Annotated in this window: 34 protein-coding genes, 3 tRNA genes and 3 pseudogenes; 10 read left to right on the top strand and 30 right to left on the bottom strand. The window is 56.5% G+C overall.

What is annotated here, in order from left to right; genetic code table 11:
* The 6 genes and pseudogenes from ACTG39_RS08175 to ACTG39_RS08150 all read left to right on the top strand — a co-directional run.
* A pseudogene (locus ACTG39_RS08175) lies at positions 1-346 on the top strand (hypothetical protein); the annotation flags it as partial.
* Between the two features lie 2 nt (positions 347-348).
* Positions 349-3504, top strand: coding sequence for an efflux RND transporter permease subunit (locus tag ACTG39_RS08170; protein WP_439107053.1), 3156 nt, complete (start codon positions 349-351; stop codon positions 3502-3504).
* On the top strand, positions 3501-4121 hold the full coding sequence (locus ACTG39_RS08165; RefSeq protein ID WP_439107052.1) for a TetR/AcrR family transcriptional regulator: 621 nt from the start codon (positions 3501-3503) through the stop codon (positions 4119-4121). The genes ACTG39_RS08170 and ACTG39_RS08165 overlap by 4 nt, the downstream gene beginning before the upstream one ends.
* Before the next feature lie 103 nt (positions 4122-4224).
* Positions 4225-4932: a fumarylacetoacetate hydrolase family protein gene (locus tag ACTG39_RS08160; RefSeq protein WP_439107051.1), complete on the top strand. Its 708-nt coding sequence runs from the start codon at positions 4225-4227 to the stop codon at positions 4930-4932.
* A 248-nt stretch (positions 4933-5180) separates the two neighbouring features.
* Positions 5181-6569: a CapA family protein gene (locus ACTG39_RS08155; RefSeq protein ID WP_439107050.1), complete on the top strand. Its 1389-nt coding sequence runs from the start codon at positions 5181-5183 to the stop codon at positions 6567-6569.
* 28 nt (positions 6570-6597) lie between these two features.
* Entirely contained in the window at positions 6598-8202 is a 1605-nt protein-coding gene (locus tag ACTG39_RS08150) for a M81 family metallopeptidase (protein WP_439107049.1), read from the top strand.
* A 49-nt stretch (positions 8203-8251) separates the two neighbouring features.
* Here ACTG39_RS08150 and ACTG39_RS08145 read toward each other — a convergent pair whose 3' ends face one another.
* From ACTG39_RS08145 to ACTG39_RS08115, 7 genes are all read right to left on the bottom strand, one after another.
* The gene (locus ACTG39_RS08145) at positions 8252-9457 is read right to left on the bottom strand and encodes a HupE/UreJ family protein (RefSeq protein ID WP_439107048.1); all 1206 of its coding nucleotides are present in this window, start codon (positions 9455-9457) and stop codon (positions 8252-8254) included.
* Between the two features lies 1 nt (position 9458).
* Entirely contained in the window at positions 9459-10286 is an 828-nt protein-coding gene (locus ACTG39_RS08140) for a peptidylprolyl isomerase (protein WP_439107047.1), read from the bottom strand.
* A 91-nt stretch (positions 10287-10377) separates the two neighbouring features.
* Positions 10378-10454: transfer RNA gene (locus ACTG39_RS08135), tRNA-Arg, on the bottom strand.
* Positions 10455-10565: 111 nt separating this feature from the next.
* Positions 10566-10641: transfer RNA gene (locus tag ACTG39_RS08130), tRNA-His, on the bottom strand.
* 130 nt (positions 10642-10771) lie between these two features.
* A tRNA-Pro gene (locus ACTG39_RS08125) sits at positions 10772-10848 on the bottom strand.
* A 155-nt stretch (positions 10849-11003) separates the two neighbouring features.
* On the bottom strand, positions 11004-12392 hold the full coding sequence (cysS, locus tag ACTG39_RS08120) for a cysteine--tRNA ligase (protein ID WP_439107046.1): 1389 nt from the start codon (positions 12390-12392) through the stop codon (positions 11004-11006).
* A gap of 25 nt (positions 12393-12417) precedes the next feature.
* Positions 12418-14082, bottom strand: a complete 1665-nt coding sequence (locus tag ACTG39_RS08115; protein WP_439107045.1) for a glutamine--tRNA ligase/YqeY domain fusion protein — start codon at positions 14080-14082, stop codon at positions 12418-12420.
* 292 nt (positions 14083-14374) lie between these two features.
* Between ACTG39_RS08115 and ACTG39_RS08110 the strand changes: the two genes are divergently transcribed.
* Both ACTG39_RS08110 and ACTG39_RS08105 read left to right on the top strand, forming a co-directional pair.
* Complete coding sequence (locus tag ACTG39_RS08110; RefSeq protein WP_439107044.1) at positions 14375-14884, top strand: peptidylprolyl isomerase; 510 nt, start codon at positions 14375-14377, stop codon at positions 14882-14884.
* A 30-nt stretch (positions 14885-14914) separates the two neighbouring features.
* A complete protein-coding gene (locus tag ACTG39_RS08105) occupies positions 14915-15634 on the top strand; it encodes a UDP-2,3-diacylglucosamine diphosphatase (RefSeq protein ID WP_439107043.1) in 720 nt (239 codons plus the stop codon).
* A gap of 58 nt (positions 15635-15692) precedes the next feature.
* Here the strand turns inward: ACTG39_RS08105 and ACTG39_RS08100 are convergent, their stop codons facing one another.
* Together ACTG39_RS08100 and ACTG39_RS08095 are read right to left on the bottom strand one after the other, a co-directional pair.
* The gene (locus tag ACTG39_RS08100) at positions 15693-16340 is read right to left on the bottom strand and encodes a tRNA-(ms[2]io[6]A)-hydroxylase (RefSeq protein ID WP_439107042.1); all 648 of its coding nucleotides are present in this window, start codon (positions 16338-16340) and stop codon (positions 15693-15695) included.
* Positions 16337-16813 (bottom strand): DUF1289 domain-containing protein, encoded by a 477-nt coding sequence (locus ACTG39_RS08095; protein ID WP_439107041.1) that lies wholly within the window; start codon positions 16811-16813, stop codon positions 16337-16339. Before ACTG39_RS08095 ends, ACTG39_RS08100 begins: the two co-directional genes overlap by 4 nt.
* A 329-nt stretch (positions 16814-17142) precedes the next feature.
* On the opposite strand from ACTG39_RS08095, the gene acnB reads away from it, so the two are divergent.
* A complete protein-coding gene (gene acnB, locus ACTG39_RS08090) occupies positions 17143-19755 on the top strand; it encodes a bifunctional aconitate hydratase 2/2-methylisocitrate dehydratase (RefSeq protein WP_439107040.1) in 2613 nt (870 codons plus the stop codon).
* Positions 19756-19839: 84 nt separating this feature from the next.
* Here the strand turns inward: acnB and ACTG39_RS08085 are convergent, their stop codons facing one another.
* The 19 genes and pseudogenes from ACTG39_RS08085 to leuC form a co-directional block, all read right to left on the bottom strand.
* Complete coding sequence (locus ACTG39_RS08085) at positions 19840-20526, bottom strand: hypothetical protein (protein ID WP_439107039.1); 687 nt, start codon at positions 20524-20526, stop codon at positions 19840-19842.
* Positions 20527-20620: 94 nt separating this feature from the next.
* Positions 20621-22624: a transglutaminase TgpA family protein gene (locus ACTG39_RS08080; RefSeq protein ID WP_439107038.1), complete on the bottom strand. Its 2004-nt coding sequence runs from the start codon at positions 22622-22624 to the stop codon at positions 20621-20623.
* Complete coding sequence (locus ACTG39_RS08075; protein WP_439107082.1) at positions 22621-23691, bottom strand: DUF58 domain-containing protein; 1071 nt, start codon at positions 23689-23691, stop codon at positions 22621-22623. The genes ACTG39_RS08080 and ACTG39_RS08075 overlap by 4 nt, the downstream gene beginning before the upstream one ends.
* The gene (locus ACTG39_RS08070) at positions 23642-24568 is read right to left on the bottom strand and encodes an AAA family ATPase (RefSeq protein ID WP_439107037.1); all 927 of its coding nucleotides are present in this window, start codon (positions 24566-24568) and stop codon (positions 23642-23644) included. Before ACTG39_RS08070 ends, ACTG39_RS08075 begins: the two co-directional genes overlap by 50 nt.
* Before the next feature lie 78 nt (positions 24569-24646).
* Positions 24647-25849, bottom strand: a complete 1203-nt coding sequence (locus tag ACTG39_RS08065; RefSeq protein ID WP_439107081.1) for an O-succinylhomoserine sulfhydrylase — start codon at positions 25847-25849, stop codon at positions 24647-24649.
* Positions 25850-25953: 104 nt separating this feature from the next.
* Positions 25954-27480 (bottom strand): amidophosphoribosyltransferase, encoded by a 1527-nt coding sequence (purF, locus tag ACTG39_RS08060; RefSeq protein WP_439107036.1) that lies wholly within the window; start codon positions 27478-27480, stop codon positions 25954-25956.
* A gap of 49 nt (positions 27481-27529) precedes the next feature.
* Entirely contained in the window at positions 27530-28057 is a 528-nt protein-coding gene (locus tag ACTG39_RS08055; protein WP_439107035.1) for a CvpA family protein, read from the bottom strand.
* A complete protein-coding gene (locus ACTG39_RS08050; RefSeq protein ID WP_439107034.1) occupies positions 28054-28656 on the bottom strand; it encodes an SPOR domain-containing protein in 603 nt (200 codons plus the stop codon). The genes ACTG39_RS08055 and ACTG39_RS08050 overlap by 4 nt, the downstream gene beginning before the upstream one ends.
* Positions 28649-29950: a bifunctional folylpolyglutamate synthase/dihydrofolate synthase gene (locus ACTG39_RS08045; RefSeq protein WP_439107033.1), complete on the bottom strand. Its 1302-nt coding sequence runs from the start codon at positions 29948-29950 to the stop codon at positions 28649-28651. Before ACTG39_RS08045 ends, ACTG39_RS08050 begins: the two co-directional genes overlap by 8 nt.
* Positions 29951-30302: 352 nt before the next feature.
* Positions 30303-31163, bottom strand: a pseudogene (gene accD, locus ACTG39_RS08040) (acetyl-CoA carboxylase, carboxyltransferase subunit beta); the annotation flags it as partial.
* Between the two features lie 63 nt (positions 31164-31226).
* The gene (gene trpA, locus ACTG39_RS08035; RefSeq protein ID WP_439107032.1) at positions 31227-32045 is read right to left on the bottom strand and encodes a tryptophan synthase subunit alpha; all 819 of its coding nucleotides are present in this window, start codon (positions 32043-32045) and stop codon (positions 31227-31229) included.
* A gap of 7 nt (positions 32046-32052) precedes the next feature.
* The gene (gene trpB / locus ACTG39_RS08030) at positions 32053-33273 is read right to left on the bottom strand and encodes a tryptophan synthase subunit beta (RefSeq protein ID WP_439107031.1); all 1221 of its coding nucleotides are present in this window, start codon (positions 33271-33273) and stop codon (positions 32053-32055) included.
* Positions 33270-33911: a phosphoribosylanthranilate isomerase gene (locus ACTG39_RS08025; protein WP_439107030.1), complete on the bottom strand. Its 642-nt coding sequence runs from the start codon at positions 33909-33911 to the stop codon at positions 33270-33272. Before ACTG39_RS08025 ends, trpB begins: the two co-directional genes overlap by 4 nt.
* Positions 33912-33972: 61 nt before the next feature.
* Positions 33973-34830 carry a tRNA pseudouridine(38-40) synthase TruA gene (gene truA, locus ACTG39_RS08020; RefSeq protein WP_439107029.1) on the bottom strand — a complete coding sequence of 286 codons (858 nt, stop codon included), beginning with the start codon at positions 34828-34830 and terminating at the stop codon, positions 33973-33975.
* Positions 34823-37330, bottom strand: coding sequence for a FimV/HubP family polar landmark protein (locus tag ACTG39_RS08015; protein WP_439107028.1), 2508 nt, complete (start codon positions 37328-37330; stop codon positions 34823-34825). Before ACTG39_RS08015 ends, truA begins: the two co-directional genes overlap by 8 nt.
* Before the next feature lie 224 nt (positions 37331-37554).
* Complete coding sequence (locus ACTG39_RS08010; RefSeq protein WP_439107027.1) at positions 37555-38583, bottom strand: aspartate-semialdehyde dehydrogenase; 1029 nt, start codon at positions 38581-38583, stop codon at positions 37555-37557.
* A gap of 4 nt (positions 38584-38587) precedes the next feature.
* Complete coding sequence (leuB, locus tag ACTG39_RS08005; RefSeq protein WP_439107026.1) at positions 38588-39688, bottom strand: 3-isopropylmalate dehydrogenase; 1101 nt, start codon at positions 39686-39688, stop codon at positions 38588-38590.
* Complete coding sequence (gene leuD / locus ACTG39_RS08000) at positions 39685-40338, bottom strand: 3-isopropylmalate dehydratase small subunit (RefSeq protein WP_439107025.1); 654 nt, start codon at positions 40336-40338, stop codon at positions 39685-39687. Before leuD ends, leuB begins: the two co-directional genes overlap by 4 nt.
* Positions 40335-41780 (bottom strand): 3-isopropylmalate dehydratase large subunit, encoded by a 1446-nt coding sequence (gene leuC, locus ACTG39_RS07995; protein ID WP_439107024.1) that lies wholly within the window; start codon positions 41778-41780, stop codon positions 40335-40337. The genes leuD and leuC overlap by 4 nt, the downstream gene beginning before the upstream one ends.
* A 98-nt stretch (positions 41781-41878) precedes the next feature.
* On the opposite strand from leuC, the gene ACTG39_RS07990 reads away from it, so the two are divergent.
* A complete protein-coding gene (locus ACTG39_RS07990) occupies positions 41879-42778 on the top strand; it encodes a LysR family transcriptional regulator (RefSeq protein WP_439107023.1) in 900 nt (299 codons plus the stop codon).
* Positions 42779-42804: 26 nt separating this feature from the next.
* Here the strand turns inward: ACTG39_RS07990 and ACTG39_RS07985 are convergent, their stop codons facing one another.
* Together ACTG39_RS07985 and ACTG39_RS07980 are read right to left on the bottom strand one after the other, a co-directional pair.
* On the bottom strand, positions 42805-43305 hold the full coding sequence (locus tag ACTG39_RS07985) for a PaaI family thioesterase (RefSeq protein WP_439107022.1): 501 nt from the start codon (positions 43303-43305) through the stop codon (positions 42805-42807).
* A gap of 45 nt (positions 43306-43350) precedes the next feature.
* Positions 43351-43624, bottom strand: a pseudogene (locus tag ACTG39_RS07980) (flavodoxin); the annotation flags it as partial.

The following is a 43624-nucleotide window of genomic DNA, read 5'->3' as shown; positions in this document are numbered from 1 at the left end:
CCCCAACATCGATGCTTTTGACGGCGAACCTGTTTCCGTCAGTCTCCCTCGCGACGAGCCGGAAACGGGCGGTTGGCTGCCACTGGCGGCACTCATTGAGGGAGAGCGCGGCGTCTGGACCGTCCTGACCTTGAAAGATAGCGACGGTGGGATGGCGGCCGTTCGTGAGGTAGTAGAAGTTCTTCATGTAAGTGGTGATCGTGCTTACGTTCGCGGCTCGATTAATGATGGCGACAAGCTTATTGCTGACGGAGTTCATCGCATTGCGCCCGGGACATTAGTCGCTCCTCTCCCGGAAGCTGATGCATCTCTGGCGCAGCTTAGCAGCGACGTAGCGGGGTCCTAAGCGTGCTGGCCAAACTCTTGTATTCCCATAGCCGCTATCTCTGGCTCACGGTAGTCGTTGTCTTGATGGTAGGCGCATCGAGCATGCGCTCCCTGGGCCGCCAGGAAGACCCTACTATTACGAACTTAGCTGCCACGGTAACTACGTTTTTCCCGGGCGCAGAGCCCGCAAGGATCGAAGCACTTGTTAGCAAGCCCCTCGAAGAGGAACTGCGCGCCGTTGCCGAGGTCGATGAGGTGAAGTCCACCTCCTCCACCGGCGTTTCATCGATCGTGATTGAGCTCTACGATACTCTTGATGCCGGTGCTATCGAGCGGGCCTGGTCTGAAGTACGAGACGCCATCGACGATGCAAGCCGACAGTTTCCCCAGGGAGTGGCGTCACCGGTCTTTGATAACGATCGCACCACGGCCTACGTACGAATCCTCGCCCTAACCTCCGCACCAGGCTACGAGCTGTCCGTTCCGCTACTCAGTCGCAGCGCCGAAGATTTAGCCGAGCGGGCGCGTAACTTTCGGGGCACGCAGTTTGTAGATGTCTACGGTGAATCTTCGGAAGAGATACGCGTGGACATCAATGAGCAATCCCTGCTTGCCCGGGGCATCAGCATCACCGAGCTTACTCGCGCCCTGCGCGGTGCAGACCCACGGCGAGCTTCGGGGCGAGCGAGCGGCAACACCAACGACCTGCTCATTGAGATAGACGGAGAATTCGATTCTGCAGCCCGAGTGGCCAGCGTCATCGTGCGCACAGACAGCAGCGGTAACGCTGTCAGCGTGGGCGATATCGCAAGAGTCTACCGAGCAGAGCAAACACCGCCCATGGCACTGGCACACACAGATGGTCGGCGAGGTATCTTGCTGGGCATCGCCATGAATGAAGGCTTACAGGTTGATCAATGGAGCCAGCAATTTGACTTATTTCTGGACGACTTCAGGGCGCAAGCACCGGCGGGAATAGAAATTACCAGTAGCTACAACCAAGCGAGCTACACAGAGCAAAGACTAAAAGAGGTCATAAGCAACCTCGCCATCGGTGTAGCGCTGGTACTTCTGGTTTTATTGTTCACTCTGGGTCTTCGCGCGGCCGCAGTCGTGGCGGTGATACTACCCTTATGTACGCTGGTCTCTCTGGTGATCATGAATCAGATAGGCCTGCCGATACACCAGATGTCGGTAACCGGGCTCGTGGTAGCCCTGGGTCTGCTGGTAGACGGATCCATCGTTATGACCGACGAGGTGCGCAAACGACTCTTGGCAAAACAAGCGCCCCTGGATGCGATCGCTGAAGCCGTTCATCGCATGCGTATTCCCTTGCTGTCCTCTACCGCAACTACGATTCTGGCCTTTGTTCCAATGGTCATTTTGCCGGGACCCGCCGGCGATTTCATGGGGTCTATCGCCAAGGCGGTGATCATCATGCTCGGGTCGTCTCTGGTACTGGCCCTCGTGATCACGCCGGTTCTGGCCGCGCGCCTACTTCCCGGGGGGCTGAACAAAGGTGACCATTGGTGGGAAGCAGGTCTATCCAGTGGCTTTATGGGTCGCGCTTTGAGCCGCGCCCTTGACTGGTCTATTCGCTATCCCTTGGGATCGGTTGCGCTGGCACTCGCACTTCCTATTGCGGGCTTTCTCGCCTATCCCACTTTAACTGCGCAGTTTTTCCCGGGCACCGACCGCGATCAGCTGTCACTGAAAGTTACTTTACCGCCCGGACGCTCGATCACGGACACCTACGATCTAGTTCAGCAGCTGGACGAGCGTCTGCGCGGGGAACCCCTTGTGCGCAGGGTTGACTGGACGGTGGGCGAGAGCTCTCCCCAGTTTTACTACAACCTGGTACGCAACAAAGAAGGCATCCCAAGCTATGCACAGGCCATGGTGCTGACGCACGATGAAAATCTCACGGATGATCTTATCCGGAGATTACAAAAAGAGCTGGATGCGGAGTATCCGCAGGCGCGGATTGTTGTTCTTGGCATCGACCAAGGACCTCCCGTCGCGGCTCCCCTTGAGATTGACTTGTTTGGCCCTGACCTGGAAACGCTGCGCCGGCTCGGCGAGGACTTCCGCCTGCGCATGGAGCGTGTTCCCGATATTACTCACAGCAGCACCGGACTGGTTGCGGGCGCTCCAAAGCTCGTTTTCAAGCTCGACGAGCAGCGCGTGCGCATGGCAGGGCTTGATCTGGCGACCGTCGCAGACACCCTCGATGCCGCACTGCGGGGACGTATCGGCGGCGAAATTCTTGAAGGCACTCAACGCTTACCCGTGCGTGCCCGCTTCACTGAAAGCGACTGGGCCGATCCCGAGCAGATCGCCAGTATTCGCCTACCACTGCCGAGTCCCGACGGCGATAGCCGAACTCTGCAAAGCATCAGCCTAAGCACTCTGGGTAAATTCAGTCTCGAACCGTCAAACAGTCCCATCACGCGCAGGGACGGCGAGCGCATTAACACTGTACAAGGCTTTGTGACCCGTGGCGTTTTAGCTGAGGGCGCGCTCAAACAGTTGCAGGACATTCTCGAAGATGATCCGGTTGCCCTACCCTTTGGCTATCGCTATCAGTATGGCGGCACCTCTGATGCCAGAGCTAGTGTCGTTCAAAACATCATTGCGCCCATGGGATTGATCGTGGCGGCACTCATCGCAACGATCGTAATGACCTTTAACTCCTGGAGGCTGTCTGCGGTGGCCTTCACCGTCTTCGTACTGTCCATGGGGCTAAGTCTGCTCTCCCTCGCCATCTTTCGTTATCCCTTTGGCGTGCAGGCTCTCATTGGTGTCATAGGATCTATCGGCGTCTCAATCAATGCAGCGATTATTATTCTCACCGCATTACAGCTGGATACGCGCGCGGCGCGCGGAGAGCCCGAGGCAGTCCGTGATGTAGTCATGGACTCCAGCCGGCATATCGTGTCCACCACGATCACCACCTTTGGCGGTTTTCTTCCGCTGATCCTGGAAGGGAGCCAGTTCTGGCCGCCCTTTGCTATGGCGATCGCAGGAGGTGTTTTACTATCTACCGTGGTGTCTTTCTTCTATATTCCCCCTATGTTTATGCTGTGCTACCGACGAAAGCATCGTCGGCTTCAAGCTGAGCAACATCCAACACTTCTGGACAACAAAAGGGCGCAGCTTTTGAGTACGGCAGCATGAATCAGGCCACAAAGACTTACCATCACGGCGATTTGAGAAACACGCTAATCCTCGCTGCGGCGGAACTCATAGAAGACAGCGGGTCTCTGAACTTTGCTATGGCAGACGCAGCTCGGCGTGCGGGAGTCAGCACAGCTGCGCCCTATCGACACTTTCGCGACAAGGAGGCGCTCCTTGAAGCGGTGAGCCAGCTTGCCTACTACGGTCTTGGAGAGCGAGTGCGAGAAGCCGTGATAAGCACCGAGAAAGGCAGTATTGAAAGCATTATCTCCATCGGCCATGCTTACATTGATTACGTTATCAACAAGTCCGCTTTTTACGATTTGATGTGGGGTGATCAGGGCGCACGTGCCATGGATGCCGAGGGCTTCGACAAAAAGGCTGCGGGCTTCTATCAACTGGTGGATGCTGTCGACGCCTACACCGCAGAGCAGAAGCTCCACGACGTCGACACTTTAGATCTCGCCGTAAAGCTCTGGTCAATGGTTCACGGCATGAGCGCGATTTCCATGAGCGGGAAGCTGCCCTACTTTTATCCCAATGCGGATATTCCCGAAATGCTCGATAGCACCACGCGCACATTCATGGCTGGGCTGGCGAAAACCTCTGCGGCGTAGCAGACTTAGCCAACTACGGCTGCTCAGTACGGCGTTGGATTACCCACCTGCAAGTAGCTAAGCGCTCGATCAGAAACCTTATTCATTTGTCGGGATTAAACTTATGGACGCGTCAAAAACATCACAGTTTGTGGTGATACCTCCTCCCACGGTTGGCGTTCCCATCCAGGGAAGCGAATCCTTGTTCCCCGTAAGACGTATCTTCTGCGTTGGGCGCAATTACGCCGAACACGCCAGAGAAATGGGTGCGAACCCCGATCGCGAACCCCCCTTCTTCTTCACTAAACCCGCGGATGCAATTGTCACTGGCGGTAAGGACGTTCTGTACCCCGGCGCTACGAACAACCTTCACCATGAAGTCGAACTGGTCATCGCCCTGGGCGAAGGCGGCAGTGCTATCCCCAAGGAAGACGCCTTACATCATGTTTACGGCTATGCCGTGGGTAACGACCTCACGCGCAGAGACCTCCAGGCCGAGGCCAAGAAGGCAGGACGCCCCTGGGATACGGCCAAAGGCTTTGATCAATCCGCACCTATCGCTGCCATCAGTCCTGTTAGTGTCTGCGGTCATATTAATAGTGGAAAAATATCCCTCTCGGTGAACGGTGCGCTACGCCAATCAGGCGATGTTCGAGACATGATTTGGTCCACAGAAGAAATTATCAGCTGTCTATCCATACTGTTTGCCTTGCAGGCAGGCGATCTCATCTTCTCCGGCACTCCCGCCGGAGTGGGACCTCTGGTACCGGGCGATCAGGTTGTTGCAGCCATAGCAGGCTTAACGCCTCTCGAGCATACCCTGGTCTGCTGAGTCCCTGCGCTATAGATTAAAGCGACACCCCTCTCCTCGGAGCAAACGGTTCGGCATTTACCGGGCAGTCCCTGGAGCGTCTGTGCGCTCACAGACTTGACAAGCGTGAACGCTCATCAGTACAACAGACACAGCGTTTTAAAGAACGTGACACTCCCCCTACTTCGGTGACCGCTATGTCAGCCGCTATTTCAGCCACTACGTCAGCCACTACGTCAGCCAGTACGTCAGCCAGTACGTCGATAACGATGAGTGTGAAAACCCTTGGCCTTGTAGCTGCCAGCTTCGCCTGTCTGGTGTTTTCCGTCGCCAGCTGGGCCGAATTTCGATCCGCCAACGAGCGCTTTACCATGGCCCTCACCGGCGACTCCATCATCACGCGCAAGCTCTCCGTGTATAACGAGCCAGAGTACCTGCAGATGATCGAGTTAATCCGCGATGCAGATATTGCGTTCACCAACCTCGAAGTGCTGTTCCATGATTATGAGACCTACCCCATGGCGGTCAGTGGTGGCACTTGGATGCGTGCCGATCCCGGCCTTGCCGCGGAGCTTTCCTGGGCAGGCTTTGACCTCCTCGCTCGCGCCAACAACCACACCGGGGACTACGGCGTTGAGGGCATGCGAATCACTTCCCGCCACGTACGCGACGCGGGATTACTAGACGCCGGCGTTGGCGAAAGTCTAGCCGAGGCGCGGGAAGCTAAGTTTCTCGAAACCAGCAAAGCCCGCGTTGCGCTGATTTCACTTTCCTCGTCCTTTGCAAAGCACATGGGGGCCGGACCGTCCCGCGACGACATGCCGCCGCGGCCAGGGCTCAACCCGCTCCGTTACAACACAACCTACGAAGTAGAAGCAAAGGAGTTTGAGCGCCTTAAGGCTCTGGGCATGACGCTGGGTCAGTTCAGTAATCAGGACGGTCAGCCGCGAGGCCTGAAGGAAGACAAGCCGGATGAGCTGAAGCTCTTCGGTAGCGACTTCAAGGTCGCTGATAGCAATCGGGTGCGAACCACCGCTAACGAAGATGACATGAGAGCTATCGCTGCCGTGGTCAGCAACGCCAAGCGCCTTGCCGATTTCGTCATCGTGACGATTCATGCCCACGAGGGCCAAAAGCGGTCGGAGCCGGCAGAATTTATTCCTGTATTTGCACGGGCTATGGTGGATGCCGGTGCCGATGTGTTTGTGGGTCATGGCCCGCATGCCCTGCGGGGCATCGAAATCTACGAGGGCAAGCCGATTCTCTATAGCCTCGGGGATTTTATTTTTCAGAACGAAACGCTGCTGCGACTGCCCTACGACAACTATGCGCGCTACGACCTTGATGCAAACGCCCACGTCGCTGACTTTAACGACAAGCGCTATAAAAATGACACAAGCGGTTTCCCTGCCAATCCAGAAATCTGGGAAGCCGTAGTTGCGATACCCGTATTTGAAAATCAACAGCTCGTAGAGCTTGCGTTGCACCCAATAACCCTGGGCCACGGGCTACCCCGCCAGGTTCGGGGACGACCCATGTTGGCCGATCGCACCCTCGGCGCGAAGATCATCAATGATTTAAAAGAACGCTCAGCACCCTTTGGCACAAAGATCACTGAGCGACGTGGAGTTGGCTATGTCGAACTTCCAAACAACTAACGCAGCAGCTCATCCCGGGAACGCTCTTATGATTAGATCCACGCAATGGTTACTTATCGCCGTCTTCAGCATTAGTCTCGCTGGCTGCGGTGGAACCGAAGATCCCCCCCAGAGCGTCGCGCCGATGCCTACGACAACAACAGCGGCAGCGACTCCCGAGCCGCTACGCATTGCCGTGCTCCGCTTCTCCCACGAAACCTGCACTTTCTGCCCGGGCGGAGACGTGACCATGGAAGACTGGACAAAGATTCGCGACATGGATGTCGGTGATGAAGTACTCACCGCAGGCGGATACACCAAGGGATTTACCAGCGCCATGCGTGAGTATCAGGGTGTAGAACTCATCGGACTGACCTCGCCCCCTGGCGTTTATGGGGGCTCCTCGCGCAGCTGGTCTACCCGCGAGACCTTCGAAGAAATCATGGCGGGACAGATCGCCGATCTCGAGGCAGCCATGCCGGTCGACGGCGTTTACCTCGCTATGCACGGTGCCATGGCGGTTCGGGATATCCCCCGCCCGGAGGCAGAGGTTGCCAAACGCATCCGCCAAGTCGTGGGTCCGGATGTGCCTATCGCGGCAACCTTTGATCTCCACGCGAATGAAGATGAAGAATTCCTCAAGTGGGCCGACATATCGCTGGTCATCAAGCGCTACCCCCACTACGACACCGGTTTACAGGGCGAGCGAGCAGCTCGACTGCTGTTGCGGACCATCCGCGGCTCCTATGAGCCCACCGGCGCGACGCGGCGCCCGGGCATTGTCACTCCCACGGTACTGCAATGGACGGGCCGCTCGCCCTACATGGACATTTACGAACGCGCCCGCCGCTGGGAATCCCGAGAAACCGACGTGTTCGTCAGCGTAGCGCTCGGCTTCCCCTGGTCAGACGTTCCCGATCTTGGCGCCAATATTCAGGTCATCACCAACAACGACCAGGCGCTCGCTGATCGCATCGCCGACGATATGAACGAATACATGTGGCGGGTGCGTGAGCAAATGTTCGACACTGAACTGCTCATGCCCGAAGAAGCCGTGTCCCGGGCCATCAATGATATCGAAGGCGGAGTGAGCCCCGTGGTGCTTGCGGACTACAGCGATCGCAATGGCGATTCCACATGGATACTCGACGAAATCGTTAAACAAGGATTAAGCGGCGTGCTCTACGGCACCGTTCGTGACGAACTTGTGATCCAGCAATTGCTGTCCTCCGAGGCCCAGCCCGGCGATGCCTTTGATATGCCCGTGGGTGGTTTTGCGGCAGACTCCAGCGGCAAGCCCGTACAGATTACCGGCACACTAAGCTATATCGGTGAGGGGCTGGGCTACGACACGATAGCTATCGTGGAATTCGGCGAAGACAATTCGCTGATCATCACACCGGCCCTGCGCCAGATCATCTGGACCGAGCAGCTCGAAGTCGGCGGTCTTGACCCTGACGACTTTAAGGCCTTTGTCACCAAGTCACGGGTGCACTTCCGTCGCGGCTTCGACGAGACGGGCTACTCCCCCTCTATTTACATCGTTGACGCTCCGGGAGGCTTCGTCGGGACCGTACGGCTGGACTCTCTGAGCTACGACAACGTGGAGCTGACCGATCTTTACCCCTACGGCACACCCCCTGACCGGCGTTGATCGCTCTTTTCAGGGCTAAAGGCGACGGAAATACTGGCGCTCTAAGCGATCAGGCAAAGCCGCGATCGACAAACCAGAACATACCCAGGGTAACTAACGCGCCTGCGAGCACGTTCGATGCGGGGATCTGCAAAGTTTTCACAGCAGGGATCATCCGCGCGAACAACAGCAAAACGAGGAGCAGCGCCCCTACAATGAGCAGCTGACCAAGCTCAATTCCGAGATTAAACGCCAACAGGGCAACGGCGAGTTGCTCTCCAGGCAGGCCAATTTCCAGCAAAGACCCGGCGAAGCCGAAGCCGTGAATCAAACCAAAAAATGCTGTCAGCAAGGGCGTCAGTCCGGGCATCCAAGCCCTGTGCTCGCGTGTCAGTAAGAGGTAGGCACCAAAGAACAACGTTATCCCGACCATGGTGAGCGGGTCCGGCCCACTCCTGAACACCCCTAAGAGCACGATGACCGCGCCGCCAGTGAAGACTGCCCCCGCATAAACGCCCAAGCGCGATTGACGCCGGAACACGCTTTCTGCGGCGACTAGTGCGATGGTCAGTCCTATAAGTGCCTCCACCATCTGACCATTGGGGACAGCCAGGCCGAGAACGGCCAATGCCAGGGTGATGCTGTGACCGACGGTGAAACCGGTGATCGCAAACACGAGTGGCTTTACACCGCCCACCAGGAGCAGGATCGATGCAAGAAAGGCCAGATGGTCGAAGCCAAACGCCATATGACCAACGCCTAAACGCGCATAGCGCGCCGCCACGTCCGCTAGCGCAACCGAGGGCGCCTCGGGAAGCGCCCACACGCGGTTAGCCCTATCAAGCACGCGCTCGCCGACAAAGCCACCATCGACGCTGCTGACGCGCACAAAGTGCAGGTGATCCGGAAGGAGCTCGAAGAACGCATTGTCGCGGAGCTCAACAGGACCTTCGCCAGGGCAAGTAGCAACGAAACTGGCCTGCAAAAACGTCTCGGTTTCCGTCGTAGCGAAACGGGTTTTCTCGCAGGCACCGGTGGGTGTGAAAAGCTGATAGCGATCTTTGACCACGGACCCAACGATATCTAGCGGCGATTGATGGGCGTAGTAACGTAAATCAGCGAGCTGCAAAAACTGATCTCGCCGCATGTTATAGGTAATGGTAAAGCTCTGCTCCCCAGGACCTGCTCGCAGAACGCCATAGCTCTCGCCCAAGGAATGGGCATGCAGCGGCGCCGGTAACAGAGCAAGCAGCAACCAGACAATAAGGTGTCGCATGCTAGGGCGCCAAGTGGGGGTTTTTGCGTATTTCTGCGCGCTGCCTCAGCCAGTCCAGGTACTCGTCATAGGCAAGGTCCTGGCGTCGCAGTTGCAACTCGTTGACGACTGATAGGCGAACCTCTTCGAAGGGCGGCACCCGCGCCTCGCTTAGGTTAACAACACGGATGAGACGGAAGTCGCGGCTCCCTTCGTAAGCCAGCACCTCACCCTCCTTTGCGGTTTGCAGCCAGCTAACAACCTCCGCAGGAAAGCGCCTGGCCAGAGCATCGAGGCTGAGCGGGACCGGGGGCAGGCGGCTCATCGTTACCGCGGGGTTCCCCGCGGCCAGCGCTTCGATATCGACGCCCTCCCGAAGGGCAGAATCTGCTAATCGCAACTGTTCTCCATCGCTCACCACAAGCTCTTCAACCCGGATAGTCAGCGGCTCGGTAAAAAGCGACTGGTTGTCGCTGTAGAAGTTTTCAAGCTCAGCGTCCGACACCTTGCGGCCGCGCTCTTCATTCAGAATGGACTTTTCCATGGCCTGAATAATCGCAATGCGGACATTAGAATCGCGGCGAAGAATACCGAGTTCCGAGGCACGCTGAATCAGCAACTCCTCGTCAATCATGTCATCCAGAGTACCCAGCAGTTGATCCACAGGCGCCCCTTCCTGGGCCCGTCGCTCGAGGAGGCTTCGCAACTCATCCGCAGGAATTGTGGTCTCATTCACTTGCGCCGCAGTGGCGTCATCCAGCGACGAGTCACCACCATCCAGCAAACCGATCAGAGCGATGAACACACCCATCACTACCGCGGTAATCAAAAGGCCATCGGTCGGCTTCACGTTCCTAGTCCCTGGCGTCAAGACCGGACAGTCTGCTTACCCTGTCAGGGAAAACTGTAAAGAATGTCTCCGGTACAGACCCTTCGTATATTGGCGCGCCCAGGAGGATTCGAACCCCCGACCGCCGGCTTAGAAGGCCGATGCTCTATCCAGCTGAGCTATGAGCGCGTATTTCAAAAGTGGCAGCGCAATTGTAGGTGCTGCGCGACATCGATGGAACCGTTGCCTACGCTTAAGAAACAATCCGGTAAGCGATAAACACGAGGATGATAAGGGTAATGGGGTGGCCGACGGGTCTTGAACCCGCTACCTCCGGAGTCACAATCCGGTGCTCTACCTGGTGAGCTACGGCCACCACTAAACGGTTTCCAAGCAACTGAAGCAAACCAACGGTAAATCAATCTGAGCAATGCTGAGAGATCACCTACTAGCAGCGCTATATCGGAGGGTTGTGTTGAGTAATGCTGGTTGAGCGGTGTTAAAGGTGGTCGGGGTAGAGAGATTCGAACTCCCGACATCCTGCTCCCAAAGCAGGCGCGCTACCAGACTGCGCTATACCCCGATATAACCTTTAAACAACTCAAATTGCACAATGACCTGAGCCACCGAAACAACCCCGAACACACAGTCCACACTACCTTTGCTGCAAGCTGTGAGCAAGCCCGATTTAGGGAGCGCGAATCTTACTCATCCGCCCCACCCTCGTCAATCAAAAACCTAGCCGTTTCCCCTCCGCCAGAGAGTGCCCTCTGCAGAGTCTTCCAGCACGATGCCCGCGGCGGTCAATTCCTCACGAATCTCATCGGCCCGGGCATAATTTTTATCCAACTTTGCCGAGGCACGCTCTTCGATCAAAGCTTCTATCGCGGCAGCGTCCAATCCTGCCGCAGAGTTGGCATCATCGCCCTGCAGCCATTCCAGGGGATCCTGCTGAAGAATCCCCAGCAAGTTGCCCGCTGCCAAAAGTCGCGCCTTTAGTGATGCTTTTTCAGCATCCGACCCTTTATTGATATCCCGAGCAATCACGTGCAACTCGCTGATCGCAAGCGGTGTGTTCAGATCATCGCAGAGCGCCGCGTAAAAACCCTCGCCCTCCAGGCTAACTTCGGTATCGAGCTCAATATGCTGCACGCTACGCAAGGTGTTGTAAAAGCTCGTGAGCGTTTGCTCAGCCTGTTCCAGCAGAGACTCCGAAAAATTCAGTGGCGATCGGTAATGTGCAGAGAGCAAAGCAAAGCGCAAAACCTCACCGCGATAGCGAGTGAGTAACTCGCGGATGGTCGCTACATTACCCAGGGACTTGGACATCTTCTCGCCGTCCATGTCCAAAAAGGCGTTGTGCATCCAAACTCGTACAAACTCATCGCCAAAGGCGCAGCAGCTTTGGGCTAGCTCGTTCTCATGGTGCGGAAAGATTAAGTCTCGTCCGCCTCCGTGAATATCTATGGTCGGCCCTAAGTGCTCTCGGATCATCGCCGAGCACTCCAGATGCCAACCTGGTCGTACGCGGCCCCAGGGGCTATCCCAACCGGGCTCGTCGTCGCTGGAGGGCTTCCAGAGCACGAAGTCTCCGGGATGCCGTTTATAACTCGCCACTTCTACTCGAGCGCCCGCCAGCATGTCGTCAAGGGAACGGCCGGACAACTGCCCGTAATCTTCCATAGACGTGACGTCGAAGAGCACGTGACCTTCACTGGCATAGGCATGCTCACGTCCTATCAAGGTCTCGGTAAGCGCAATCATCGGCCCGATATTGTCCGTCGCATGCGGCTCAAGGGTTGGCGGCAGTGCGTTTAGCTGCGCGGTATCTTGTCGATATTTCTCGGTAAATTCCTGTGCGATAACATCGATGGCCACGCCCTGCTCCCGCGCTGCCTGCATAATCTTGTCGTCAATGTCGGTGATGTTGCGCGCGTAGACCACCTCGTCGTAACGCGCTTGCAGCACGCGAAACAGCGTATCGAAGACAACCACCGGACGCGCATTGCCAATGTGAGCAAGGTTATAAACCGTCGGCCCACAGACATACATGGTCACACGATCCGGTTCGATGGAACTAAAAACTTCTTTGCCTCTGGCGCGCGTGTTGTAGAGCTGGAGATCCACTTTGGCTAATTCCTTGGTACTGTCATCAGGTCTTGCTCGCCCAAACGTCTCGCAGGCCTATGGTCTGATTGAACACCGGGGCGTCTGCACTATGATCATAGCGATCAGCGACAAAGTACCCCTCTCGCTCAAACTGGAACCTAGACTCAGATTCGGCTGCTGCTGCACCTGGCTCAAGCAATGCGCCTTCCACAACCCGTAAAGAGTCCGGATTCAAAAAGCTCATGAAGTCCGCTCCACCACGATCGGGTGCCGGATCCGTAAACAATCGATCGTAGAGGCGAACTGTCGCGGAAACGGCGGACCCAGCCTCCACCCAATGAATAACACCCTTAGGTTTCACCCCATCCGCAGGATCGTTGCCCAAGGTGCCTTCAATAAGATCCGCGATGACCCCCACGACTTCACCGTCAGCGTTTTTCTCTACGTCCACGGCTTCGATAACGTAGGCGTTACGGAGCCTTACCCGCTTGCCCAGCACCAGGCGTTTGAACTTTTTGTTGGCCTCTTCCCTAAAGTCCTCTGCATCGATAAACAGCTCGCCAGAGAACGGAAGACTGCGCTCACCCAGCTCGTCTCTGGACGGGTGCGCCGCCGCAACAATCGGTGCGTGGTCTTCGGGCACATTGCGCAGCGTCAATTTGAGTGGATTAAGCACGCACATTGCTCGGGGAGCGTTCTGATTAAGATCATCGCGGATAGCGTGCTCGAGCATCGCCACATCGACCACGCCGTCGGAACGCGAGGTGCCGACCATTTCACAAAAGTGTCGGATCGCAGCAGGGGTGTATCCGCGACGACGCATACCGGCTACCGTCGGCATTCTTGGATCGTCCCAGGAATCTACAATCCCCTCATCCACCAACTGCTTGAGCTTGCGCTTACTGGTAATGGTGTAGCTCGTGTTCAGTCGCCCAAACTCGAACTGCCGTGGCGTGCTCTCTACAGGCAGGTTGGCAATAAACCACTCATAGAGCGGTCGATGATCCTCAAACTCCAGCGTGCATATAGAGTGTGTAACGCCCTCAATCGCATCTTCCTGACCATGGGCAAAATCATAAGTCGGGTAAATGGGCCAGGCATCGCCGGTCTGGTGGTGATGGGCCTTGCGGATCCGATACAGAATCGGATCACGAAGATTCATGTTGGGGCTGCTCATATCGATCTTCGCGCGAAGCACTCGCGCCCCATCCGCAAACTCACCGCCGCGCATGCGACGCAGGAGATCCAGATTCTCGTCGACAGAACGGTCTCTGAACGGGCTGTTGCGCCCGGGCTCCGTTAGGGTTCCGCGGTACTCTCGCGCCTCATCGGGACTCAGATCGTCAACATAGGCCTTGCCCTGCTCGACCAGATACTCCGCCCAGCCGTAAAGTGTTTCGAAGTAACTGGACGCAAAGCGTACAGGCCCCTCCCAGTTATAGCCTAGCCATGCGACATCAGCCTGAATGGACTCTATAAACTCCTGACTTTCCTTCTCGGGATTGGTGTCGTCGAAGCGCAGGCGGCAAATCCCGTCGAACTCCTCGGCCAAGCCAAAGTTCACGCTGATGGATTTCGCGTGACCGATGTGCAGATAGCCGTTGGGCTCGGGCGGGAACCGAGTGACTATCTGCGGCACTTTTCCGGATTTAAGATCGTCCGCGATGAGCGTGCGCAAAAAATTGTTGCTGGCTGCACCAGATTCCACAGTAGCGGGCCTCCGCCCTTCAAAAAGCGGCGTAGTATACCGGCAGCAGTAAGGGGCCGTCAGTAAGCAAGATTGCCAGATAAAACCACGATTGCATTAAGTAGGAGAAACTGTGCAAAAGGTTCTCTCTAATACATAAAACAAGTACCATCGCGTCCCTGTCGGATGCTCGACTAGCTTAGTCGGCGGTAGCAGCTGGCAATTGCCTCGCGACAGGCTTACGCCCGCACGAAACAACGACTAAAGACGCAGCCAAAACGTACTTAGCACAAAGACAAGCACAAGGATTTTTATGGTCACTCTCAACACCACTTACGGCCCCATCAAGCTGGAACTGGATGCTGAAAAAGCGCCGGCCACTGTGGCAAACTTTTTGATGTACGCGCGTGAGGGTCTCTACGACGGCACAATCTTCCATCGGGTTATCGACAACTTCATGATTCAGGGCGGCGGTTTTGATGCTGATATGCAGCAAAAAGAAACCAAAGAGCCGATCGAGAATGAGGCTGACAACGGCCTCAAGAACGACTTCGGCACCGTTGCCATGGCTCGTACCATGGACCCCCACTCTGCCACGGCACAGTTTTTTATTAACGTGAAGGACAACGACTTCCTGAATCACAGCGGTAAAACCATGCAGGGCTGGGGTTACGCCGTATTTGGTAAGATCGTCGACGGCGAAGAAGTTCTGGACAAGATTCGTGCGGTGCCCACGACTTCACGCGGCGGACACCAGGACGTTCCAGCGGAACCGGTGATCATCGAGTCCGTCGTCGTTGAAGAAGACGCTGACGAGAGCTAATTAGCCTCTCTGCGCCGGGAATCGCGGCAGATGAGTCAGGAATGCTTCTTTATTTCAGATCTGCATCTGGACGAATCCCGGCCCTACGTCACCGAGGCGTTCGCAGAGTTTCTGGATGCGCGCCGAGACGCCTCAGCGCTTTACATCCTCGGTGATCTTTTCGAGTTTTGGATTGGCGATGACGACGACACACACATCGCCACCCACGTCACGGAACTGCTGAGAGACTACCGGCAATCCGGACCCGACATTTTCATCATGCACGGCAACCGGGATTTTCTCCTCGGCGAGAGGTTTGCCTCCCATATCGGCGCGCAACTACTCCCCGATCCAAGTCTTGTCGAGGTGGATGGTCAAACACTACTACTGATGCACGGAGACAGTCTGTGCACAGAAGACACCGAGTATCAGGCCTTTAGAGCCCTCGCCCGCGACGAAAACTGGCAAGCCAGTATTCTTGCTCAGAGCCTGGAGGCCCGCAGAGAACTCGCCCAAAACCTGCGTAATACCAGCCGCGACGCCGGCAGTCGCAAAGCCGCAGACATCATGGACGTTACAGACAAAGAAGTCATATCAGTGATGCAGTCCTCCCACTGCGAGACCTTGATCCACGGCCACACACATCGTCCAGCTTGCCACGAGAACGAGGCCGGCACACGCTGGGTGCTCGGAGACTGGGATGAAAGCGGTTGGTATATGCAAGCAAGTAACGGACAATTAGAATTAGTTAAATTTGATATAAAACAATAGTTTGCGCAACTATTTTAATATCCATTAGAGGTGTTGGTGAGACCCGCTCGCGGTCAGCCTAAGCGGCCGGGACCCCCGAATGAAAACGAAACTCCTGATCCTCGCTCTCTATCAACTCTCGCTCCCTTTCAAGCAGCGGTACTAACCTCGCATCCACATCCATATCAGGCAGCAGGTCCCTGGCGAGGGACAAATAATCCATAAAGTGACGGGATTCAGATCGCAAAAGGCTGGCGTAAAAGCGCCCCAGCTCCTCATCCACGACTGGCAGCACCGCCGCAAAACGTTCGCAAGACCGCGCTTCAATAATCGCGCCCACCAATAGCGTATCTAACAAACGATAAGGCTCATTTTTGTCGACGCAGGTCCGCAGTCCCCCCGCATAGCGCGCAGCCGTAAGCTGTGGGTAATCGAGTCCGCGCTTTTCGATAATCGCTAACACCTGCTCAAAGTGACGAAGTTCTTCGCGGGCTAGGCGCGATAGCTTGTGCAGCAGTGAGGGATGCTCGACATAGCGATACATCAGGTTAAGCGCTGTAGAGGCGGCTTTTTTCTCGCAGTTGGCGTGATCAATGAGCAAAGTGCTCAAATTCTCCGGGCGCCCTGCAGCCTCTACCCAACTCGCGGGTGTCTCGCATAGCAAGAAGCCACGAATAGGCGATAGATCAACGTCGGTGTCTGCAGCCGTCGCTGTGGCCTGATTCAAGAAACTTGTTCCTCGCCAAACAGATCCGGAACCAGGTGATAGCGTTCAAAGTGCGCACTGGAGAGCGCAAAGTAATCCTGGTCTATCTCCTCCCGCAATGCCAATAGCGGCGCGCCCCGAAAGCGTAAATCCACCTCGAAGCCAAACTCCGCAGGCTCATCGATTTGCCCTGCTCCGGCTTTTAGCAGAGCAAACACCCAGCAATGGGGATCGTGATCCGGGTTATGCCGCACCTGCTGAGTCTCCAGCTGCCAGGCTAGCAGCGCCTTGTCGATTACTTGCAGGCGGTTGCGCACGCACTGCGCCAAAAACTGTGCGAGCCGCGCGTCAACAATGCGCTTTTGCTCTTCGGTATAACCGTTCCAGTGAATCACCTCGTGGGCAAAGCGCTTGCAGCCACGACACACGCTATCGCCTATGCCTGTAGAACAGACACCAATACAGGGTGTTTTGACGCGGGGAAGGCGTTGCATGACGGCCCATGGCTCACTCAAGGATACGGGTGCAAGGATAATGGCTCTGGGCGTCAGATGCACCGATCAATCAGGGCAATGGCAGCAAAACAGAAGCAAAGTTAGCTCAACCCCAACCAAGACCGCCATCGCCGCCTCATTCGCCCAGGATCTATTTTCTCGCATCCCTATAACTTTCATGAATAACACCCATAAACCTCTGATTTCTGGTGTGATTTGCGTCGCTAGTCTATACTTCGCGCTGCGAAATTAGGCTGCTGAACCGGCCCTAAGCAATCTCCAAGTGGTCACAACAGCCCTTTAAAACACTATTTATCAAGGAGTTATCGATGCTCGAAGCCTATCGCGAACATGAGGCAGAACGTGCCGCCCAGGGAATTCCCGCCAAGCCACTGTCTGCAGAGCAAGTAGCCGGGCTGATCGAGCTGATCAAGGCGCCGCCTGCCGGCGAAGAAGCCTTCCTTATCGAGTTGCTGTCTGATCGCGTACCCCCAGGTGTCGACGAGGCCGCCTACGTGAAGGCTGGCTTTTTGTCTGCCATCGCCAAGGGCGAGACCGACTGCGCATTGATCAGTCGTGAGGATGCGGTAAAGCTACTGGGCAACATGCACGGTGGCTACAACATTGAAACGCTCGTTGCGCTGCTAAGCGACGACGCACTGGCCGCGCAGGCCGCCGAGGAACTCAAGCACACACTGCTGATGTTCGAGGCTTTTCATGACGTGGCAGAGCTTGGCAAGAACGGAAACGCTCACGCACAGGCGGTGATGCAAAGCTGGGCCGACGGCGAGTGGTTCACCAACCGTGACGCTGTGGCCGAGTCCATCAAGGTATCGGTCTTTAAAGTTACCGGCGAAACCAACACCGATGACCTCTCCCCTGCTCCCGATGCCTGGAGCCGACCTGATATTCCGCTGCACGCCCTTGCGATGTACAAAATGACTCGGGACGGTCTGACTCCCGAAGAGCACGGCGTAAAAGGCCCCATGACACAAGTCGCCGAGATTCAGGCTAAGGGCCACCCGGTAGCTTTTGTAGGCGACGTTGTCGGTACAGGCTCTTCACGTAAATCAGCCACCAACTCCGTATTGTGGTTCTTTGGTGACGATATCTCTGGCGTACCCAACAAGAAAGGCGGTGGCATTTGCATTGGCGGCAAAGTCGCGCCGATCTTTTATAACACCATGGAAGATGCTGGCGCACTCGTCTTTGAAGCGCCCGTAGACGATCTGGGTATGGGCGATGTTATCGATATCCGCCCCTACGAGGGCAAGATTCTTAACGAAGCGGGCGATACGCTCTCTGAGTTTGAACTCAAGTCTGACGTACTCCTGGACGAAGTCCGTGCCGGTGGACGTATCAACCTGATTATCGGTCGAGGCCTGACTACCCGAGCACGAGAAGCGCTGGGTCTGCCCGTCTCAGAGCTATTCCGCACGCCCGAGCAGCCTATCGATACGGGCAAAGGCTACACGCTGGCTCAAAAGATGGTTGGTAAGGCCTGTGGCATGGACGGCGTTCGCCCCGGCACTTACTGCGAACCCCTGATGACTACTGTCGGTTCGCAGGACACCACCGGCCCCATGACCCGCGACGAGCTGAAAGACCTGGCCTGCCTGGGCTTCTCGGCAGACCTCACTATGCAGAGCTTCTGTCACACCGCGGCTTACCCCAAGCCCGTAGACATCGATACACAGCACTCATTGCCTGACTTTATTATGACTCGCGGTGGCGTGAGCCTACGCCCGGGTGACGGCATCATCCACAGCTGGCTAAACCGTATGCTTCTTCCGGATACCGTCGGCACCGGTGGTGACTCGCATACGCGATTCCCCATGGGCATTTCATTCCCTGCGGGTTCTGGTCTTGTGGCTTTTGCTGCGGCGACCGGCGTTATGCCACTGGACATGCCTGAGTCAGTACTCGTGCGCTTTAAGGGCGAGATGCAGCCAGGTATTACCCTGCGGGATCTGGTGCATGCCATCCCCTACTACGCTATTCAGGAAGGTCACCTCACCGTTGATAAAAAGGGCAAAAAGAATATCTTCTCTGGCCGCATTCTCGAGATCGAGGGCCTTTCGGATCTAACCGTTGAACAAGCCTTTGAGCTCTCTGATGCATCTGCAGAGCGCTCCTGCGCTGGCTGCACCATCGATCTGAGCGAAGACACCGTTGCGGAATACCTGCGCTCCAACATCACGCTGCTGCGTGCCATGGTCTCCGAGGGTTATGGAGATTCGCGTACTCTCGAGCGTCGCGCCAAAAAGATGGAAGAGTGGCTGGAAAGTCCATCACTCATGCGTGCCGACAAAGATGCGGAATACACAGCGGTCATCGAGATTGATCTGGCGGAGGTTAAAGAGCCTATTGTGTGTGCGCCTAATGACCCCGATGATGCGCGCCTGCTGTCAGAAGTTGCCGGCGATAAGGTAGATGAGGTCTTCATCGGCTCGTGCATGACCAACATCGGGCACTTCCGAGCGGCGGGTAAACTGCTGGAGCAGCACAAAGGCACGATTAACACACGTCTTTGGATAGTACCGCCCACACGCATGGATGAGCACCTGCTCATGGAGGAAGGCTACTACAACATCTTTGGTGCGGCCGGTGCGCGTACCGAGATGCCCGGTTGTAGCTTGTGCATGGGCAACCAGGCACGGGTAGCGGCTAACTCAACGGTGCTGAGCACCAGCACTCGTAACTTCCCGAACCGTTTGGGCGATGGTGCCAATGTCTATCTGACTTCGGCAGAACTTGCCGCGGTAGGGTCGATTCTGGGCAAGCTGCCGACACCAGCGGAATATTTGGAGTATGCCGAGAATCTGGATGCCATGAGCTCTGAGATCTACCGCTACATGAACTTCGATCAGATTGTGGAGTTTCAGAAGCTGGCCGAGGACGGCAAGCGTATTGCGGCGCTGGAGATTAGTGAGGTCGCCTAGCGCGCAACGCTAAAACTCCATCGCGAATAAGGGGCCTTTTGGCCCCTTTTTTGTGTGCCTGTGTAGTGTTCGGCACCAGCAGCTCTAAGGACGCAGGGGTATGCCCGGAGTCTCGCGAATTGTCACCAGCTCGGATGTAAACACCGTGGTATCGAGCATGCTGTCCAGAGTGCTGACCAATGCATCTAGGTCCGGCCGATCCACTCGACAGCACCGGATGAAATCTATCAGGGCGTCCTGCAATCCCCTGCCCTGGCGTGCGAGAGCTGCATCAACACGTTCAAAGTACACCGCCCCGCCCCAGTAAAATGTTTGGGAAGAGCCGCGCTCTCGAAGCTGTGGCATATTCTCGGGCAAACTCAAGGTTTCACTCTCCAACGCCGCGACGGCCTTGCGCATTTTTTTCTCACGCCGCGCCCGCGCTTCACTCGGTGTAATGGCGTTCATCTCCACCATGATCTGATACTGCAGATAACTCGCGAAGCCTTCCGCAAACCAGGCATTGGACCGTCCCAGGTAAGGCAGTAATAAATGTGAGAACTCATGTGCAGCCGTCCAGTCATCCCTAAACGCCGCCTGACTAAAAGTGGGGTCCACATAAAAGTACAAGGCCTGCTGCTTGTTGCGTCGGGTATTGGCCCAGGGGACGGGCTCCCGAGCATTGTCCCGTCTCAGTAAGTGCAGATGCACATCAAAAGGCAAAGGCCCTGCATAACGCTCCAGCGCGGCATGGGTGTCCGTCAGCCAGAGCTGCAGTTTGGTTTTTTCCACAGGGGAGAAAGGCTCATCCCAATGCCATACCAGAGCGGCTAAAGCGTTGTGGCTGGACAGACATAGCCATAAGGCGCCAACGGCGAGAAGGACTCTATATTGAAAACTGAATGCCACGGATACGTTTACGCAATTCTCTGCGCAGGCGATTACTATCCTGCGATTGAATGCTTTGCGCGTAGACGGACAGCATCAAAGCTCGATACAGAGCGCGCAAGGACTCAGCCTGGGAAGGCCAGCGTTCCACCGCACGTTCGGTGAGCTGCCCGGGAGTTTCGCCGGGCTCCCGACTCATGCCGCGACGCCATAGAGCACGCTGAAAAAGCAACAGCTCCTCCTCAAACATTGGCCGAGGCCTGGGTCTGGATCCTCTAAACAAAAACAGTGACACCAGGGCCATCGTTAGCGCACCAATACCCATAAAGAGACCCAGGGAACGGCTCACGGATATCTCACCCAATACGTCCTGAAGAAATTCAAACTGCGCTGCTCCATCAAAGCCCGTAACCCAACTTTGCCAGCGGTAGGTCAACGCGTCGTAGCGCAATCGTACAGAGTTAATCCAGCCGATACCTCGATAGCGCAGCGGCGACAGTGGTGAGTTGGAAAGGAAGCTACCCTCAGCTGCGACCGCGCGCTCCAGACCGTAGAGAATTCGATCGGGGGATACCGCCGCTGTGGGATCAACGCGCACCCAGCCCTGCCCTTCCAGCCACACCTCATTCCAGGCATGGGCATCAAACTGATGAACAATTACCGTACGATTCACCGGATTGACCTCTCCTCCGAGATAGCCACCGACAATACGTGAAGGAACTCCCATGCTGCGCATCATCACCGCAAAAGCATAGGCATAGTGCTCACAAAACCCACGCTGACTCTCAAAGAGAAACTGGTCCATAGGATCATCGTCTCTCAGCAGCGGCGGCTGCAGCGTGTAGAAAAACGCCTCGTTGCGAAAGTAGTCCAACACCGTATCAACGAACGCCGCGGGAGAAGCACTTTGGGCGTACAAGGCCTCGGCCAAGGCTCGCGTGCGGGGATTCTCAGATACCGACAGCGCTGTCTCTGTCTCGCGGCGCCAATCACTAAGATCTTGCTGCAGGCGCGTATCTGGCCAGCTCTTGGCGACATATTGGTACTCGTTTTCGATGATCGCCGGGGAGTACAGGCGATAGTCGTTTAACTGCATCACACCTGGCTTATCGCTGCGAGCATAGCGAAGCGCATACAGCCAGTTCTGCTGCGTGGGCGCCATGATGATGCTATAGCTTAGCGAGTTACCCTCAACCTCCACGTCGGGCGCACGGCGGTGCTCAGCCGGAATTTCAAAGTATCTAAGACTGCGCCAAGTCCCATCGTTAAGAGCGCTTAAGACAATACCGCGCCAGTAGAGCTCAGACGCCGGCGGAATGTCACCCACAAACTGGGCGCGAAAAGCGACCTCTGAGGACTGACTAAGACTCGAAACATCCCCGGGCCTCAGACGATCGCTCATACCGGTCTGTGCTGTGTGACTCTTAAGAGGCACCGACCACAGCGGACCTATTCTTGGAAAAAGAAAAAACAGAACCAGCATAAGGGGCACCGCCTGGAGCAGCATCACCCCGGCGACGCGCAGTGGCTGGAGGTCCCAAAGACGACCAGCAGGACGATGAATACTCACAAGGGCCGTGGTAAGCACCCATACCAACACCATGGAGTAAGCAACGATGAGAAGGTCCTGGGTAAACAAAAATTCCGTGAGGCACACGAAGTAGCCCAAAAATACAACGACGTAGGCATCTTTGCGGGAGCACATCTCGGTGAGCTTTAAAGCGAAGGCCGTTAGCAGAAAAGCCACCATGGGTTCCATGCCCAGCAAGGAGCCGAAACTCAGGACTATACCGCCGGCGGCGGCAACCGCCAGCACCACCTTAAGCCAGCGCCCGGGTAACTCCAGGCGGCCGCGAAATGCCTGCACTCGCCAAACAAAGGCCAACAGATAAACCGCTGCCACCCAGAGCGGCAGCCTGGGAAAATGGGGAAGCAGCAACAAGGCCTGAGCCACAATGATCCACAGCAGCGCGGGCCGGGGCAGCTGTTCTGCCTGCTTCACGCCGCGCCTCCGGCATCGTTTGTGCCAAACAAAGCTAGTGCTCGCAGCGCTGTGTCGCGCTGACGATCCCCTGCGGCTGGTTGCAACTCAATCCCGGGAATTCGCAGACCAAACTCGAATTCCCTGCGGTGATAATCCAGTACCCAGTAACACAAAGCGGACAAACGACGCTCTTGATCAAGACCCGAAAACTGCTCCCAATCAAGCCAGCGTGCATCCGCAATGGCGCTGGCATAATCTTTTGTTTGCAGTGATTGACCGCGGGCTAGGCCTTTCCAGTAGACACGTCGCGGATTGTCGCCGGCACGATAGTCTCGTATTCCATAAAACTCGTCATCCCCCGAGCCCGAAAGCCAGCGTCCGCCGAGGGCATCCCCTGCGGCCCCGGCAGGCTCAGCGGACACCAAGGGAGTCGGATAGACCAGTGCACGCTGATCCAGATCCACCCAGGTCCAACAGCGCAACAACCCCAGCGGATAGGTGCTCTCAATGCGTAACCTGTCGGGTCTGTGCCAGCCGCGTTTGCCTACGGGGATGTGGAGCGCTAAATCCCGGATGACACCGGGTGCCAGATCGATTTCCTCCACAGCCATCATTGCGGGACTCGAAAACAAGCCCCGTATAAATCGCCGACGTCTTCTTGCCTCCACAGGCACCGGCCAGCCAACCAAAAGCGCGCAATGACCGCGTTTATTAGTTGAGCTAAATCGAAGGTGGAAGCCGCTTCTTTGCCCTGCAAAGGCATCGTCGGCGGTGAGCGCTGTGATTGTCAGCCCCGATAAGTTGGCGTAGGTGTGCAATACGGCCACCACAAACAGATTGGCCAACAAAAAAGTCAGCGCATAACTCATATTATTCTGATAATTGATTGCCGCGATGAGCATCACAAGGAGGCATACAGCAAAAAAGAAGCCGGTGCGCGAAGGAAAAATGAAGATTTGCCGCTGATTGAGTGTCACGGACCTCGCTCGAGGTATCCGTCTATCCAGCCAGCGCGACCAGCGCTGACCGACAATCTCAGACCACGTCGACGTCACGCCGCAGTAGCGCAACCAGCGCCATTCCATCACCGGAAAAACCACCGCCGGGTTGCAAGCGGTGTGCCGTAACGGCGGGGAGGACAGCCTGCACATCATCGGGAATCACGTGATCCCGATCTTCCATGAGCGCCCAGGTCTTTGCGGAGCGCAAAAGAGCCAAGACTCCCCGCGGCGACAGACCCACAGCGAACTCGCCACCATCTCGACTCCTGCCCGCAATACGCTGTATGTAGTCCAGCAGCGAGTCAGAGGCGTGCACATCGTCCACTGCCGCGCGAATTGCGGCGAGTGCTGACTCATCAATGCACTGCTTGAGGCTTGTCTTCTGTCGGGCCTGCGCCGATCCGCGAAGCATTTCCCGCTCCGCCCCCACATCGGGGTACCCCAGTTCTATGCGCATCAGAAAACGATCCAGCTGCGACTCAGGCAGCGGATACGTGCCGGACTGTTCTAGGGGGTTTTGCGTGGCAATTACAAAAAATGGCGTCGGCAGGGTCCGCGTCTCTCCCTCAAGGGTCACTTGTCCTTCCGCCATAGCTTCTAGCAATGCACTTTGAGTGCGAGGCGTACTGCGATTGATCTCATCGGCAAGCAGTACCTGCGTGAAAATCGGTCCGGGGTGAAACTCAAAATGCTGTTCATCTCGGTGGTAAATGGACAGGCCCAGAATATCCGCTGGCAGAAGATCCGAGGTGAACTGTACGCGCTGGTAGGATAAGCCCAGAACCTGTGCAAGGGCGTGGGACAAAGTGGTCTTTCCCATTCCAGGCAGATCTTCGATGAGCAAATGACCGCTGGCGAGCAAACAGCACACGGCCAGGCGAAGCTGGGACTCTTTGCCCAGCAGCACCGTTGCTACCTCTGCAACCGCGGCATCCACCAGTGCTTTTTGACCGCTACTCATCGATCCTGCTCCATGGCGATGACTATAACTACCTTGCTAAGGCTGAAAACATCCACTGGCATTTGCGTTAACACACAGCTAGCCCAGAGAATCCAGACCGCGGGCGAGGTCCGCTTTCAGGTCTTCTATATCTTCCAGTCCTACGGCAATACGAATCAAATTGTCTGTGATGCCAGCCTCAGTGCGCTCCTCGACGGAGATCCGGCTATGGGTCGTGGTGGCAGGATGCACAATAGTGGTTTTGGCATCACCGAGGTTGGCCGTAAGAGACATCAGTCGCGTGGCGTCGATGACCTGCCAGGCCTCTGCCTGAGCACCGCGCACCCGAAAAGACAGCACCCCACCAAAGGCCGACTGTTGCTTTGCCGCCAACGCGTGCCCGGGATGGGTCTCGAGTCCGGCATAAAACACCGACTCTACCTTGGGATGGGATTGCAGCCAGGAAGCTAACAACTGCGCTGATTCGCTATGCGCTCGCATACGTAGAGACAAAGTCTCAAGACCTTTGAGAAACACCCATGCATTAAAGGCACTCATTGTGGGGCCACAGCTTCGCAAAAACCCAAGCACCTGATCCATCAAATCCTGGCGACCCAGAACGGCACCGCCCACGCAGCGACCCTGCCCGTCCAGATACTTCGTGGCCGAGTGAATAACGATGTCTGCGCCAAAGGCCAGGGGCTGCTGAAGCGCCGGCGAGCAAAAGCAATTGTCCACGACCAGCAAGGCGTCTGCTGACTGGGAGAGCTGCGCCATTCCCTGGATGTCGGCAACCTCGCAAAGGGGATTTGACGGCGTTTCGAGGTACAGAAGCTTGGTATTGCACTGCATCGCCGTCTGCCATCCTTCTAGCGGTAGCAACGGAACAAAGGTTACCTCCACACCGAAGTTGGCCATGTATTTGGCGAAGAGCGTGCGCGTGGTGCCAAACACATCCTTGGAACAGATCACATGATCACCGGCTTTAAGCAATGCCATGCAGGTACTCAGGATTGCAGACATACCCGACGCTGTCGCAACACAGGCCTCCGCGCCTTCAAGAGCTGCGAGACGCTGCTCAAAGCTACGTACCGTGGGATTGGTATAGCGGGAATACACATTGCCGGGATCGTCCCCGGCAAATCGCGCAGCCGCATGCTCTGCGCTGTCGAATACGTAGCTTGAAGTCATAAACAAAGCTTCGCTGTGCTCACCCTCGGGGGAGCGCGTAATGCCGCTGCGTACGGCCAAACTCTGCCATTGCAGATCATCCAACACCGGGTCGTCTCGCTTACTCACAATCTATTCTCATTTTTTGGTACTGAGCCAATCATCAATGGATCATTTGCTTAGAGGACGTCCCCTAACCACAAGCCTGCTCGGGGATAGTTATCGGTAACAATAGCTCAGCTTATATCTGAACTATCGTTGTAAATTCCCACCCCATCGCCGTCACCTGCCTGGCGGCTCTTACTCTGGGCTTCATCGTTGCGTTCCGCATCCAGCGCAGCCAAATAAGCAGCATCCACATCTCCTGTGCAGTACTTGCCATCGAATACCGAACAATCAAAACTTTCTATGGATGAGTTACCGTCCTTTGAACACTTGATCAACTCATCAAGATCCTGATACACCAACCAATCCGCTCCAATAAGCGCACTTACTTCCGAGACTGTCTTATCGTGAGCGATAAGCTCTCTAGGCGACGGCATGTCGATACCATACACATTGGGAAACCGCACCGGAGGTGCTGCAGAAGCCAAATACACCCGGGCAGCGCCGGCGTCGCGGGCCATCTGAATAATCTCCCGGGAGGTAGTACCGCGGACAATGGAGTCGTCCACCAGCATCACGTTCTTGCCTTCGAACTCCAGACGAATCGGATTAAGCTTTTGCCGCACCGACTTTCGACGCTGCTGCTGGCCAGGCATGATAAAGGTGCGGCCAATGTAGCGATTCTTAACAAAGGCTTCGCGATACTTGATACCCAAGGACTGCGCCAGGGAAAGCCCCGCAGTCCGACTGCTATCGGGAATGGGTATAACGACATCAATATCGTGAACGGGCTTCTCTTTCAGAATCTTTCGTGCCAGCGCTTCACCCTGACGCGCGCGGGTCTTGTACACGGAGATTTCGTCAATCAGGCTGTCCGGGCGTGCAAAATAAACGTGTTCAAATATGCAGGGCGTGAGTTTGGGCGCATCTGCACACTGGCGCATATGCAGCTGGCGCTGGTTGTCGATGTATACCGCCTCGCCAGGCGCTACGTCACTGAGAAGGCGAAAACCCAGTACGTCCAGAGCGACGCTTTCAGAGGCAACCATGTATTCGCGATCACTCCCCTCACCCCGATAGCCCACTACGAGGGGGCGAATACCATAGGGGTCACGAAACGCGATCACCCCGTAGTTTACGATCATCGCGACCGCCGCATAGCCACCGCGACAGCGTCGATGCACCGCGGACACGGCGGCAAAAATGTCCTCTGGCTCGGGGTGTAACTTCCCTCTTGCCTGAAGCTCGTAGGCAAACACATTCAGTAATACTTCTGAATCTGAGTCGGTGTTGAGGTGACGCATCTCACTCTCAAAAAGCTCTTCACGCAATTCCCGGGAATTAGTGAGATTACCGTTGTGTGCGAGCGCAATGCCGTAGGGCGAATTTACATAGAAGGGTTGAGCATTGGCGGCGCCTGCGCTTCCCGCAGTGGGATAGCGTACATGGCCAATGCCAATGTTACCGTCAAGACGCTGCATATGGTGCTGACGAAAAACGTCTCTTACCAGCCCCACGCTTTTTCGTTGGTGAAAACGATCGTCGCTACAGGTCATGATGCCGGCAGCGTCCTGCCCGCGATGCTGCAGCACAGTCAGCGCATCATAGATTTCTGGCGCGACCCGGCCCTTACCAACAACTCCCGTCAGACCGCACATAGCAAGGGACCATCCGGATTAGCCAAGCGGCTTTCAGACTTCTTAAACATCACGCATTCAGGCCTTTGATTTCTACATCCCTAAACTCGTCGAACAGACGCATGCTCCAGGCCAGCATGACATCGATGTGTGGCATCAGCTGAGACTCACGCAACAAGCTCTGCTCACTCTTGGGCACGATCTCCCGGACCACAAACACCAGAGCCATAACAATCAGGGCACCACGCAGGATCCCAAAAACCGAGCCCAGCAGCCGATCGAGAACCCCCAAACCAGAGGCCTTGACCAGACTGGCAAACAATTTTGCCGATAGAGAACTAGCCACGAGCGTGAGCACAAACACGAGCGACCAAGCCACGATATAGCGCCCCGTGCGATTGGCGATCAAATCGCCGATCTGATCCGCGACGGTAACCGCCAGCAGATTGGCAAGGATAAAAGCGACCACCCAGCCTGCAAGAGAAATCGCCTCTCGCACAAACCCCCGCCACAAACTCAGCAGCGCCGAGAGGGCAACAATGACGACAACCACCCAATCGAAGCCATTAAACAAACCGAGCTGCGGCCAATCACTCATGGCAGGTACCGAATGATCATCGACTCGACTCGCCAGGTTTTATCCACCGCTCCCTTGATCGGCAGCAATTCGTCGCGGCTGTACCGTGGGCCGACGAGCACGCGATAAAGTACGCGATCATCGCGCCGGAGGCGCTTTACGTAACCCTTATAACCACCGGACACCAATTCATCTCTCAGGGACTCGGCGCGTGCCTTGTCAGCCATGGTCGCCACCTGTAAGGAATAGGCAACGGGCAAGCCATCGGCGTCTATCTCCGGCGATTCGAGTGTCTCTCTGGCCTCATCCAGATCGGCCACCGGCATCGTGACATCCCGGGTCGGTAAACTGGCAGGCTCAAGCGCCTGGGACTCATCATCAGAGGGCAACTGCACGTCCGGTGTCTCCTCTTCCTGCGCAGCAGCCCTTCGGCCCGCGCGCAAACCCAGACTATCCGGCTCTGCTATAGGTGTTAGATCCACAGGCGGCGCTGACGGAACCGTCACGCGCAAGTCAGAACTCTGCTGAGCACCGGGCACAAAAATGATAGGCCAGAAAACCACGGCCAGTGCGACAAGAATAAGTGCACCAACAAGGCGCTGTTTTACAAGGTTATCCACCGGTTTTGAGCACTCGCAATGGGGGACTCGGGAGTTCGATGTTCAGGGCACTCATTATACCCGCAACACTGTGAAAAGAGCCGCAGACCAGTAAACGATCTCCCGGAGAGCTCGCTTTCAGCCATTGTTCCCACACGGCCTCGGCGGTGAACTCCGACTGAGGAATAGCGATGCCTGCATCATCAAGGATTTGCCAGATTTTTTCCGGCGCGGCCGCCCGATCAATACCGGGAATTGCCAGTGCGCAGGCCCCCTCTACGCCAAGAGCCAGGGATGCCGCCATGGAGTGCACATCCTTGTCAGCCATTAACCCCAGCGCAGCTATGGTTGTACCTTGAACAGGGTGAGCCGCCAGGTAATCCACCAAAGCCTCCATTGCTGCGGGATTATGCGCAACATCCAGCATCAGTTCCCGTCCCGCGACCTCTATGGTCTGCCGCCTCGCGGGGACAACAAGGTTCTCAAGGGCGCGGTTGGCGTGCTCCGCGGAGAAGTCGCCCCCAAGCATGCTCACGCTCACCTGAATCGCGGCCGCGACATTTGATGGGCGCAGCCCCGCCGGCACCACAAAGGCGGTAGCCGTAGCCTTGGGGTCAGTTTGGACCAGGAGCTGCCCATCATGAAAGCCCCACAACCACTGCTGCCCAGCGCGCAGAACGTCAGCAGCAATGTCTTTGAGCGTGTCAAAGAGTGTTGCAGGGTAGTCGAGTTCGGCAAGCACGACGGGGCGTTTTGACCGGGCAACTGCGGCTTTCTCCGGGGCGATCTCCTCAACACTGTTGCCCAGCCAATGCTGGTGATCAAGATCAATTGCGGTGATCACTGCAAAATCAGCATCCACAATATTGACTGCATCCAGTCGCCCGCCAAGCCCGACTTCCAGGATTGCCACGTCGACGCGCTGCTCATTAAAAACCCACAGTGCAGCCAGGGTGGCAAACTCAAAGTACGTTAAGGAAACCTCGCCCCGGGTGGCTTCTATGGCATTGAACGCTGCGAGGATTAAATCGTCTTCAACGGGAATGCCGTCGACAGCGATACGCTCGTTGTAACTCAGGATATGGGGTGAGGTATAAAGCCCCGTGCGCTTGCCGTGGGCCCGAAGCATGGCCTCGGTGCTATACACCACGCTGCCCTTGCCATTAGTGCCCGCGACGGTAATCACATCGGGTGTATAGGGAAGCAGGTTCAGTCGTTGGGCGACCGTTCTAACCCGGCCCAGTCCCAACTCGATATCAACGGGGTGCAGCTGCTCCAGATAGCTCAGCCACTCCCCGAGCGTGCGTTCAGACATCCGACTTTTTGTCGGAAGACTCCTCGCCGGCGTCGTCCGCAGCATCATCCTCGCTAACGACTTCCGATACCGCGTCCGTTACAAGTTCCGCCCCGCCTGACTCTTCGGGCTCGTCTACCTGCGCGGCGTCTTCAGTCGCCGATACTTCGGTCTCGATCTCGTCAGAGGCTTCGGAGGCTTGTGCTGGTTCCACTGCAGCGTCTTTCGCATCTGTTTGCGAATCTGCTTCAGCAAGCTCCGGCGTCTCCGCTGACTCCGTCTCAACCGTAGCTTCCGCGTCGTTCTCTGCCTCGTCATCCGCCTCTGGCGCGACACCCTCTGCAATCACCTCAGGCAGCGCCTGCAGAGACGCTATAGCGGGCAGGTTCATAAGTTTCGCCAGATTCCGCGCGATGGTGTCTCTCAACTCAAGGCGAGGCACAATCATGTCTATCGCGCCGTGCTCCAGAAGAAACTCGCTGCGCTGAAAACCCTTGGGTAACTTTTGGCGAATCGTTTGCTCGATAATATTAGGACCCGCAAAACCCGCTCGCGCGTCTGGCTCGGCAATATTCAAATCACCCAGTAGAGCCAGCGATGCAGAAACACCACCGTAAATGGGGTCAGTGAGCACTGATACATAGGGCACGGACTCGGAATGCATGCGTTCAATAACCGCGCTGGTTTTCGCCATCTGCATCAGAGAGATCAATGCTTCCTGCATGCGGGCGCCGCCAGAAGCTGCAAAACATATCAAAGGCACACGCTCCTTAAGCGCCAGCTGGGCCGCTTGGGAAAACTTCTCGCCTACGGCCTGCCCCATGGAGCCGCCGTGAAACCCAAACTCAAAAGCTACGGCCACCACGGACATGCCGTGAAGAGTGCCACGCATAGCTACAAGAGCATCACGCTCACCGGTGGATTTCTGTGCCGCTGAAAGTCGTGCCGAGTACTTTTTCTTGTCGCGAAATCGCAATCGATCAACAGGCTCGATATTCGCAAACACTTCCTCGCGGCCATCCTCATCGAGAAAGATGTCCAGGCGCTTACGCGCGCCGAGGCGCATATGATGTTCGCACTTGGGACAAACGTTGGCATTACGCTCAAGGTCCGGTCGATACAGCACGGCCTCGCACTTAATGCACTTTGTCCAGACGCCTTCGGGCACCGTGGCCCTTTTTGCACCTTCAGTCTTGCTAATACCCGAGGGCAGAATTTTGTCGATCCAGCTCATGGAGCTCTCTCCAGCACGTAATGCCTAGACATTATACGCATCCGCGGCGGCTTAGGTTATCGCCTAGGAACAGCTATCGACGTGTTCGCGAATATCCCCAAGCATCGCTCTCGCTGCATTCAAGATCTCGACGTCACTGCCCCCGGCTTCAGCTACATCTGCAAGGCACTGGACAAGGGCCGAACCCACGACCACCCCGTCAGAAACCGCAGCCACGGCCGCGGCCGAAGGTCCATCCTTGATGCCGAAGCCGACGCAAATGGGTAAGGACGTGTGCCTGCGTATCTCTGCGACGGACTGAGTCACGGCGTCTTGATCGAGATGTCCCGCGCCGGTCACGCCTTTGAGAGACACGTAGTAAATAAATCCGCTTGCCTCCTCGGCAATGAGATCGATTCGATCCTCGGGTGTTGTAGGGGCAATAAGAAAAATATTATCCATACCCACCCTGCGCAGTTCCTGGTTTAAACCTGCGACCTCTTCAGGAGGAATGTCCACCGTTAACAACGCGTCCACACCGCAGGCTGCGGCCCGATCTGCGAAAACAGCGTGCCCCATATGTTCCACGGGATTGGCGTAGCCCATAAGCAATACGGGGGTAGTCTGATTGTGCTTCCGAAACAGAGACATCACCTCAAGTACGCCGCGCAGACGCATACCCCGATCCAGCGCCCGCTCGTGCCCCCTCTGAATCACAGGCCCTTCGGACATAGGATCAGAAAAGGGAACGCCCAGCTCAATGATGTCTGCACCGGAGTCCACCAGTGCCAGCATGAGCTCTAAGGTAAGCTCTACCCCTGGGTCCCCAGCCACGATATAGGGTATGACCGCCTTTCGGTTGCGGGCCTTGAGGTCGGCAAAACACGTAGCAATTCGACTCATAAATCGTTTAGACCTCGATACCTTCCAGACGCGCTACGGTAAGAATGTCTTTGTCGCCGCGACCGGAGAGATTCACCACAATATGTTGGTCGGGCGTCATGGTCGCCGCCAGCCGCTCGGCGTAGGCTAAAGCGTGAGCGGTCTCCAGTGCCGGCATGATGCCTTCGACGCGGGTCGTCTTATGAAACGCTTCCAGCGCCTCTTCATCGTTCGCCGACACGTAGTTCACACGACCAATATCCTTTAACCAGGAATGCTCTGGGCCCACACCCGGATAATCAAGGCCCGCAGATACCGAATGGGTGTGGATGATTTGCCCGTCACCGTCCTGCATAAGGTAGGTACGATTGCCATGGAGAACGCCAGGAGAACCGGCGGATAGCGGCGCCGCGTGCTGTCCGCTTTCGATGCCCAGGCCTCCTGCTTCAACGCCGTACATCGCTACAGACTCGTCGTTTAAAAACGGGTGGAACAAACCAATGGCGTTCGAACCTCCGCCCACACAGGCCACCAGAGCGTCCGGGAGTTTACCGTTCTGCGCCAGACACTGAGCACGAGCTTCGCGTCCAATCACGCACTGAAAATCTCGCACCAGCATGGGGTAAGGATGGGGACCGGCTACAGTACCAATAATGTAAAAAGTGTCGTCTACATTCGTAACCCAATCACGCATGGCTTCGTTCATCGCATCTTTGAGCGTCGCGGAGCCCGAAGTCACGGGAACCACCGTCGCGCCCAGGAGTTTCATTCGATAGACATTCAAAGACTGTCGCTGGACATCCTCCGCGCCCATAAACACGTGACACTCCAGCCCCAGCCGCGCGGCAATCGTCGCAGTAGCAACGCCATGCTGCCCTGCCCCAGTCTCTGCTATCACTCTGGGCTTGCCCATGTGCTTTGCTAATAAGGCCTGGCCCACAGTGTTATTCACCTTATGTGCGCCCGTGTGATTCAGGTCTTCTCGCTTAAAAAAGATTCTTGCGCCGCCAATTTCATCGGACCAGCGTCGCGCTTCGTATAGCGGTGAAGGCCGGCCTACGTAATGTGCCAGGTCATAGTCAAACTCCGCCTGAAAATCCGCATCCTCGGATAGCTGTCGATAGACCGCCTCAAGCTCTGCAAGCGCCGCCATGAGTGTCTCGGCCACATACTTGCCACCGTAAGATCCAAATCGCCCATCCGCATCGGGCTGATTCGAGAAACTCAATGGATTTAGATCAATAGTCATATCGCTGCATCCTCATGCTTGCGTTTATCTGCTTCACGTACTGCATCAACAAATTGCCGCATACGCTTTGAATCTTTGACGCCGGGGCTACTTTCAACCCCTCCGCTTACATCTACTGCCGGTGGCGATACCTGCGCAATAGCCTTGCCAACATTATCGGCCGTTAAACCTCCCGCCAGAATCCAGGGCTGCTGCATTTTCGGCAGCCGTTCCCAGGCAAAGGTATCGCCCGTACCCCCGGGCGCGTCAGGCCGCCAGGCATCAAACAGAAACGACCGCGCATTCTGGTGTTCGGCAAGCGCGGCCGGTATATCAACGCCCGGCCGCATGCTAATAGCTTTGATGTAAGGTCGAGCAAACTGCTCGCAAAAATCCGCTGATTCGGAACCATGAAACTGCAGGCAGTCCAGAGGGCAGCTCTCGAGTACAGCCAATACCTCATCCACCGACGGATCAACGAACAAGCCCACGGTCGTGACCAGCGCATGCGTGGCATTAATCACCGACAGCGCCTCTGATGTCGACACCGCGCGCGAACTTTTGGGGTAAAAAACGAGCCCAATAGCGTCTGCGCCGGCAGCACAGGCCTGCTCTGCCATCGCCGCACTGCATACTCCACAAATTTTTACCCGAGTCATCACTCAGATACGCCCTGCCATCGCTTTTTCAAAAGCGAGTAATGATAGCAGAAGCGAACGCTCATTCCTGCGTCGAAGAGGGGAAGAAGGGTAGATCGACGGAGCCGGGAATCGCCGTACTTTGGGGGTATCGAACACCAGTCAAATAGAGGCCCTGGGGCGGCGCCGTTGCTGCCGCCACAGCGCGATCACGCCCCGCAAGTAACTCGCCTAACCAGCTCTCATCCCGCTCACCCAAACCGACTTGCAAACAAGAACCGACAATATTACGCACCATGTGGTGTAAAAATGCGTTTGCTACGACCCTAATCTGCACAAAATCGCCGCTACGATGGGTCTCGACCGATTCCATAAAGCGCATGGGCGTCGTGGACTGACAGGATGCAGCCCGAAACGCTGAGAAGTCCTGCTCTCCGAGTAAGGCTTCCAAGCTTCGCTGCATGCGCCTCTCATCGATACGCTGTCGGACCCACAAGATCCGGTTGGCGAGGAGCGCAGAGGGTGTCCGGGAGTTCGAGATCAGATAGTCATACTGCCGAGCGGTGGCACTGTGGCGGGCGTGAAAATCTGCGGCTACCGCTACAGCGTCGGCCAGACGGATATCCATCGGTAGTTGAGAATTACCACCCAAAACCCAGGCCTTAAGGCTTCTGGCGCAAGGCGCGTCGAAATGCGCCCATTGCGCCGTAGCGTGCACCCCGGTGTCCGTCCTTCCTGCGCAAAACACCCGCACATCAGCAGCCGCTATTTTGGCCAGGGCTGCCTCGACTTCGGTCTGAACGGTTCGAACATGGGGGAGATGCGGCTGAGACTGCCATCCGCTGTAGGAGCTGCCATCGTACTCGACCCTAAACGCAATACGCTGCCCAAGAGGCAGCGTATCAGCAGAAAACGGTCGGCTACTCGGTTGGTCAGCCAATGCGTGCCAGGAGGTCGCGGGATTCCTGCTGTTGATCCTCAGTACCCTTCTCGATCACTTCCTCCAGGATACCTTGAGCGCCGACGCTATCTCCCATATCCAGATAGGCTCTCGCCAAATCAAGCTTGGTTGCCATTTGATCAGCATCATCAGCAATGAGGAGTTCCTCGCCCTCATCCGCACTGGCGCTCGACGGCGACTCCTCCGTGAGAGAGTCATCCGCGGCAACCAAGGCGTCTGACAAATCGAGCTCTTCCTCGCTCACGTCGAAATCCAGGTCACCGCTACTCGCTTCCAGCAGCGCATCTTCCGCAATTTCCAGGTGCTCAAAGACAATTTCGTCCGCTTCTTCTTCAGCATCTGAGGCCGCGCTTTCGGATAAGGACCCAGTGTCCGCATCCTCGAGGCTCAGACTCAGCGGCTCGGGAGCTTCACTGTCTTCGGAGACTTCTGTGGGGTCTGAATCCACACTTACAGGCTCGAGCTCCAACTCATCGCTCAGGTCAAAGGCTCGCTCCGTGGTATCAACCTCATCTGTGAGCTCAAGATCAAAACTCTGTGCAGCAGTGTTGTCAACCGCCGCCGCTCCGCCCACCAGAGCCTCTCCGCGTATGACGGCGTCGGGACTTCCATGCTCGCGCAAGGCTTCGAGTTGCTCCTTCGCACTCGCTTCCTCACCCATATCAACGTAAAGCTCGATCAGTTTGATGCGATAGGTAGCGTTGCCCGGGTCGCTATTAATGGCGGTTTCGAGCAGCTCAATAGCCTGCAGGTATCGTCCGTAGGCAATGTATATATCCGCCTCGGCGAGTGCATCTCCCGCAGCCCCTTCATCAATATAATCGTCGTGCTTACGCTCGCCATAACCTCGGCTGCCGCCCCTGGAAACCTCGTGGCCTTCCGACGCTTGTTCCTGCTCATCCACCTCGGCAGACGGCTCGTCTTCGGCTGCAGCGGTCTCGGACACCTCTGCGGCTGACTCCTTACTGTCATCAGCATCGAAGGACTCCGTCGTCAGACTTATGCCCTCAAATACATCATCGTCGTCAGTCTGCCTTGGAGACGCTCGCTGCACACCCGCGTCATCATCCGTACTCTGCGAGCGCCTGCGGAACAAAAACAAGACAACACCGGCAACGATCGCCAGCAGGCCACCAGAAATAGGTAGCCAGGGAATCTCACCAGACTGGGGCGCGCTCGTTGTGGGCGTTGGAGTCGAAGTCGGCGCAACATTAGCTGGCGCAGGTGCCGGCGTTGCCGCCGCCATTGCTGCGGCCTCCCGTGCTTCGCGCAGCGCCTGTTCCAGCGTTGCGATTTGCTCATCCTTTAATGACACGATCTGCTCGAGGGTGTCCAGACGCGTAGCCATGGCATCTAACTGCGCGGCAAGCTCTGAAGACCCCGAGGGCTCACCTGCGGGCGGCACCGCCGCGACGTCATCCTCCGCCTCTGCATCCAGAACACTGCTCGGCGTACTCTCAGAACTCGCGGGCTCAGCCGAGCTGCTTGCAGCGGCTTGAGACTCCGGCGCTGGGTCGCTGGGCTGTGGAGCATTATCCATGCTGCTGTCTGCAGATACGCGTAAGGTAGCTACGGCTGTTACGCCTGGAGCACCCTGTCCCGCGCGCCAAGCCTGGTTCTGCTCGCGAACCTCGTCCAGCGCTCGCGCCAGATCATCGGAGCTCACCTCACCCGCGGCAGGCAAGTAGATGATGTATCCCGCTTTTATCCGATTAATATTGCCGTTAATGAAGGCTTCCGGATTCAGACGTTGAATTTCAAGCATTGCCTGTTGAACAGAGATCCCACCGGGCTTCCCCTCCGAGGCGATCTGCCACAAGGTCTCATCACGCTTGACCATGTAGCGATTACCCGAACGCGGTACATCGGCGGTTTCCGCTGAAAATGCTCGCTGGGGCATTTCTCCGGCAGGCAGACTACTCTGTCGAAGCGCAACGTTATCTCCCGCTGTCGCCTCTTCCGCGCGCATTTGTTCGCGAGACTCGGGGGCCAGAGCAGGCTTTGCCAGATCAGTGTCCTGCTGAATCCGCTCCACCGCAGACACGGTGACTACGTCCTGACTAAAAGCTGGAGGGTCCACAAGTATGGTGTATTCACGAAGGAGACGACCGCTGGGCCAGCGTGCTTCTATGATTAAGTCTATGAAGGGCTCAAGAACAGCGCCGTCAGTGCTCAGCTTAATGACGCCACGGCTAGTGGTTTCATCCACGGCGATTTCGAACTTAATACTCGTGAGAAAGTAGCTGCGCTCTACGCCCAGGCGATCGAAGTCATCGGCCGCCGCCAGACGGATACGGATATCGTCGACCGTCAACTGCCGCGTATCGAGGAGCTCCACCTCGGCACGTAAAGGCTCGTTGAGAAAAGACTGCATATCGATCTCACCGAGACCCAGTGCCAGCGCCGGCAACGATGCTGCCGCCCCATACGCGATTACCGCTGCACGAACAGCAGCTCTGACCCCCAACTTAGTCACCATCGCCCCGCCTTGTTATCACCCTGAATTGCCATTTTGCCCGATGCACTCGGATCACAGGCTCTTTCCCTGACCTTACCGTACTTACTGACAGAAAAGGCTTTTTACACAACAACTTGCGTCAAATTACCTACAAAATGCTGCAACTTGCAGAAATGTAGCCTTGCACGCGTTGCGGCGTCAAGTGCAGGGCGCACTGCCGACCGCTTGCATGAGCTCCCTTGGCACTAGCTCAGGAGCTTGTCACGCACCAGCAATTCAGCGATTTGCACGCTGTTCAAAGCAGCTCCCTTGCGGAGGTTGTCCGAAACGACCCACAGATTCAGACCCCGTTCATGGGAGATATCTTCCCTGATTCTGCTTACAAAGACGGCATCTTTGCCCGCACCATCAGTGACGGGCGTCGCATAGCCCCCATCCTCCCGTTCGTCGATCACCGTGACCCCAGGTGCTGATTCAAGGAGTGCTCGCGCTTCTGCCGCCCCCAATTTATCTCGGGTTTCAATATGAACCGCTTCCGAATGGCCATGAAACACAGGCACGCGGACACAGGTAGGATTGACCGCGATGGAATCGTCCTCAAAGATTTTGTGGGTTTCCCAGACCATCTTCATCTCTTCGCGGGTGTAGCCATTGTCCTGAAAAGTGTCAATCTGAGGGAGTGCGTTGAACGCAATCTGTCGGGGGTAGACCTTGCTCTGTGCAGGCTGACCATTCAGCAGTCGCGCGGTTTGCCCAGCGAGCTCTTCAATCGCGGATTTTCCCGTACCCGAGACCGCCTGGTAAGTTGCTACATTGATTCGCGTAATGCCTGCAGCATCATGAAGAGGCTTTAATGCCACCAGCATCTGTATGGTGGAGCAGTTGGGGTTCGCGATAATGCCCCGCGCGTGAAAGTCCACGGCCGCATGAGGATTGACCTCGGGTACAACCAGAGGGATATCCGGATCGCGACGAAAATGCGAGGTATTGTCGATCACCACGCAACCGGCATCTGCAGCGATGGGCGCATACTCTTCAGAAATACTTCCCCCCGCTGAAAACAAAGCAATCCGCACTTTTGAGAAATCAAAATTCGCAAGATCCTGCACCACGCACTGCTTGCCCCGAAAATTGACTCGCTTCCCCGCCGAGCGTTCGGAGGCTAGCAAATACAACTCGCCCACGGGAAAGTCGCGCTGCTCCAAAATCTCAATCATGGCCTCGCCAACCGCACCGGTGGCTCCCACTACTGCTACGTCGTAGGTATCACTCATCTCTTTATCTTCCACCCGTTGGTTCTTCGTTGGACAAGGCCGCAACGACAGCATCGCCCATTTCACTTGTGCTCACGGCCGCCCCCCCGGAACTCACGATGTCCGGGGTGCGCAAACCTTGATCCAAAACCTGTCCCACCGCTGCTTCAATGCTGTCCGCAGCCGCTGGGCAAGCCAGGGAATATCGCAACATCATTGCAACCGACAGAATGGTTGCCAGAGGATTGGCTTTGCCCTGCCCTGCTATATCGGGCGCCGAGCCATGACAGGGCTCATAAATACCCTGGCCACTCTCGTTTAGGGACGCGGACGGCAGCATGCCGATGGATCCCGTCAGCATCGCCGCAGCGTCCGAGAGGATGTCTCCAAACATATTGCCGGTCACGATGACATCAAACTGTTTTGGCGCGCGCACCAGCTGCATAGCTGCGTTATCCACGTACATATGCTCCAGCTCGACATCCGGGTACTCCTTAGCGAGCTCTGTGACAACTTCACGCCAAAGCACCGTAGCCTCAAGCACATTCGCTTTATCAACGGAGCACACGCGGCCGCCACGCTTTGCCGCCAATTCAAAGGCCAGCTTGGCGATGCGTCGAATTTCGCTCTCGCTGTAGACATAAGTGTTGAAACCCTCGCGCTCGCCATTCTCCAGCTGCCGAATGCCTCGGGGCTGGCCAAAGTAAATGCCACCTGTGAGTTCGCGCACGATGAGAATGTCCAGTCCTGCAACCAACTCCGGCTTCAGGCTGGAGGCGTCAACGAGTTGGGGATACATGATTGCGGGGCGCAGATTACCGAACAGACCAAGCTCCGAGCGGATGCGCAACAAACCTTTTTCCGGGCGAAGATCCCGTTCTACGTTGTCGTAGGCTGGACCACCCACTGCGCCCAGCAATATCGCATCCGCCGCGCGAGCTTTCTCCAGAGTACTCGCCGGTAACGGAAACCCCTCAGCGTCGTAGGCAGCGCCGCCGATTAATGCCGACTCAGTGACAATATCCAAATCGTACAACTCACAGATACGCGCGAGCACCTTCTCTGCCTCGGGTACGATCTCCTGACCGATATAGTCTCCGGGTAGCAATAAAACCGTTTGACTCATGCGCTGGCTCCCGAACGAAACAACCAGGGGGAACGGGCTCGCAGACTCGCTTCGTAGCCTCGAATAGCGCCCTCGCTCTTTAGGGTTACGCCGATGTCATCCAGACCTTCGAGCAAACACTGCCGTCGATAGTCTTCTACCGGAAAGGACCAGCGACGGCCGTCGGGGAGTATCACCGCCTTCTGCTCAAGATCCACGGTGAGGCTGAAACCCTCCTTGGCATACATTTCGACAAACAGTTCGTCTACCTGCTCCGGCGTCAAGACGACGGGCAAGACGCCGTTCTTGAAGCAGTTATTGTAAAAAATATCTGCAAAGCTGGGCGCTATCACGCAGCGGAAGCCGTAGTCTTCAAGCGCCCAGGGCGCATGTTCACGACTCGATCCGCAGCCAAAGTTTTCGCGCCCGAGGAGCACTGATGCGCCCGCATAGCGAGGAAAGTTCAAAGGAAACTCCGGGTTAACGGGGCGCTGACTACAATCCTGTCCCGGCTCGCCTTCATCGAGGTAACGCAGTTCGTCGAAGAGGTTAGGGCCAAAGCCGCTGCGCTTGATCGATTTCAAAAACTGCTTGGGGATAATTAGATCCGTGTCGACATTCGCGCGATCCAAGGGCGCGACAAGCCCTTCATGTACTGTGAATGCCTTCATGCCTGCGCTCCCGTTTCGCTCTGGGTAAATTCTCGAACATCAACAAAGTGTCCTGCGATAGCGGCGGCAGCGGCCATACCCGGGCTTACCAGATGCGTGCGTCCGCCGAAGCCCTGTCGGCCTTCAAAATTGCGATTGGACGTGGATTCGCAGTGCTCTCCCTTACCCAGCTTGTCGGCGTTCATGGCCAGGCACATGGAGCAGCCCGGCTCTCGCCACTCAAGACCCGCATCAAGAAATATCTGATCGAGGCCCTCAGCTTCTGCCTGCGCCTTTACCTCGCCCGATCCAGGCACAACCATCGCCTGGATTACCGATGCCGCTTTTTTACGTCCGCGAACAACCGCCGCCGCTTCGCGCAAATCTTCGATACGGGAGTTAGTGCAGGAACCAATGAAGACTCGGTCAGCAGGGATCGATGTGATTGCTACACCCCCTTCCAAGCCCATGTAACTCAAGGCCCGCAGCGCAGACTCTCGCTTTGCCGCAGATTCCATGTCTTCTGGAACAGGCACCCGGGCAGTCACAGGAGCTACCATTTCCGGCGAGGTACCCCAGGTAACCTGAGGTGCAACGCTTGTCGCATCGAGATGCACCTCTCTATCAAAGACTGCATCTGCGTCGCTGTGAAGATCACTCCAGGCCTCCACAGCCAGATCCCATTGCTCTCCCGTGGGAGCCATAGGACGACCACGGACGTAATCCAGGGTCACCGCATCGACGGCGATCATACCCATACGCGCGCCAGCCTCAATGGACATATTGCATAGCGTCATGCGCCCTTCCATGCTGAGCGCCTCAACGGCTTCTCCGGCAAACTCAATGGCAAACCCGGTTCCTCCAGCAGTACCAATCTCACCGATAATCGCCAGGGCCAGATCTTTGGCGGTCACCCCCAGGGCAAGACGGCCAGCTACGTTGATTCGCAGGTTCTTCATCTTTTGCTGCACGAGACATTGGGTGGCCAGGACATGCTCCACCTCTGAGGTCCCAATACCGTGCGCAAGAGCACCGAGCGCCCCATGGGTGCTGGTATGAGAGTCCCCGCAGACCACCGTCATACCGGGAAGGGTCGCTCCCAACTCCGGACCCACGACATGAACAATGCCCTGGCGCCGATCATTAATGGGAATTTCTTCGATACCAAAGTGATCACAGTTGTCGTCCAGGGTCTGCACCTGAATACGGGACGTCGAATCAAGAATCCCCGCTACGCCGCCCGCACGTTCCGCTGACTCCGTGGGTACGTTGTGATCCGGCACCGCCAAATTGGCATCCAAGCGCCAGGGATCCCGTCCCGCAAGCCGCAAACCTTCGAATGCCTGAGGCGAAGTCACTTCGTGAATGAGATGTCGATCGATGTATATCAGCGCGGATCCATCTTCGCGCTCTTCGACCAAATGTAGATCCCAGAGTTTGTCGTACAGCGTCTTACCTGACATAGCAGAGTGCTCTTTGCTCAAAACGCCGCCATCCTAGACTTGCATTAGCAATAACTCAAATCTATTATTTTTATATAGTCAATAACTTATGGTTATCTATGGATATCGCCAATCTTCGCGCCTTCGCGGCCGTTGCCCGCGGGCAATCGTTTTCCGCAGCAGCGACACAGCTGCACCTGACTCAGCCTGCAATCAGCAAGCGTATTGCCGTGCTGGAAACCGAACTCGATGCGCCTCTTTTTGATCGCCTTGGCCGGCGCATAGAACTCACGGAGGCCGGCCGTGCGCTGCTCGCGCACCTGCCTGAAATTGAACAGAGCTTGCGCCAGGCGGAGCAGGCGGTTCGCGACATTAACGGCGATGTTTCCGGGCCGCTTCGAATTGCGACGAGTCACCACATCGGCTTGCACCGACTCCCACCGGTACTATCCGCATTTCAGCGTAGCTACCCGTTGGTGCAATTAGCCATCGAGTTTTTGGACTCGGAACAGGCCTACGAGCGACTTAGGGTGGGCGACATAGAACTGGCGGTTGTCACACTCGCCCCGGGGGATGTCACTCACTTGCAAAGTGAAGCGATTTGGACCGACGCCCTGTGTGTCATGATTTCGAAGACGCATCCCCTTGCAGGTCGGCGCAGGATCAGCATCGAAGAACTAGCCACCTACCCCGCGGTGCTACCTGGACTGGACACCTTCACCGGGCAAATTGTTCATCAGCACTTCGAAAGCGTGGGCGCCGCCTTGCAACTGAGCATGGCCACGAATTACCTGGAAACACTACGCATGATGGCCGTCGTCGGTCTGGGGTGGACGGTATTACCCGAAAGCATGGCCGGGCCAGACCTGCAGACCCTCCGTGTTGATGGCACCGTTCTGTCGAGAACTCTGGGGCTGGTTCGTCATCAAGAGCGGAGCCTCTCGCGCAGTGCGAACGCTTTTTTAACGCTGCTCAGACAGTCCGGGAAGCCGTCTCTCCCAGAAACACACTCTCGGTAATTTCACTCAAAAAACCTCGGGGCCCTCTAAGGTGCATCGTCGCCCGTTAACACCTTGGCCTTTTGCACAGTGTTTTCCGAGGTAAGCAGCCCGCTGTGATCCGGACAGTAAAACGTACCGCTGTAGCGCAGAATAGCCTTATCCCCGTCATAGACAGCGCCACTGCAAAAGCCAAAGCGGCGCTTTGCCTGCATGTGATCCACGCGCGTTTCCAGCCAGTGGCCAAGCCGGCCTGGTGCCATAAAGTCAAAACTGAGATTGACCGTAGGAGAAGCAGCCGGCTTATCTCGCAACACCCGAATGCTGTTGGCTGCGGCGATGTCCGCCAGAGTCATAAGTGCGCCGCCGTGCATGATACCCATGGGATTAAGGTGCTGTTGCTGCACGACAAGACCAAAGCTCACATGCTTGTCGACCACACGACGGTAATAGGGCCTCAGACAGTCGGTAAAACCCATGCCTTCAGGCATTAACTCAAAACCCGGAGGCACGTCCATAGGAACAACATCCTTTTGCTCTGCACTCATGTGTTTTTGCATCCTTGACTCTATTAGAGGCCCCTTGGCAGACCTTCAGAAAATGCCCATATCCAGGCCTGCGGCAAAACCAGCTCCCAGCTCCCGAGCAGTTTCCATCGCAGCATCATCCGGGACGCCGCGGATTATTCGCGGCTCCAATGCCTGCGTAAAGGGGATACCCGTAAGGATGCGCTGGGCCTCGGCCACAGCCCCCCGCCCATCGTTCCCTGCGGAAATGAGTAGCGCATAAGGCAGGCTACAGCGGTGATCGATGAGGGGATAGAACACCCGATCGAGCAGATCCTTCATACCACCAGACAACCGACCG

Origin of the sequence: Congregibacter sp., from assembly GCF_965662665.1 — a bacterium.
Lineage (GTDB): Bacteria > Pseudomonadota > Gammaproteobacteria > Pseudomonadales > Halieaceae > Congregibacter.
This window is presented reverse-complemented; position numbering and strand designations above follow the sequence as displayed.

Excerpts from the sequence above, each read along its gene's own strand:
- ACTG39_RS08165 (WP_439107052.1), top strand. The coding sequence starts at position 3,501 with ATGAATCAGGCCACAAAGACTTACCATCACGGCGATTTGAGAAACACG.
- ACTG39_RS08160 (WP_439107051.1), top strand. The coding sequence starts at position 4,225 with ATGGACGCGTCAAAAACATCACAGTTTGTGGTGATACCTCCTCCCACG.
- ACTG39_RS08155 (WP_439107050.1), top strand. The coding sequence starts at position 5,181 with ATGAGTGTGAAAACCCTTGGCCTTGTAGCTGCCAGCTTCGCCTGTCTG.
- ACTG39_RS08150 (WP_439107049.1), top strand. The coding sequence starts at position 6,598 with ATGATTAGATCCACGCAATGGTTACTTATCGCCGTCTTCAGCATTAGT.
- ACTG39_RS08145 (WP_439107048.1), bottom strand. The coding sequence starts at position 9,457 with ATGCGACACCTTATTGTCTGGTTGCTGCTTGCTCTGTTACCGGCGCCG.
- ACTG39_RS08110 (WP_439107044.1), top strand. The coding sequence starts at position 14,375 with ATGGTCACTCTCAACACCACTTACGGCCCCATCAAGCTGGAACTGGAT.
- ACTG39_RS08105 (WP_439107043.1), top strand. The coding sequence starts at position 14,915 with ATGAGTCAGGAATGCTTCTTTATTTCAGATCTGCATCTGGACGAATCC.
- ACTG39_RS08095 (WP_439107041.1), bottom strand. The coding sequence starts at position 16,813 with ATGCAACGCCTTCCCCGCGTCAAAACACCCTGTATTGGTGTCTGTTCT.
- acnB (WP_439107040.1), top strand. The coding sequence starts at position 17,143 with ATGCTCGAAGCCTATCGCGAACATGAGGCAGAACGTGCCGCCCAGGGA.
- ACTG39_RS08075 (WP_439107082.1), bottom strand. The coding sequence starts at position 23,691 with ATGGAATGGCGCTGGTTGCGCTACTGCGGCGTGACGTCGACGTGGTCT.
- ACTG39_RS08070 (WP_439107037.1), bottom strand. The coding sequence starts at position 24,568 with ATGAGTAGCGGTCAAAAAGCACTGGTGGATGCCGCGGTTGCAGAGGTA.
- purF (WP_439107036.1), bottom strand. The coding sequence starts at position 27,480 with ATGTGCGGTCTGACGGGAGTTGTTGGTAAGGGCCGGGTCGCGCCAGAA.
- ACTG39_RS08055 (WP_439107035.1), bottom strand. The coding sequence starts at position 28,057 with ATGAGTGATTGGCCGCAGCTCGGTTTGTTTAATGGCTTCGATTGGGTG.
- ACTG39_RS08045 (WP_439107033.1), bottom strand. The coding sequence starts at position 29,950 with ATGTCTGAACGCACGCTCGGGGAGTGGCTGAGCTATCTGGAGCAGCTG.
- trpA (WP_439107032.1), bottom strand. The coding sequence starts at position 32,045 with ATGAGTCGAATTGCTACGTGTTTTGCCGACCTCAAGGCCCGCAACCGA.
- trpB (WP_439107031.1), bottom strand. The coding sequence starts at position 33,273 with ATGACTATTGATCTAAATCCATTGAGTTTCTCGAATCAGCCCGATGCG.
- ACTG39_RS08025 (WP_439107030.1), bottom strand. The coding sequence starts at position 33,911 with ATGACTCGGGTAAAAATTTGTGGAGTATGCAGTGCGGCGATGGCAGAG.
- ACTG39_RS08015 (WP_439107028.1), bottom strand. The coding sequence starts at position 37,330 with ATGGTGACTAAGTTGGGGGTCAGAGCTGCTGTTCGTGCAGCGGTAATC.
- ACTG39_RS08010 (WP_439107027.1), bottom strand. The coding sequence starts at position 38,583 with ATGAGTGATACCTACGACGTAGCAGTAGTGGGAGCCACCGGTGCGGTT.
- leuB (WP_439107026.1), bottom strand. The coding sequence starts at position 39,688 with ATGAGTCAAACGGTTTTATTGCTACCCGGAGACTATATCGGTCAGGAG.
- leuD (WP_439107025.1), bottom strand. The coding sequence starts at position 40,338 with ATGAAGGCATTCACAGTACATGAAGGGCTTGTCGCGCCCTTGGATCGC.
- leuC (WP_439107024.1), bottom strand. The coding sequence starts at position 41,780 with ATGTCAGGTAAGACGCTGTACGACAAACTCTGGGATCTACATTTGGTC.
- ACTG39_RS07990 (WP_439107023.1), top strand. The coding sequence starts at position 41,879 with ATGGATATCGCCAATCTTCGCGCCTTCGCGGCCGTTGCCCGCGGGCAA.
- ACTG39_RS07985 (WP_439107022.1), bottom strand. The coding sequence starts at position 43,305 with ATGAGTGCAGAGCAAAAGGATGTTGTTCCTATGGACGTGCCTCCGGGT.